The sequence below is a fragment of the Oceaniglobus roseus genome, from assembly GCF_002869745.1.
Lineage (GTDB): Bacteria > Pseudomonadota > Alphaproteobacteria > Rhodobacterales > Rhodobacteraceae > Oceaniglobus > Oceaniglobus roseus.
Window position 1 is genome coordinate 1 of sequence record NZ_PNOS01000027.1, and the last position, 56,180, is coordinate 56,180.

The window sequence follows — 56,180 nt, forward strand, 5'->3', positions numbered from 1 at the left end:
GCGAAGGCGGCGGCGAACAGCGGGAAGGGTCCGGGCGCCGCGCCCGCCAGCAGCGTCGGCGCGACCGCGGCGGTACAGACGCCGAGCAGCGCGCCGGTCTCGCGCCAGGCGGCAAGGCGGACGTGGCCGCGGGGGCCGAGACGGTCGGCGGTCTGCACGCCTTGCGCGTAGAACACGATGGTGAGGTACGAGAAGCCGCTGAACAGCCCGGTCAGCGTCAGCGCGAACCAGAGGACCGGCGCGACCGGCGGCGTCACCGCGAAGAGCCCCGCCATCGACAGCGCCATGACCGCCCCGGCCAGCAGCACCGACAGCCCCCGGAACCGCCGCAGACGCTCGGCCAGCCAGCCGAGGGCCGGGTCCTGCACCACGTCGATCAGCCGCAGCCCCGCCAGCACCGCGCCGAGCAGCCCCAGCCCGACCCCGTAGGAATCGACGTAGAACTTCGGCGCGTGGATGTAGATCGGCAGGCCCGCGCTCGCCAGCATGGCGGCGAAGAGAGCGTAGCGGGCCAGACCGGCGGGATGGCCTTCCGTCACCGGCTGACCTCGTCGGCAGGGGGCAGCGGGCGGGGGCGATAGGCGGCGCCCTTCCACCAGAGCTTCAGCGCCTGCCAGTGGATCAGCCCCAGCACCCGGCGCGATCCGAACGGGCGCCGCAGGCAGGCGGCGAGGATCCGCGCCGCGGTCAGCGGGCGGCGGCGGCCGGTGAGGGTGGCGTAGACCCCGCCGCCCTCGGTGCGGTAGTCGATCCAGACGCCGATCCGCCCGGCCCCGATGTCGAAGCGGAAGCGGTAGCCGCCGGTGACGGGCTGGAACGGCGAGACGTGGAAGATCTTCACCGCCTCCAGCGTGTCCTCGCGGCCGATCGGGCGCAGGTCGGCGTGGTGGCAGAGATAGGAATGGCGGTCGCCGAAGGTGTTCGTGACCTCCGCGATCACCGCGACAAGCTCGTCGCCCGCGTCGCGGATCAGCCAGAAGCTCACCGGGTTGAAGACGTGGCCCAGCACCCGCGGCTGCGCCAGGAGCTCGATCCGGGCGGGGTCGGGCAGCCCGTGGGCGGCCAGCACCGCGCGCACCCAGGCGGCCCCATGACCCGCGCCGGGCGCGCCGCCGTGGTCGCGGTCCTGCAGCGACATCAGCCCGGCCCGGTTTCGCCCGAACAGCGGCGGCGTCGCCACCCCGGCCTCGGCGTCGAGCAGGACATAGTCGATGGAATAGCGGAAGGCGTTCGCCACCGCCCCGTGCCGGCCGTGGAAGGTCAGCCCGTCGACATGGTCGATTCGGTGCACGGCTCCGGGGCTCACGCCGCGACGCGCCCCTGTTCCATCGCCTGCGCGACGTCGAGCCCGCTGGCCAGCCCGTCCTCGTGGAAGCCGTTGCGCATCCAGGCGCCGCAGAACCATGTCGCGTTCCGCCCGTTCATCGCCCGGATCTCCTTCTGCGCGGCCAGCGCGGCGAGGTCGTAGACGGGATGGGCGAACTCCACCTCGTCGTGGATCTTCGCCGGGTCGATGGCCCGCGTGCTGTTCAGCGTCACGAACAGCGGATCGTCCATCGGGATCGGCTGGAGCGAGTTCATCCAGTAGGTCAGGTCGATCCGCTCCGACACCTTGTCCGCCGCCTCGGTATAGACCCAGCTGGCCCAGGCGGCGCGACGCTTCGGCATCATCCGCGTGTCCGAGTGCAGCACCGCGCGGTTCGGCTGGTAACGCACGGCCGAGAGCGCCGCGCGCTCGTCCGGACCGGCATCGGCAAGCATGGCCAGGGAAACGTCGGAATGGGTGGCGAGCACGACCTCGTCGAAATGCTCGGCCTCCTGCCCCGCCACGCGCACCCAGGCGCCGCTGCCGTCCCGCCTGACCTCGGCCACCGGCGCGCCGAGCCGCAGGTCGGCGCCCCTGCGCTCCAGCGCCGCCTGGAGACGGCGGACGTATTCGACCGAACCGCCCCGCACCGTGTACCACTGGTGCTGCCCGGTGACGTTCAGCAGCGCGTGGTTCTCGAAGAAGCGGATCATGGCATGGGCGGGAAAGTCGAGGATCCCCTCCTTCGGGGTCGACCAGATCGCGCCCGAGAGCGGCAGGATATAGTAGTCGCGGAACCACGGCCCCGTCCCGAGCCGGTGCAGGAAGTCGCGGATCGTCATCGAGGGATCGTCGGCCAGGGCCACCGCGCGGCGGTTGAAGGTCAGGATGTCGGCCAGCATCCTTAGGTAGGCCGGGTTCAGCGCGTTCCTCTTCTGGGCGAAAAGCGTGCGCATGTCGCGCAGCGCGTATTCCAGCCGGCCGCCGCCGATGGAGGCGCCGAAGCCCATGTCGCTTTCGGCGACCGGCACGTCCAGCTCCTCGAACAGGCGGACCATGTTGGGATAGTTCACGCGGTTGAAAACGATGAAGCCGGTGTCCACCGGCTGGTCCCCCCGCTTGCCCGCCATGACGGTGCGGGCATGGCCGCCCAGCCGCGGCTCGGCCTCGAACAGGACGACGGCGTGGCGGGCGGACAGGGCGTGGGCCGCCCCCATGCCGGAAATGCCGCCACCGATCACGGCGATGCGGCGGGCGGGCGGAGCGGCGGTCTCGAACGGCATGGCACCTCGTCTGGTTGGCGTGTGTTGCATACGCAGCAACGGAGCTTCGGATTAAATAGTTTTCCGACAGTCGAGTGATCCGGGTGCGTCAATGCACCGTAATTGCTACATGGAAAGAACGGATCTACTCACGCAGCCTGTCGCGCCCGCCGCGCGGCGTCTCCCCGGTGGGGGGGCCACAGCGCATCTCGTGTCGGAAGACCTGGACAGAAAGACGATGAGCCCCGCTCGATTCCTTCAGGACTGGACAAGCCACGTCCTGCGTATCCGCGACGAACGCGATGCCGACGCGTTCGCCGACCTGTTCGCGCATTTCGCGCCGCGGGTGAAGAGTTTCCTGCTGCGCTCCGGCGCCTCGGACACCCTGGCCGAGGAATGCGCGCAGGAGGTGATGGTGACGGTCTGGCACAAGGCCCACCTGTTCGACCCGGCGCGCGCCGGGGTGTCGACCTGGATCTACACCATCGCGCGGAACAAGCGGATCGACGCGCTGCGAAAGCAGCGGCGCCCCGAGCCGGAAGAGTTGACCTGGGGCCCGGAGGAAGAGCCGGACCAGACCGAGGTGCTGGCGCTCCAGCAGGATATCGGGCGGCTGACAGAGGCGCTCGCCACCCTGCCCGAGAAGCAGCGCACCCTGGTCGAACGCGCCTATTTCGCCGATCTCAGCCACTCCGAGATCGCCGCCGAGACGGGACTTCCCCTCGGCACAATCAAGTCGAGGCTACGGCTGGCGCTGGAACGGCTGCGCCATGCGATGCAGTAACATGGAACGGAAATGAGCAAGATCACACACCACCTCAGCGAACCGCTTCTGATGGGCTATGCCGCAGGCAGCCTGCCCGAGGCGTTCAGCCTGCTGGTCGCCTCCCACGTCAGTCTCTGCGACGAGTGCCGCGCGCAGCTCGAAACCTACGAGACGCTGGGCGGCGTGGTCCTGGACGGCTGCGGCACCTGCGAGATGGCGCCCGGCGCGCTGGACGACGCGATGGCGCGGATCCTCTGCGCCCCCCCCGCCCCCGAGGCGGCGCGGCCCGGCAAGTGCCCGGTCCTCCCCCGCCCGCTGGTGGAACAGATCGGCGGCGGGCTGGACGCGGTGCGCTGGCGTCCGCTCGGCGGCGGCGTGCGCCATGCACGGCTGAAGGCCGACGGCTCGGCCACGGTGCGCCTGCTGCACATCCCGGCCGGCACGAAGGTGCCCGACCACGGGCACCGGGGGATCGAGCTGACCATGGTGCTGCAAGGCGCCTTCTCGGACGGGGACGAGCGGTTCGGGCGCGGCGATGTCGAGATCGCGGATGCCGACCTGCACCACACCCCGGTTGCCGAGGCCGGTCAGGACTGCATCTGCCTCGCCGTGACCGACGCGCCGCTGAAGTTCAACGGCGTGCTGCAACGGCTTGTGCAGCCCTTCCTCGGGATCTGACGGGCCAAGCGCCTTGCGGACCCTCCCTTGCCGCGTCACACAGGGGGCAAAGGGAGGATCCGGAATGACACAGGAAAACATCGGCTTCGTCGGCGTCGGGCTCATGGGGCACGGGATGGCGAAAAGCCTTCTGGCCGCGGGATACCCGGTGACGGTCATCGCGCACCGCAACCGCACGCCGGTCGAGGATCTGCTCTCGCACGGCGCGACCGAGGCGGAATCGCTGGCCGATCTCGCCGCCGCCTCGTCCATCGTCCACATCTGCGCCCCCGGCTCTCCGGAGGTCGAGGCGGTGGTCGATGGCCTGATGCCTACGCTGAAGCCCGGCGCGGTGGTCGTCGACTGCTCGACCTCCGACCCGAACTCGACCGCCATGCTGGCGGCGAAGCTGGCGGAGGCCGGGTTCCACATGGCCGACGCGCCGCTCGGCGGCACGCCGGTGCAGGCCGAGGCCGGGAAGCTTTCGACCATGGTCGGCGCCAGCGACGAGGTGTTCCAGCGGCTGAAGCCGGTGCTGGAGGCCTGGGCGGGCACCGCTGTCGTCCACCTCGGGCCGAACGGCGCGGGGCACAAGATGAAGCTGCTGAACAACTTCCTCTCCCTCGGCTACGGCGCGATGTATGCCGAGGCGCTGGCGCTGGCCCAGAAGGTCGGGATCAGCATCGAGCAGTTCGATTCGGTGATCCGCGGCAGCCGCATGGACTGCGGCTTCTACCAGACCTTCATGGGCTACGCGCTGGAGGGCAACCGCGAGGCGCACAAGTTCACCCTGACCAACGCGCTGAAGGACCTGCGCTATCTCGAGGCCATGGCCGACGGCGTGAACATGGCCAACCCGGTGGGCAACGCGGCCAAGAACAGCTTCGCCATGGCGCACGCCATGGGCGGCGACGGCCCCGAGGACTATGTCCCGCACCTCGTCGATTTCGTCGCGCGGCGCAGCGGGGTGAAGACCGGCTGAAAGGACCCCTTTTGGCGATCAGGGACCGGCAGAAATCCGTCCGGCGCGGGGAACCGGAACGCCGGACGCGCGTTCGCGCAGCAAGCCCGTCGCGCGTCCCCGGAGACCCTGCCGATCACGACAGCGGCGCAGATTTCGAGGACGACGACGATGCGGGCCGCTCCGGAGACGATGCCAGACCAGACCGGAACCCCCGCGTGAGGGTGCGGTCCCGGCTTCCTTTCGCCCTTCTTCCGGGACTTCCCGGCTGCACCGGCCGCCAGTCCGTCCTCGACACCGCGGGAACCGACGCCCACACGCTGCTGACGATGTTCTGGGTCATGCTGGCGGGGCTGGTGGTGATCTGGGTCGCGGTCAACGGCATGATGCTGGTGTTCCGCCACCTCAGCCCGCGCCGCCATGACGAGGCGCTGGCCCGCAAGATGATCGTCGGCGGCGGGATCATGCTGCCCACCGTCGTGATCTCGGCCCTGCTGGCCTGGGGGCTGTCCGTCATGCCCGACCAGCGCGCGCCGGGCGACGGTCTCAGGGTCGAGGTGATCGGCGAGCAGTGGTGGTGGCGGGTCCATTACTGGCCGGAGGGCGCCGAGGCGCCCGTCGTCTCGGCCAACGAGGGGCGGCTGCCGGGTGGCCTGCGCACCGAGTTCGATCTGCACAGCGACAAGGTGATCCACTCGTTCTGGGTGCCCGCGCTCGGCGGCAAGATGGACATGTTCCCGGGCCGCCGCACGATGATGTCGCTGCACCCCGACGAGGCGGGCGTGTTCCGCGGCCAGTGCGCCGAGTTCTGCGGCGCCTCCCATGCGCTGATGGCCTTCGAGACGGTGACGATGCCGCCCGAGGACTTCGCCGCCTGGCTGGAGCACGAGGCCGGACCGGCGGTCCCGCCCGAGGGCGAGGTGGCCGAGCGCGGCGCGGTGGTCTTCGCCGAACAGGGCTGCGGCGCCTGCCACGCGGTGCGCGGCACCGCGGCGCAGGGACAGGTCGGCCCGGACCTGACCCATGTCGGCAGCCGCCACAGCCTTGGCGCCGGGATCCTCGAGCCGACGGTGGAGAACTTCGCCGCCTGGATCGACCACACCGGCGATCTGAAGCCCGAGGTCGAGATGCCCGCCTACGACGATCTGCCCGGGGACGACCTGACGGCCCTCGCGACCTTCCTGATGGGGCTGAAATGAGCAACGATCCCTTCCCGCCCTTTACCGGCACCCACCGCCCCCGCCCCGAGGGCCCGTTTCCGCCGACCGAGGAGATGCTCTCCGAGCCGGTGAACCCGGAGGAGCAGGCGGCGCGCGAGGCGCGGCTGCGCGAGGCCTGGAAGGAGCCGACGGGCATCGCCTACTGGACCGCGGTGAACAACGACAAGGTCGGCGCCTGGTATTCGCTGACGGCGCTGTTCTTCATGCTCTGCGCCGGGGTGCTGGCGCTGCTGATGCGGATCCAGTTGGCGGTGCCCGGGAACGACTTCCTGGACGCCGACCGCTACAACCAGTTCTTCACCATGCACGGCTCGGCGATGATGTTCCTCTTCGCCGTGCCGATGTTCGAGGCGATCTCGATCCTCGTGCTGCCCGCCTTCCTCGGCGCGCGGGACATGCCGTTCCCGCGGCTCTCGGCCTATGGCTACTGGTGCTTCCTGATCGGCGGCATCTTCGTCCTCGGCTCGGTCCTGTTCGACGTGGCGCCGCGCGGCGGCTGGTTCATGTATCCGCCGCTGACCACCCGGGACCAGGGGATCGGCTCGGACATCTGGCTTCTGGGCCTGTCGTTCATCGAGGTCGCCTCGATCGCCGCGGCGGTGGAGCTGATCGTCGGCGTGCTGAAATGCCGCCCGCCGGGGATGCGGGTGAACCTGATGCCCCTCTACGCGTGGTACGTCCTCGTCGTCGGCGGCATGATCCTGTTCGCCTTCCCGCCCCTGATCGCGGGCGACTTCCTGTTCGAGATGGAGCGCTCGTTCGACTGGCCGTTCTTCGATCCGACGCGCGGCGGCGATCCGATGCTGTGGCAGCACCTGTTCTGGATCTTCGGCCACCCGGAGGTCTACATCATCTTCCTTCCCTCCATCGCCATCGCGGCCATGGTGATCCCCACCGTCGCGCAGCGGCCGATCGTCGGCTACAGCTGGATCGTGCTTTCGGCGGTCGGCGTCGGCTTCCTGTCCTTCGGGCTGTGGGTGCACCACATGTTCACCACGGGGCTGCCGAACATCAGCCTCGGCTTCTTCTCGGCGGCGTCCGAGGCGGTTGTGATCCCGACCGGCATCCAGATCTTCGTCTTCGCGGCGACGCTGATGGTCGGCAAGGTGCAGAAATCGCTGCCCATGCTCTGGATCGCCGGGGCGCTGGCGATCTTCGTGCTGGGCGGCCTGACGGGGGTGATGCTGGCCATCGCGCCGTTCAACTGGGCGGTGCACGACACCTATTTCATCGTCGCCCACCTGCACTACACGCTGTTCGGCGGCATGATCTTCCCGGTGATGGCGGGGGTCTACTACTTCTATCCCTTCTTCCGGAAGGGAAAGATGATGTCGGTCACGCTGGGCCGCTGGGCGTTCTGGCTGATCTTCATCGGCTTCAACGCGGCCTTCCTGCCGATGCACTATACCGGCCTGATGGGGATGCCGCGGCGCGTCTTCACCTATGGCGCCGGGATGGACTGGGGCTGGCTCAACATGCTGTCGACCGTGGCGAGCTTCGTCATCGCCGCCGGCTTCGCCGTCTTCGTCTGGGACCTGATCCGGCCCAAGCGCGACATGGAGGGGCGGCAGCGGAATCCGTGGAACGCGGGGACGCTGGAGTGGTCGCACGACGTGCCGGAAGAGAACTGGGGCGTGCGCTGCATCCCGTTCATCACCTCGCGCTATCCGCTGTGGCAGCAGCCGAAACTGATCGAGCGGATGGACAGCGGCCGTTTCTACCTGCCCGACACCGAGTTCGGGCACCGCGAGACCCTCGTGACCTCTGTGCTCGACGCGCGGCCACTGCACATCCAGCGGGTGACGGGTCCGGCCTGGATCACGATCCTGGCCGCCGCTTTCACGGGCGGGGCGTTCATCTTCCCGACCTTCCACTGGTATCCCCCCGCCATCGTCTGCGGCGCCTTCGCCATCGTCTGCGTGCTCTACTGGCTGTGGACGACCACGGCACAGATCCCCGACGCGCCCACCGGCGACGTGGGCCTCGGGCTTCGGCTGCCGCGCTATGCGGCGGGGCCGGATGCGCCGGGCTGGTGGGCGGTCTGGATCACCATGCTGGGCGACGCGACGGCCTTCGCCAGCCTCGTCTTCGGCTTCTTCTTCTACTGGACCGCCAGTACCGACTTCCCGCCCGCCGGGGCGCCCGGAGCGGACGGCGCGCTGACGGCGGCGACGGCGGTGCTGCTGGCGCTGTCCTGGGGCGCGACGCGGGTCGCGCGAGGGATCCACCGGCACGACCGCATCAGGGCGGCACAGGGCCTGATGGCGGCGGCGGTGCTGCTGACGGCGCTTGGCGGCACGACGCTGGTGCTGGCTGTGATCGACCTGCAACCGACGACCCACGTCTACCCCGCCCTCGTCTGCGCGCTGGTCGTCTGGCTGGCGGCGCACCTGTTCCTCGGCGGCGTCGGGCAGGCCTATTGCCTGGCGCGCAGCCTCGCCGGGCGGATGACGCCGCTCTATGACGCCGATCTCTGCAACGTCACGCTGATGTGGCACTTCATCGCGCTGCAGGCGCTCGTGACCTGCGCGGTGATCGGGCTTCTGCCGGGGTGGATGGCATGAGCGACCGCAAGGAAGAGTTCCGCACCGGGGTCGGGTCGCTGATGAAGATCACGCTGGCGCCCTGGATCTGGGCGTTCCACTTCGTCATCTGCTACGGCGCGACCGCGGTGTGGTGCGCGCGGCTGACTGAGGGCGGCGACACCGACACGTTGCAGATCGCCCTGATCGCCGTGACCGTCGTCGCGCTGGCCTGTATCGCGGCCTGCGGGATCGTCGGCAAGCGGGTCTGGACCAGGGGCGGGTTCGGCGAGGATGGCGAGATCCCGGGGATCGACGACGAGGAGAGCCGCACCCGCTTCCTCGGCCACGCGACGGTGCTGCTGTCCATCGTCTCGGCCATCGGGGTGGTCTTCGTGATCCTGCCGGTGCTGATGATCGGAACCTGCCGGTGAAGGCGGCGGGGATCATCGGCGCCGCGCTGGTGCTGGCGCTCTGGACCCTGCCGCTGGAGGGCTCGCTTGGCCTCTTCCCAGCCCACATGGTGCGGCACATGGGACTGGTCGCCGTCGCCGCGCCGCTGCTGGTCCTCGGCTTCCCGCGCCTCGCCCCGGCCTTCGCCGTCTCGCCGCTGGCCGCCGCGGTGATCGAGTTCGCCGTGGTCTGGGGCTTCCACCTGCCCGCGCTGCACGAGGCCGCCGCGCTGTCGACCTTCTGGTACGTCGCCGAGCAGGGGCTGTTCCTGCTGGCGGGGCTGCTGGTCTGGGCGGGCTGCCTCGGGGCCGGGGGGCTGGCCGGCGCGGGGGGGCTGCTGCTGACCTCGATGCACATGACGCTGCTCGGCGCGCTCCTGACGCTGGCGCCGCGGCCGCTCTACGCCGCGACCTGCCTCGGCTCGCTGGCCGAGCAACAGCTCGGGGGGATGCTGATGCTGGCGATCGGCACGCCGGTCTACCTCGTCGCGGGGCTCTGGCTGGTGGGCGGCGCGCTGAACATGACGAAGGACGAAGCGCTATGAAACGGGTGCTCCAGACCCTTGCCTTTCTTGCCGTGCTCGGCGCTGCCGCCGGGGGCGCGATCGTCTTCGGCGGGCTCTACAACGTCTCGGCGCGCGAGGGGCACTGGCCGGGCGTGCCCTTCGTGCTGCACACGACCTTCCGCAACTCGGTGGACCTGCGCGCGCCCGATCCGTCGGTGGTGCCGGACCTGGAGGCGGAGGGGATGGTCGCGCTTGGCGCCGGGCATTTCGAGGGCGGCTGCAAGGTCTGCCACGCCGCGCCGGGACAGGAGCGGTGGGCGATCCCCACGGTGATGGTCCCCCACCCGCCCCACATCAAGGAGGCGGTCGGCACCTGGTCCCCGGCCGAGCTGCACTGGATCGTCGACGAGGGGGTGAAGATGTCGGGCATGCCCTACTGGCCCGCGACGCGGACCGACGACATCTGGCCGGTCGTGGCCTTCCTGCAGGAGGTCGACGGCATGGACGCCGACACCTATGGCGAGCTGACCGCGCGGCCTTCGGTGCCCGAGGGCGCGCCGCCCGACCTGCCCTATTGCGCGATGTGCCACGGGATCGAGGGGCGCAGCGGCAATCCGCAGATTCCGCGGCTCGACATCCAGCCGCAGGCCTACCTGGAGCAGACGCTGCTGGCCTACGCCGAAGGGCGGCGCGACAGCGGGATCATGCACGTCGCGGCAACGCGGGTGGCACCGGCCGAGCTGCTGAACCTCGCCGCATGGTTCGCCGCGCAGGAAACGGCGGAAGCTCCCGCGACGCCGGTGGACGACCTGAACCTCGTCACCGCGGGCGAGGCGCTGGCGATGCGCGGCACGAAGGAAGTGCCGGCCTGCACCTCCTGCCACGGCCCCAAGGCGGAGCCGCGGGCGGCGGAGTTCCCGCGGCTCGGCGGTCAGAGCGCGGTCTACCTTGCCCAGCAGCTCAGGCTGTGGCGCGACGGGGGACGCGGCGGCGGCGACCGGAAGAACCTGATGGCGAAGGCCGCGCAGGGCCTGACGGACGCCGACATCGCCGCGCTTTCCGCGTGGTACGCCGCACAACCTGCATCGCGGTAGGAACCATCGCCCGTCTCACCGGTTGAAAGAGGAGCGGCCGCCCGCTTCCGGCCGCATCGACCAGGGTGATCCACATGACAGACCGCACCGACCTGAGCCGCCGCCGCCTGCTTGCGGGCGCGCCGCTGGCCTCGGCCTCGCTTGCCCTCGGGGCAACCGGCGCGGCGGCCGAAACCCGGCCGGAGGAGGCGGCGCCCGAGGACAAGCGCCAGCCCCGCTTCGCGACATCGGATCACGTCGCCACCTTCTACCGTCTCGCCCGCGACTGAACCGGCAGGGAAAACCGACATGCTGCGCCGCCGTACCACCCGCACCGACACGCAAACACGGATTCCGGGAGGGCAGACGCGGCGGGAGTTCCTGCGCAACTCGGGCCTTGCGGGGCTGACGCTCGGCACGCTCGGCGCCGGCGCGGGACGCGTGCAGCAGGCCCGGGCCGCGGCGCAGGTGCTGCCTGACGACACTACCTATCACAAGACGATCTGCCAGTTCTGCTCGGTCGGCTGTTCGCTCTGGGCCGAGGTGAAGAACGGCGTCTGGGTCGGCCAGGAGCCCGCGTTCGAGTCGCCAATCAACCAGGGCACCCACTGCGCCAAGGGCGCGGCGATGCGCGAGATCGCCATCGGCGACCGGCGGCTGAAGTACCCGATGAAGAAGGTCGACGGCGAATGGGAGCGGATCACCTGGGACCAGGCGATTTCCGAACTGGGCGAGAAGCTGCTCGGCATCCGCGAGCAGTACGGCCCCGACAGCGTCTACTGGCTGGGCTCGGCCAAGTATTCCAACGAACAGGCCTACCTGTTCCGCAAGTTCGCGGCGTTCTGGGGCACAAACAACGTCGATCACCAGGCACGGATCTGCCATTCCACCACCGTCGCGGGAGTGGCCAACACCTATGGCTACGGCGCGATGACGAACACCTTCAACGACATCCGCAACTCGAAGAGCATCCTGATCATCGGCGGCAACCCGGCCGAGGCGCACCCGGTGTCGATGCTGCACGTCCTGAAGGGGCGCGAGAACGGCGGCAAGATGATCGTCGTCGATCCCCGCTTCACTCGCACCGCCGCCCACGCCGACGAATACGTCCGCATCCGTCCCGGCGCCGACATCGCCTTCATGTGGGGCCTGGTGCGCGAGATCTTCGCGAACGGCTGGGAGGACGCCGAGTACCTGCGCCAGCGCGTCTGGGGGCTCGACCAGATCCGCGCCGAGGCCGAGAACTGGACGCTGGAGGAGGTCGAGCGCGTCTCGGGCATCCCGCCCGAGCAGACCGCCCGCGTCGCCCGCACCATCGCCGAGAACCGCCCCGGCACCCTGATCTGGTGCATGGGGCTGACCCAGTCGACCGTCGGCAGCAGCAAGACCCGGATCGCGTCGATCCTGCAACTCGTGCTCGGCAACATCGGCGTGTCGGGCGGCGGCGCGAACATCTTCCGCGGCCACGACAACGTGCAGGGCGCGACCGATCTCGGCGTCTCCTGCGACACGCTGCCGGCCTATTACGGGCTCGAGGAAGGCGCCTGGAAGCACTGGTGCCGCGTCTGGGACGTGGATTACGAATGGATGACCGGGCGCTTCGGCTCGAAGGAGCTGATGCAGCGCGAGGGCATGGCGCTGTCGCGCTACATGGACGCGATCCTGGAACCGGCCGAGAACATCGACCAGCCCGACCCGGTGAAGGCGATGATCTTCTGGGGCCATGCCGCCAACTCGATCACCCGCGGCCCCGACCAGAGGAAGGCGCTCGATACCGTCGACGTGCTCTGCGTGGTCGACCCGCACCCGACGCAGGTCGCCGTGATGACCGACAAGCGCGACAACGTCTATCTCCTGCCCGCCGCGACGACGGCCGAGATGCACGGCTCGGTCACGAACTCCAGCCGTTCGCTGCAATGGCGCGACAAGGTCGTCGATCCGCTGTTCGAGGCGAAGTCGGATTACGCGATCACCTATCTCTTCGCCCGCGCCTTCGGCTTCGCCGACGAGATGTTCAAGCACATCGCGGTCGAGAACGACGAGCCGGTGGCCGAGGACATCCTGCGCGAGATCAACAAGGGCACCTGGACCATCGGCTATACCGGGCAGAGCCCGGAGCGGCTGAAGCGCCACATGGAGCATCAGGACAAGTTCGATTCGATCACGCTGCTCGGCATGGAAGAGCCGGTGAAGGGCGAATACTACTGCCTGCCCTGGCCCGCCTGGGGCAATCCCGAGGACAGCCATCCCGGCACCCCGCTCCTTTATGACACGTCGAAGCCCGTGGCCGAGGGCGGCCTGCCCTTCCGCGCCCGCTGGGGGGTGGAGCACGAGGGACAGAACCTGCTGGCCGAGGACAGCTTCACGAAGGGCAGCGAGATCGAGGACGGCTATCCCGAGGGCACGCTCGGGATGATCGACGCGCTGGGCTGGTCGGGCGAGCTGACGGCGAAGGAACGGCTCATCATCGTCTCGATCGGGGCGGGACGGTTCAAGCACGACCTGTTCGGCATCTCGGAGGAGGAGGCGCAGTCGGCGATGGACCGGCTGAGCCTCGCGCAGCTTGCCGGAAGCTCGGAAGACCCTTCGAAGATCAACGAGTCCTGGGGCGGCGCCGGGGACGGTTCGCTTGGCGAGGACCAGCAGGCCATCGCGAAGCGTTTCGGCGACTATCCCGAGAACGCCCTGAAGGCGATCGAGGCCTACCTCGCCGACAACCCACAGGACAAGACGCCGGACGACGCCTCGCTGCGCGACAAGATCCAGCGGGTGAACTGGAAGACGGACCTCTCGGGCGGCATCCAGCGGGTGATGATCGCCCACGGCCTTGCCCCCTACGGCAACGGCAAAGCGCGCACGGTGGTCTGGAACTTCCCCGACCCGGTGCCGCTGCACCGCGAACCCCTGCTGACCCCGCGCCGCGACCTGCTGCCGCAATACGCGACCTACGAGGACCAGAGGAAGTGGCGCCTGCCCGTGCTCTACGAGTCGATCCAGAAGGTCGATTACGCGGCCGAGTATCCCATGGTCCTGACCTCGGGCCGCCTGGTGGAATACGAGGGCGGCGGCGACGAGACGCGGTCGAACAAGTGGCTGGCGGAGTTCCAGCAGCAGATGTTCGTCGAGATCAACGCCGCCGACGCCGCGCAGGCCGGGGTGAAGGACGGCACCGACTGCTGGGTGGTGTCGCCCAACGGGCGCATCCGGGTGAAGGCGATGGTCACCTCGCGCGTGGGTGTCGGAACGGTCTTCCTGCCGTTCCACTTCGCGGGCTTCTGGATGGGCGAGGATCTGACGCCCCGCTATCCCGAGGGCGCGGCGCCCTATGTCGCCGGGGAGGCGACGAACACGATCCAGACCTACGGCTACGACATCGTGACCCAGATGCAGGAAACCAAGGCCACCCTTTGCCGGATCGAGGCTGTCTGACATGGCACGACTGAAATTCCTCTGCGACACCGACCGCTGCATCGAGTGCAACGCCTGCGCCACCTCCTGCAAGAACGAGCACGAGGTGCCCTGGGGCATGGTGCGGCGCCGGGTGGTCACGCTGAACGACGGCGAGCCGGGCGAGAAGTCCATCGCGATTTCCTGCATGCACTGCACCGACGCGCCCTGCGTGGCGGTCTGCCCGGTCTCGACCCTCTACCAGACCGACATCGGCGTGGTCCTGCACGACAAGGACACCTGCATCGGCTGCGGCTACTGCTTCTACGCCTGCCCCTTCGGCGCGCCCCAGTTCCCCCGCGCCACCCTGTTCGGCAGCCGCGGCACGATGGACAAGTGCACCTATTGCGCGGGCGGTCCCGAGGAGAACGGCTCGGAAGCCGAGTTCCGCAAGTACGGGCGCAACCGGATCGCCGAGGGCAAGCTGCCGATCTGCGCCGAGGTCTGCTCGACGCGCGCCCTGCTCGCCGGGGACGGCGACGTGGTGGGCGAGATCTATCGCGAGCGCACCGTCGCCCGCGGCTTCGGCTCGGGCGCCTGGGGCTGGAAAACCGCCTATTACCCGGAGCAGGACTCATGAGCGAACCCGTCGTCGTCCACGGCCGAGACTTCGTGAAATACCGCATCGGCGGGGCGATCGTCGCGGTCCTGCTGGCCCTCGCCCTGGTCTGGCAGGTCTACGAGCTGTTCGACGGCGACGCGCGCACCATTCCCGAGGTCCGCTGGGGCGTGACCGAGTACGACGGCCGCACCATGGGCGCCCAGGACGAGGCGAGCGGCCTGCTGGCCGCACAGAGCCTTGCGGCGCGCACCACCTTCCAGGCGGAACGCTACCAGACCGGCCCCTCGCCCGAGGCCGAGCGGCCGGACTACGGCGTCGCGCCGAACACCCGGATGACGACGGCCCCGATGGATTACGGCGAGGAGCTGTCCGAGGGCTGGGCGGCCCTCGGCGGCGACAGCGGCGCGATCCTGCACGAGCCGGGCCGCGTCGTCGGCCTGTCCTCCCTGCCCTATCCCGGCGCGGCGCTGTTCGAACGTCCCTTCGGGCGCGACTGGCGGCTCGGCATCGCCGACATCGCCACCCATCTCGGCGCGCTGGCGATCCTCGGCATGGGCTTCCTGCTGGCGCTGGTGCTGGCGGTGCGCGGCCGCGTGCCGATCGCCAAGGGACGGGACGGGCGCAAGGTCAAGCGTTTCGGACTGATCGAGCGGTCGACCCACTGGCTGACCTCGGTCAGCTTCATCGGCCTCGCGCTGACCGGCATCGTGATCGCCTTCGGCAAGACGCTGCTGATGCCCTTCGGAGAGCCGTTCCTGGGTGCCGCGGGCTGGATCTCGACCTGGGGGCACATGATGTTCTTCCCGCCCTTCGCCCTTGGCATCGTCGTCATGGCGGTGATGTGGATCCGCCGCAACCTGCCCGAGCGGCTGGACCTGACCTGGCTGCGCATGGGTGGCGGCTTCTTCTCCGATGGCGGGCCGAATCCCCCGGCGCGCAAGTTCAACGCCGGGCAGAAGCTGATCTTCTGGTCCGCGATCCTCGGCGGCGCGCTGATGGTGGCGACGGGGGTGACGCTGATGTTTCCCTTCGTCTGGGCCGACCTCGGCGCGCTCAGCTGGGCGATGCTGATCCACGCGGTGATCGGGCTTCTGCTGATCTCGGTCTTCGTCGCGCACATCTATATCGGCACCGTGGGCATGCAGGGCGCGTTCTGGGCCATGTGGGGCGGCGACGTCGACCGGAACTGGGCGGAAGAGCACCATGCGCTCTGGCTGCGCCAAGTCGAGCTGGAAGAAGGACGGACCAAGCCATGAAGGCGTTTCTCCTCGGCGCGGGCCTGTCGATCCTGCTGGCGGCCGGAACGTATGTGGCCCTCGACTTCGGGGCGGTAACGACCGCCGCCCGCTACAGCGCGCCCAACGTGCCCGAAAGCACCTACCGCCACCAGGAGGCGCGCGCCGACTGACGCGCGCGCCACGATCCATCTTCACCGGAATTGCGTGTCACCCGCACGGTCGCGGTCAGGCGCACCCCCCCGGGGTGCGCGGGGTGAAGGCTGTACGAGATGCGGAGAAATCTTCTGGTCGGGCAGAGAGGATTCGAACCTCCGACCCCCTGCTCCCGAAGCAGGTGCGCTACCAGGCTGCGCTACTGCCCGACCGTGGGTGCGTGCTAAGGCTTCGGCGGGGATTTGGCAAGGGCCTGATAACCCGGAGCCGCACGTTCTGCCCTCTCGCGCAGCATCGCCGCGATCCGCGGGGCCGAACCGACCTCGCGCGGGGAGCGGTTCTGCATCACCGGCATGAAGACCGAGCCACCGGCCCGCTCGCGCAGGAGGATGTAGAGGCCGCTTGCGATGATGATTCCCGCGCCGACCCAGGTCAGGAGATCCGGCGTCTCGTCGAAGAACAGGAAGCCGTAGCCGGCCGCCCAGATGATCTGCGAATAATGCATCGGCGCGACAACCGCCGCGTCGCCGCTGCGATAGGCGGCGATCATCACCAGACCGGCGACGAAGCTGAACACGGCGATGATTCCCACGAGGCCCAGATGCTCGAACGGCATCGGCTTGTAGACGAAGGGCAGGATGCAGGCCATCACCGCGAAGTTGGCGATCATCGGGTACAGCATCAGCACCGCGCTGCGCTCGTCCCGGCCGATCTTGCGCACCACGACCGAGGCGACGGCGCTGCCCGCCATGGCCGCCACCGCCGACAGGTGCCCGATCGACAGGGGCGAGGTGCCGGGCCGCAGCACGACGAAGACCCCGACCAGACCCACCAGGATCGCCCCCCAGCGGTGCGCGCCCACCTTCTCGCCCAGGATCGGGATCGACAGGACGGTGATCAGCATGGGCGCGGCGAACAGGATGGCGTAGGTCTGCGCCAGCGGCAGCACCGAGAAGGCGTAGAAGGCGGAAAAGCCGTTCAGCACCGCCGCCCCGGTCCTGAGCGCCGTCCACCACGGGTGCACGGGCCTGAGCGTGCCCGAGGTCGTGTCGCGCATCAGCATCACCGTCGCCAGCGGGAAGCTGAACAGCACGGTGAAGAAGATCAGCTGGAACGGCGTGTAATGGGCGCCGACGATCTTCACCATGACGTCGTGCGTCGCGAAGATCCCGAAGGCCAGAAGCGCCAGCAGCGCGCCGCGCACGTTCGATTTCGCCTGTCCGACCATCTGTTCCCCGCCTGCCTGCCGCCCTTCGTTCTTTCCCCGCGCAACTGTGGCGTCAAGGCCTCGGGATCACGTTAAGGGGAACCCCGCCGAGGGGCTGCCGGTTGGTCCGGCAATGGGAAGGAAGGCACGCCCTTGGACTATCTTGATCCCCTCTGGAGAGCCGCCGTCGCCGTCGCCTTGGTCATCGTGCTGACCCGGATCAACGGGCTGCGCAGCTTTTCCAAGATGTCGGGGTTCGACTTCGTCTCGACCGTCGCCATCGGCTCGCTGCTGGCGACAACGCTGACGAGCGAGGGCAAGGCCTTCGTCGCCTCGCTGGTCGCCCTCGTCGGCATCTTCCTGGTGCAGGGCGCCCTGTCGCGGGTGCGCCGCCGCAGCGACCGCGCCGAGACGGCGCTGGACAACGAGCCGCTGCTGCTGATGCAGGACGGCGTGCTGCTGGAGCGGAACCTCGACAAGGCCAACATCACCCGCTCGGACGTGATGGCGAAGCTGCGCAAGGCCAATGCGCTGGACCTCGGCCGCGTGCGCGCGGTGGTGCTGGAGACCACCGGCGACGTCAGCGTGATCCAGGGCGATGCCGCGGACGGCATCAGCCCCGAGGTTATGGCCGACGTGCGGCGCTGAGCCTCAGAGGCTCGCGTCGAGCGCCGCGATCACGGCCTGGCCCATCTCGACCGTGCTGGCCGAGGTGCCGTCGCCCGACTGCATCAGGTCCGCCGTGCGCACCCCGTCGGCCAGCACCTTCTCGACCGCCTTCTCCAGCCGCGTCGCCTCGTCCCCGAGGTCGAAGGAATAGCGCAGCGCCATGGCGAAGGAGAGGATGCAGGCGCAGGGGTTGGCCTTGCCCGTCCCGGCGATGTCGGGGGCCGAGCCGTGCACCGGTTCGTACAGCGCCTTCGGCCGCCCGTTCGCCATCGGCAGCCCCAGCGAGGCCGAGGGCAGCATCCCGAGCGAACCGGTCAGCATCGCGGCGAGGTCCGAGAGCAGGTCGCCGAACAGGTTGTCGGTCACGATCACGTCGAACTGCTTGGGCCAGCGGGTCAGCTGCATCGCGCCCGCGTCGGCGTACATGTGCGAAAGCTCCACGTCCGGGTATTCGGCATCGTGGATCTCCTGTACCACGTCGCGCCACAGCACGCCCGACTCCATCACGTTGGCCTTCTCCATCGAGCAGACCTTGTTGCTGCGCTTGCGCGCCAGCTCGAACGCCGAGCGGGCGACGCGGGCGATCTCGGACTCGGTGTAGCGCTGGGTGTTGATGCCCACCCGCTCGTTGCCTTCCTTGATGATGCCCCGGGGCTCGCCGAAATAGACGCCCGAGGTCAGCTCGCGGATGATCATGATGTCGAGGCCCGACACGATGTCCTTCTTCAGCGACGAGAAGTCGGCCAGCGCGTCGAAGCACTGGGCGGGGCGCAGGTTGGCGAAGAGGTCCATCTCCTTCCTCAGCCGCAGCAGCCCGCGCTCGGGCTTCACGCTGAAGTCCAGCTTGTCGTACTTCGGCCCGCCGACGGCGCCCAGCAGCACCGCGTCCACCTCCTGCGCCTTCGCCATGGTGGCGTCGGTCAGGGGCGTGCCGTGGGCGTCGTAGGCGCAGCCGCCCACCAGATCCTCGGAGACGTCGAAGCGGATGCCGCGCTTCTCGCCGAACCAGTCGATGACCTTGCGCACCTCGGCCATGACTTCGGGACCGATGCCGTCGCCGGGCAGGATCAGGAGGGAGGGGTTGGACATCGAAACGCTCCTTGCAGATTTCCGCCACGGCGTATCCCGCGGGGGAAGCCTGGTCAAGCGAGGGGCGGGGGAGGCTCAGGGGAGAGGTTCGAGATCCATCCAGACCATGCGGTGGCGCGAGGCGGCGTTGCCGTCCGCGCCGAAGAGGGCGGGATCGGCGCGGGACGCGGGGGGCCAGAACACGCCCGCGCCGCGCACCGCCAGATCGCGCGAGGGCAGGATGTAGTCGACCCGCAGGTTCCCCGGCCCCGCCGCGTCGTCGTCCCAGTCCGCGGTGTCCGCGGCGGGGTCGCCCCGGTGGGCCGCGTTCGCACCGCCCTGCCGCTCCGCCGCCTCGGCGCCGCCTTCGGAGCGGGGCACGGGATCCTGAAGCCGGGCATGGCGCAGGAGCGCGCGCAGCGCCTCGGGCCGACCGTCCCCGTCGAGGGTGTCGAGGTTCGCATCGCCGATCAGGACCAGCGGCCCCTCCGGCGGCGGGTCGGGCCCCTGCCCGTCGAGATGGCGCAGCCAGAACGCCGCCTCGTCGTGGTTGCGGCGGCCGTTGCGATCCTCCGGCCCGTCGAAGACCGGCGGACTGGCATGCCAGGTCAGAAGGTGCAGGACAGGGCCACCCGGCAGCGCCACGGCGACGTCCCAGTGCGCCACGGAGGACAGCCGCTGGACGGCGAAGGCGGCGGCCGAGGGAAACGGCACCGCGCCAAGCCGCGGCGGAAGGGCGCCCGCCAGGTCGCGCCAGAGCGTGCCGGTGTATTCCCGGCTTTCCTCCGCCACGATCGGCCAGCGCGACAGCACCGCCATGCCCCCCTGCCCCGGGAACCGACCGTAGCCCTGGGCATCCCCCGGTCCGCCGGGCCGCCCGTCGCCGTCCAGGTCCAGCCCCGTCGCCAGACCGCTGTTCGGCCGGGCGGCGAAGCGGTGGGGATACTCCGCCCCCGCCGCACGGAAGGCATCGGCCAGCGCGGAAAGGGTGCGCCCCTCGAGATCCCAGTCGATGCCCTGGAGGACGAGGATGTCGGGGGCGATGCGGCCGACGATCCCGGCGACGGCCCGCACCTGCGGATCGCGCCCCGACAGGATGTCGCGCAGCAGAAGGCCCGGCCCCGCGCGGGCGAGTTCGGTGTTGAAGGTGGCGATGCGGAAGGGATCGGCCCGAAGCGGCAGCGCCGCCCCAGCGAGCCACAGCAGCAGCAGGGCCCGCAGGATCAGGCGGGCAGCAGGCCCGCGTCGGTCATCGTGACCTGCTTGCGCTTCTGCGCGATCATGGTGGCGAGCCTGCTCATCGCCATGCCGCGCATCATCAGGGACGCGGGAAGAAAGGCCCATGCCGCCACCGTCCAGATCATCGTCTGCGGACTCATCAGCGAGACCGAGTCGAACAGGGTGGTGGCCGAACTGACCGCCGCCGGCATCAGGAATGGCAGAAGGAAACCTAACACCACGTTAATGCGGGAATCCCGGCGCAGGCGGGACACGACGTCGCCGCCGGTGGTGGGATCGAAGGTGGGCAGGTTGATCCAGACGTTGAAGCTGCCGTTCTGCAGCGGCCAGCGCTTCAGCTGCACCACGAGGTAGAACACCGCAAGCGACAGCAGCGAGATCAGATAGGCGAGGCCCGCGGCGGCATGCAGAAGCTCGAGCTGCGCCGCGGGGGCGTCGGCGGGCAGCATCAGCACCGAGAGGCGCACCGGGCTGTAAGGAAAGTCGATCGCGTCGGCGATCATGCGGCCGACGGTCGTGACGAGCGTGCCGAGGGTCGAATCGTCGGTCACGCCGCGGGCCATGACCGACAGCAGGAACACGGTGACGAAGAGGCTGACGAAGCGGGTGCGGTTGAACGGCGGGGCGTCGCGGAACTCGAACAGGCAGGGATAGGCGGAGGAATATTCGACGAAGGTCAGCGCGGCGGCGAACAGCCCGATCAGCATCACGACCTGGGCGGAATCGGCGGACACGCCCGGCAGCAGAAGCGCCGGAGTCAGTATCAGCAGCAGGGTGAAGAAGCCCCGCAATGCCGCGCCCATGAGCCGCGAAATCACCGCCATACTACCTCGACGCGGACGGGCGCGATGCCTTGCCGCTCCCCTGGTCCGACCTGTTCTGGGCCTTTGTGGCCGCCTGCCTCATTGTTGCCCAAGTTTTGCCTACTTCCAGATTGCTTCTCAACCTGCTGTTAACCTTGACCTTTGTTTCGGGTCTTTTCGTGGATGAAGTGGTGCGGCTTTGCATCAACTCTGCAGCAAAAAAGGGGCACTCCGGCGGAATGCCCCTTAAATGCAGGTCCCGGAAGGGTCTTTGGCCCCGCGGGGCGAACAATCAGACCCAGGGTCGGCTCTGGCCTGCCCCGGCCTCGAAGCTGTCGATCGCGGCCCCCTTCTCGAGCGTCAGGCCGATGTCGTCGAGTCCATTCAGGAGGCAGTGCTTGCGGAAGCTGTCGACCTCGAACGGGATCACCTCGCCGTCCGAGGTGGTGATCTCCTGCTTCTCCAGGTCCACGGTCATCCGCGCGTTCTCGCCCTTCTCGGCATCCTTCATCAGGATGTCGACCTGCTCCTGCGGGAGCGGGATCGGCAGGATGCCGTTCTTGAAGCAGTTGTTGAAGAAGATGTCCGCGAAGGAGGGGGCGATCACGCAGCGGATGCCGAAGTCGAGGATCGCCCACGGCGCGTGCTCGCGCGACGAGCCGCAGCCGAAGTTGTCGCCCGCCACCAGGATCTCGGCGTTGCGGTAGGCGGGCTTGTTCAGCACGAAATCCGGGTTCTCGCTGCCGTCGGAGAGATAGCGCATCTCGTCGAACAGGTTCACGCCGAGGCCCGAGCGCTTGATCGTCTTCAGGAACTGCTTGGGGATGATCATGTCGGTGTCGACGTTGATCATGTCGAGGGGCGCCGCGACGCCGGTGAGCTTTTCGAATTTTTCCATCGTTCTTGTCCTAGCAGGGCACGGCGCGCGGGGGATCCGGGATCCATCCCGTGGCCGACCGTTACGGGCGGGTCTTCAGCCCACCGCCTCTTCGCTCATCAGCTCGCGCACGTCCGTCAGACGGCCCGTCACCGCGGCAGCGGCCGCCATCGCGGGGCTCATCAGGTGGGTGCGTCCGCCCCGGCCCTGCCGCCCTTCGAAGTTGCGGTTGGACGTCGCCGCGCAGCGCTCGCCCGGGGCCAACTGGTCGGGGTTCATGGCGAGGCACATGGAACAGCCCGCGAGCCGCCATTCGAAGCCGGCCTCGCGGAAGATGTCGGCCAGCCCCTCCTCTTCCGCCTGGGCACGCACGAGGCCCGAGCCGGGGACGACCATGGCGCGCATCCCGTCCTTCACCTTCCTGCCCTTCAGGATCGCCGCGGCGGCGCGCAGGTCCTCGATCCGGCCGTTGGTGCAGGAGCCGATGAAGACCGTGTCGATCTCGATCTGGTCCAGCGGCGTGCCCGCCTTCAGCCCCATGTATTCGAGCGACCGCTTCGCCGCGTCCACCTTGCCGTCCTTGAAGTCCTCCGGGGCCGGCACGGACGCGGTGATCGGCAGCACGTCCTCGGGCGAGGTGCCCCAGGTGACGACGGGCGCGATGTCCTCTCCGCGGATGGTCACGACCTTGTCCCAGTGGGCGTCCTCGTCCGAGAACAGGGTCTTCCACCAGGCCATCGCCGCTTCCCACTGGGCGCCCTTCGGCGCGTGGGGGCGGCCCATGCAATAGGCGAAGGTCTTCTCGTCCGGCGCGATCAGGCCGGCCCGCGCGCCGCCCTCGATCGCCATGTTGCAGACGGTCATCCGGCCTTCCATCGAGAGCGAGCGGATCGCCTCGCCGCAATACTCGATGACATAGCCGGTGCCGCCGGCGGTCCCGGTCCTGCCGATCACGGAAAGCGTGATGTCCTTGGCCGTGACGCCGGGCGCGAGCTGCCCGGTGATCTCGACCTTCATGTTCTTCGACTTCTTCTGGATCAGCGTCTGGGTGGCCAGCACATGCTCGACCTCCGAGGTCCCGATGCCGTGGGCAAGTGCTCCGAAGGCGCCGTGGGTGGCGGTGTGGCTGTCGCCGCAGACCACGGTCATGCCGGGCAGGGTCCAGCCCTGCTCGGGGCCGACGATGTGCACGATCCCCTGGCGGACGTCGGAGACGGGATAGTAGTGGATCCCGAAGTCCTTGGCGTTCCTGTCCAGCGCCTCGACCTGGATGCGGCTGTCCTCGGTCATCGTCGCGGCGTCGGCGCGGTCGAGCGTGGTGGGCACGTTGTGATCGGGCACCGCGATGGTCTTGTCCGGCGCGCGGACGGTGCGGTTGTTCATCCGCAGGCCCTCGAAGGCCTGGGGGCTGGTCACTTCGTGGACCAGGTGGCGGTCGATGTAGAGCAGGCAGGTGCCGTCCTCGGCCTCGTCGACCAGGTGGGCATCCCAGATCTTGTCATAGAGCGTCTTGGGGGACATCGGTCCTCTCCATTGGAAGTTCGGTCATGGGTGGGGGTCGCGCGGCACGCGGGCGGCGGCGGCGCGGAAACGTCTCAGGCGGCGCGGCATGGCCGGGCGAGCACGCTCAGCGTGGCGCCGAAGAAGCGCCACGGCAGGCGGGCGCGGTCGTCGAGATCGAAGACGGGTGTCATGGCGTGGAGATACAGGCTTGCCGCGAGTCCCGCAAGACGGGACGGAAGGGGCGGATCAGGCCGGATCCTGCGGACGCGGCGCGGCGGCGCGGCGCAGGCGGTCGTTGATCGCGCGGCCGAGACCCACCTCCGGGATCGGCGAGACGGCGGCGCGGGTCGCGCCCCGCTCGTCCAGAAGGCGCAGGGTATGGAACAGCGTCGCCGCCGCCTCGTGCAGGTCGCCCGAAGGCGACAGGTTCAGCGGCGCCGCGACGGGGCCGAACCCGATCAGCGTCTCGCCCGGATCGGGGGCGATCACGTTCAGGCGCAGATGCGCGGCGGGGGCATAGTGGGATTCCATCTGGCCCGGCGCGGTCAGGGGCGCGCCTTCGGTGCGCAGGGCGAGGGCACGGCCGAGACAGGCCTCGATGGCCTCGGACGGCAGGCCCCCGGGGCGCAGCAGCGTCGGTTCGGGATCGAAACCGACGATGGTGGATTCCAGCCCCACGGCGCAGGGCCCGCCGTCGAGCACGGCCGCGATGCGGCCCGAAAGGCCCTGCAGGACATGGGCGGCGCTGGTCGGGCTGACCCGGCCCGAGGGGTTGGCCGAGGGCGCGGCGACGGGCGTTCCGGCCGCGGCGATCAGGCGGCGCGCGAGGTCCGTGCCGGGCACGCGCAGGCCGACGGTCCCGAGCCCCGCCGTCACGCGGGGCGCAAGCCCGTGTCCGGGCTTCAGCGGCAGCACCAGCGTCAGCGGGCCGGGCCAGAACGCCTCGGCCAGGCGCAGGGCGTCCGCGGGGAACTCCGCCAGCCCGCGCGCCCGGTCCAGGCTTTCGACATGCACGATCAGGGGGTTGGTCTGCGGCCGGTTCTTCGCCGCGAAGATCGCGGCGGTGGCTTCGTCCGACCGGGCATCGGCGCCGAGGCCATAGACGGTCTCGGTCGGGAAGGCGACGAGCCGCCCCGCGGCCAGCAGCCCTGCCGCCTCGGCCAGCCCCGCATCGTCGGCCGCGAGGGTTCGGGTGTCGGGGTGCGGCATGGCGGTTATGACGCTGCGTTGGGGTTGCCGATCCGCACGCCGGGGACCAGACTTCGGGATGTCACAGGCTATATGGTCCGGCAGACCGAAAGCCAAGCCGGTTCCAAGGAGGAGACCATGCCCTATCGTGCGCCCACCCGGGAATTCTCGTTCCTGTTCGATCACGTCGTCGGGCTGGAGCAGGTCACGGCCACCAACCTCTTCGCCGAGGCGACGCCGGACGTGACCGAGGCGATCCTGTCGGAGGCGGGCAAGATGTGCGAGGACATCCTGTCGCCGCTCCAGCGGCGCGGCGACACCCAGGGGTCGCGGCTGGAGAACGGCGTGGTGCGCACGCCGGACGGGTTCGCCGAGGGCTACCGCGCGATCGCCGAGGGCGGCTGGATCGGCATGGCCGCCCCCGCCGAATACGGCGGCATGGGCCTGCCGATGACGATCACCACCGCGGTGAACGAGATGATGTCCTCGGCCTGCCTCGCGCTCCAGCTGAACCCGCTGATGACCCAGGGCCAGATCGAGGCGCTGGAGCACCACGCCAGCGAGGAGATCCGCGCGCTCTACCTGCCGAAGCTGATCTCGGGCGAATGGTGCGGCACGATGAACCTGACCGAGCCGCAGGCGGGATCGGACGTCGGCGCGCTCAGGACCAAGGCCGAGCCGAACGGCGACGGCACCTACAGCGTCACCGGGCAGAAGATCTACATCTCCTGGGGCGACAACGACTTCACCGGCAACGTCTGCCACCTGGTGCTGGCGCGGCTGCCCGACGGGGTGCCGGGCACCAAGGGGATCTCGCTGTTCCTCGTGCCGAAGTTCCTCCCCGACGACCAGGGCAACCCGGGCCGGCGCAACGACCTGAAGGTGGTCTCGCTGGAGCACAAGATGGGCCTTCACGGCTCGCCCACGGCGGTGATGCAGTACGACGGCGCGACCGGCTGGATGATCGGACCCGAGCATGGCGGGATGGCGGCGATGTTCACGATGATGAACAACGCCCGGCTCGGCGTCGGGGTGCAGGGGATCGGCGTGGCAGAAGGCGCCTACCAGCATGCGCTGGCCTATGCGCTGGACCGCAAGCAGGGCAAGGCCGCGGGCAGCGGTTCGATCGTCGAACATGCCGACGTGCGGCGGATGCTGACCACGATGAAGGCCGAGACGCAGGCGGCACGCTGCATCGCGCTCGCCTGCGCGGTCGCCATCGACATGGCAAAGGCCACGGGCGAGGCCGACTGGAAGGCGCGCGCCGCGCTGCTGACCCCGATCGCCAAGGCCTTCGGCACCGATACCGGCATCGAGGTGGCCGGCCTCGGGGTGCAGGTGCACGGCGGCATGGGCTTCATCGAGGAGACGGGCGCGGCGCAGTATTCCCGCGACGTGCGGGTGACGGCGATCTACGAGGGGACGAACGGCATCCAGTCCATGGACCTCGTCGCGCGCAAGATGATGGACGGGGGCGAGGCCGCCTTCGCCCTGATCGACGAGGTGGTGCAGGGCGCCGAGGCGGCGAAGGGCGCGCACAAGGCGCTGGCCAAGGCGGTATGGAACGCGGCCGAGACCCTGCGCGAGACGACCGAGTGGCTAGTCGCGCAGGAGATGCAGGACCGCTTCGCCGGCGCCGTGCCCTACCTCAAGGCCTTCGCGCGGGTGCTGGGCGCGCACTACCACCTGAAGGCGGCGCTGGCCGGGGATGAAAAGCGGCAGGCCCTGGCCGCCTACTACATCCGCCGCCTGCTGCCCGAACACCTCGGGCTGCTCGCGCAGGTGCGCGAGGGGGCCGAGGGTCTCTATGCGCTCTCGCCCGAGGACCTGGCGGCGTGATGGACGGGGGCGGCGCGCTCGGGTTTCCCTGGGCCGAGCCGCCCGCGGCGGGCGAGACGGTCGAGGTGGCCGAGGGCGTGCTCTGGGCCCGCCTGCCCCTGCCGATGAAGCTCGACCACGTCAACGTCTACGTGCTGGACGACGGCGACGGCTGGTGCGTCGTCGACACCGGATTCGGTACGCGGAAGACCCGGGCGATCTGGGAGACGCTCCTGGCCGGGCCGCTGGCGGGCAAGCCGGTGTCCCGGGTGCTGGTCACCCATCACCACCCCGATCACATCGGCCTTGCCGGCTGGTTCCAGGCGCAGGGGGCGGAGCTGATCGCGACGCGCACGGCCTGGCTGATGGCGCGGATGCTGGTGCTGGACGAGCAGCCCCTGCCGCCCCCCGAGACCCGGGCCTTCTGGAAAAGCGCCGGAATGGACCCGGCGGTGCTGGCGCAGCGGATGGCCGAGCGGCCGTTCAACTTCGCCGATGTGGTGGCGCCCCTGCCCCTCGGCTTCACGCGGATCCTCGAAGGCTCGGTGCTGCGGCTCGGCGGCCGGGACTGGGACGTCCGGATCGGCAACGGCCACGCGCCGGAACATGCGACGCTCTGGGCGCGGGAAGGCGATCTGGTGCTGGGCGGCGACCAGCTCCTCGCGACGATCTCGCCCAACCTCGGGGTCTACGCGACCGAACCCCTGGCCGACCCGGTGGCCGATTGGCTGGAGGCCTGCGAAAGGCTGTCCTCCTTCGCGACGGAGGAACGGCTGGTGCTGCCGGGCCACAAGCTGCCTTTCACCGGCCTGCCGCTGCGGATGCGGCAGCTGATCGGCAACCACCACGGCGCGCTGGCGCGGCTGGAGGCGTTCCTCGCCGTGCCCGCGACCGCCGCGGACTGCTTCGGCGTGCTGTTCAGGCGGCAGATCGGCAGCGCCGAGTACGGCCTCGCCCTGGTCGAGGCGATGGCCCATTGCCTGCACCTCTGGCATGCGGGGCGGGTGACGCGGGACCTGCGCGCGGACGGCGCCTGGGTCTGGGCGCGGCAGAGGTAGGATGGGTGATATCACCCATCCTACGGGAGTCCGGCCGATGGCTTCGGAAAGGCTTTCCGACCTCGCGCGGACGACAGCCGGAGCCTCTGCGACAGGCAGGGCCCGGCGGGGCTGCGGTCAGGCGGCGGCGAGGGCGGCGAACGGGCGTTCGGTGGCCTGGCCGTCGGCAAGGTCGAGCAGCACGCCTTCGGGGACGCGATGCCAGCGGTGGCGGTCGTCCTCCAGCGGCTCCGAAGCGATCGCGCGGCCGCCGTTGTCGAGACGGCCGGAGAGGTAGAGCGTGGGACACTGCCCGTCGCTCGCATGGCGGAAGGCGAGCAGGCGGTGCCCGTCGCTCAGCACGCAGGTCAGCCGCACCGGGCCGTCCGGCGCCTCGGGTCCGAGGGCGGACAGGGTCGCGGCGATGGCGCGGCCCGGATCGGTGTCGAGCCCGTTGGCGAGCAGCATCAGGAACACGAGCTCGCTGTCCGTGGTGCCGCGGCGGGCGTGGTAGAGCGAATCGGGCAGCGCCGCCTCGATCCGGCGGCGGATGCGGGCGATGTGTGGCACCTGGCCGTTGTGGCAGAAGGACCAGCGGCCATGGGCGAAGGGATGGCAGTTGGCCCGCGAGGTCTCGCCCATGGTCGAGGCGCGGATGTGCGACAGGAACAGCGGCGCGCGCACCATCCGGCAGAGCGAGACGAGGTTGCCGTCGGCCCAGGCCGGCAGCACGTCGCGGTAGAGGCCCGGCGTCTCGATCCCCTCGGCGTACCAGGCGATGCCGAAGCCGTCGCCGTTCACCGCGAGCTTCGCCTCGGTCGCGTGCTGGCTCTGGGTCAGAAGCGAGTGCGTGGGCCGCACGATGATGTTCTCGAGCGGGATGGCGGGGCCGGCATAGGCGGCGATGAGGCACATGGGGCGGTCGTCGCGGAGGCGCTAGCGGGCGGTGCGGTTCTCGATCCGCGCGTGCAGGCGGCGGATGGTGCGGCTGGCCGTCGTCTCGCAGAGCGCCGGGATCACGGCATGGACCAGCGCGGCCCCCGCGGCGAAGGCGAGGCTGCCCGCGAAGGCGGCGGCGAAGCGCATGTGCTCGAGATAGGTCTCGTCGACGTGGCGGGGATGGGCGAGGAACAGGCGGTCGAGGGTCTGGGACATGCTGCGTCTTCCTGGTGTGCTCGGGGTTTTCGGAAGGATAGGCGGAACGGTGGCGCGGACGGTCCCAAAGGTTCGGAAAGATTGCGGGCGCGTGGGGATGCAGGACTGTCTCTCTGGTCCTGGATGGGATATCATCCCGATGCGTGGCGCAGGGCTGGCTGGTGCGGACGCCTCCGGCGGGAGTATTTGGGCAAAGAAGAAGGCAGGGGTTGTCGGACGGTCGGCGGCGCGACAATCGGCAAGGGGAGGGACGGATGGGGCAGCTCGATGCCGTGGACCGGCGGATCCTGGCGGAGGTCCAGGCGGATGCGACGCTGTCGATGGACGCGCTCTCGGAGCGGGTGGGACTGTCGCGCAACGCCTGCTGGCGGCGGCTGCGGCTGCTGGAGGAGTCGGGAGTGATCCGCGGGCGGGTGGCGCTGCTGGATGCCGACCGGGTGGGCTGTCCGCTGTCGGTGATCGTGCTGATCCGCACCTCGTCCCACGATGCGGCCTGGATGGCGCGGTTCGATGCCGCCGTGCGGGCGATGCCGCAGATCGTGGGGGCGCACCGGATGTCGGGGGATCTCGATTACCTGCTGCGGGTCCGCGTCGCCGACGTGCCGGCCTATGACCGGTTCTACAAGGCGCTGATCGCTCGGGTGCCGCTGTCGGACATCTCGGCCAGCTTCGTCATGGAGGATCTGAAGGACACCACCGCGCTGCCGCTGGCCTGAAGCTCCGGCCCCGTGGAGGATGCCGGGTCAGGCCGTCGTCTCGCGCCAGAACGCGGGCAGGAGCAGGACGTAGACCGTCAGCATCTCGAGCCGTCCGGCGTACATCCCGAAGGAGAGCAGCCACTTCGCCCCGTCGGGCAGCGTCGTGAAGTTGCCGGCCGGCCCGATGAGGCCGCCGATGCCGGGGCCGACGTTGGCGACGGCGGTCAGGGCGCCGCTGACCGAGGTCGTCGTGTCGAGTCCGAAGAGGCCGAGCAGGATCGCGAGGCCGAGCACGGTGGCCGCGTAGCAGACGAAGAAGGTGGTCACGCCCGAGAGCACGTCGGACTCGATCGTGCGCCCCTCGTAGCGGACGGGGAACAGGCCGTGGGGCTGGTGGATCAGCTTCATCTGCGCGTTGGTGGCGCGGGTGAAGACGATCAGCCGCATCATCTTCGCCCCCCCGGCGGTCGAGCCGGTGCAGCCGCCGAGGGCGGTCAGGATCAGGAAGGCGACCGCCGCGAAGCCGCCCCAGGTGGTGTAGTCGGTGGTGGCGAAGCCGGTGGTGGTGACGACCGAGACGACGTTGAAGGCGACGAGGCGCAGCGTTTCCAGCACCGGCGTGTCCCCGGTGACCACCCGCCAGGCGGTGAGGCAGAGAATCACGACGACGAGGGAGACCACCAGCGCCTCGACCTGTTCGCTCCTCAGGGTGCCGCGGTTCAGCACCCGGATGTACCAGGCGAATGGCAGCGCCCCCGCCAGCATGAACAGCGTGCCCATCCATTGCAGGTAGGCGCTGGTGAACAGCCCGAAGGACTGGTCCGAGGTGGAGTAGCCGCCCGTCGACAGCGTGGTGAAGGCATGGGCGATGGCCTGGAACTCGGTCATGCCGCCGGAGATGTAGACCAGCGTGCAGAGCAGCGTGAGCCCGACGTAGACCCAGATCGTCGCGGCGGCGAAGCGGGCGGCGCTGGCCAGCTCCTTCTCGCCCTTTTCGGAGCTTTCGGTCTGGAACAGCTGCATCCCGCCGATCCGCATGATCGGCAGCAGCGCGATGCCCGCGACGATGAAGCCGACGCCGCCGACCCATTGCAGCAGCGCCCGCCACATCAGCAGCCCGTGCTCGGTATCGTCGAGCCCGGTCATCACGGTCGAGCCGGTGGTGGTGATGCCCGACATCGCCTCGAAGAAGGCGTCGGTGGGGCTGAGCCCGCCGAGCCAGAGCGGAAAGGCCCCGGCGGTTGCCGCGGTGATCCAGGTGCTGCCGGTCAGAAGGAAGGAATGCAGGCGGTTCAGCTCTTCCCGCCGGTTCATGGTGGCGAGGCAGATGCAGCCGCCGACGGTGGCGGTGAGGATCGCCGCTTCGATGAAGTCGCTGCGCGTGCCGGGAAAGGCGAGCGCGATCACGCCCATCAGCGCCCCGAGGCCGAGCAGCAGAAATCCGTTGATGAAGGCGACGAAGGTCATGGGTGAGTCCCGGCTCTGGCGCCGTTGATACTCCATCCGTCCGGGGACGTGTATATGCGCCGGGGACGGTGCGCGGGCCCGTGGCAATCCTGCCGTGCCGGGGGACCCGAGCCATCGGGGGGGCGTCGCCCTGCCCCGCGCGCGCTCTTCGGCCGATGGGGCGTCAGGCGGCGTGCCAGGGGCGGGGCTGCTCGGCGTAGCCGATGTAGAGGGGGTGCTTCGGATGCCCCGCCTTCGACAGCCCGAGGTGGGTCAGCGGCTTGCCGGTGGCGCGCAGCAGCGCCTCGACGGCGGGGCCGCGGGACAGGTGCGCGCCGTGGGTGCCCCAGGCGCAGAGGATCGCGTCGGCCCAGTCCGCGGACTCGATCAGGGCGGCGTCGTTGCCGGGGCCCACGGGATCGGCGGCGGCGCGCATCGCCTTCGGGTCGGTGTCGCGCCAGGCGAAGATGTTGCAGACCCGGAACGCGCCGTAGCCCAGCACCCGCGCCCGCCGCTCGCAGCGCTCGACGGTGGGGTCGTTCTGCACCTCGGTTGCGGTCGAGGGGTTCAGCATGACGCAGAGCAGCCGCGGCCCGGACGGATCCCACACCCGCGTCAGCGTGTAGCGGTAGCGTTCGCAGGGCGAATAGACGGCATGGCTTTCCGCGTCGCCCTTCAGGTGGCGGCGTTCGACCTGCGCGCCCTCCGCGCTCATTGCTGGAACACGCGGCTCGGGTGCAGCTCGCCCGCACGGTAGGTGCCGACGGCGACGGCGCGGCCCTCGAAGCTGGCCCAGGCCTCGTCGCCGTATTCGGCGTCCGACGTCAGCACCATGCCGGGATTGCCGTTCCGCAGCTTCGCGGCCCCCTCGGCGGTGCAGCGCACCTCGGGCAGGTCGGCCAGCCCCTCCTCCAGCGGATGCAGGTACTGGTCGATCTCCGGGGTGCCCGCCAGATGCTCGATCTGGTCCAGCGTCACGCCGTCCTCGGCGTCGAAGGGCCCCGACCAGATGCGGCGCAGCGACACGACATGGCCGAGACAGCCCAGCGCCTCGCCGAGGTCGCGGGCGACGGAGCGGACATATCCCCCCTTGCCGCAGACCATCTCGAGCTCGGCATGTTCGAGGTCGGGCATCGACAGCAGCTCGAGCGACTCGACGTAGAGCGGACGCGCCGCGATCTCCATCGTCTCGCCGTCGCGGGCGCGGGCATAGGCCCGTTCGCCGTCGATCTTCACCGCCGAGAACTGCGGCGGCACCTGCATGATGTCGCCGGTGAAGCCCGCCAGCGCGTTCACCACCTCTCCCTCCGTCGGACGGCGTTCCGAGGTGGCGATGACCTCGCCCTCGGCGTCGTCGGTGTTGGTGGCGGCGCCGAAGCGGACCGTGAAGCGGTAGGCCTTCAGCGCGTCGGTGATGTAGGGCACGGTCTTCGTCGCCTCGCCGAGCGCGATGGCCAGAACGCCGGTCGCCGCCGGGTCGAGCGTTCCCGCGTGCCCTGCCTTCTTCGCGTCGAAGGCGCGGCGGACGATGTTGACCACCGTGGTCGAGCCGATGCCCGAAGGCTTGTCCACCACAACCCAGCCGGAAATGTCCCTGCCCTTCTTCCTGCGTCCCATGCCGCGTCCTGTCCTTCTGCCGTCCGTCGAGCGCCGGGGGTTAGCCTTCCCCGCCCGCGGCGTCAATCCGGCCCTAGCGCGAGGGCGCCACGGTGCCGAGCACCGGCCCCATGGGAAAGCCGCCGTCGGTGCGCCCGATGTCGGGCGCGTAGAGGCGCGAGATGTTGCCGTCGAGGTACAGCGCGTTCGGCGTCTTCATCGCGTCGCGGAAGAAGCGGGCGAAGTGGTGGAAGTTCACCGGCGCGTCCGAGATCGCCATCACCACCTCGGTCCCGTCCGCCGAGACGCCGACGCCGTTGCGGATATAGCGCGAGGTGCCGTCCTCCAGGAACCGCGGATGCAGCTTGCCGTCGATCACCAGCATCGGCCCCGACTGCGTGGCATAGGCGCAGCGGCGGGGGCTGGCGGCGAAGCTGCGGGATTCGATCACCGCGGCCTTCTGCCCTTCGATGCAGAAGACCCCGTTCGGCAGCAGGCCGAAGTTGCCCGGACCCTCGGCGGTAACGATCGGCCGGATCTGCTTGCCGTCCTCGATGTAGAGGCCCACAGGCGCACGGTCCTGGTGATACATCCCCGCGTTCATCGCGACCCCCAGGCGGCGGCCGTCCCGGGCAAGACCCCGGTCGATGTTGCGGAAGGTGCCCAGCGGCTGCCCCTTCTCGTCCCTGAGCCACAGGCGCAGCGAATCCTCCGACAGGCGGATCCGGCAGGCGGTGAAGGGCGCACCGTCGAAGGTGGTCGAGGTGCAGACGGGCGTCGCCGCTGCCGCACCGGGCAGGATCAGCGCCAGCAGGACGGCCAGCAGGCGGCGCATCTCAGCGCTCCTCCCCGGCGCCGTCGTCCTCGTCCTCGTCGTCGAGGTCGCGGCGCACCTCGTCGCGGGCGAACAGCTCGCGGGTGTGGTCCATCCGGTCGAAGGTCTCGTCGATCTGGAAGCGCAGGTCGGGCGCGTTCTTCAGCACGACCTCCTTGCTCAGGAGCCGCCGAAGTTCGCCCTTGTTGCGCTTCAGCCCGGCGATCGCCTCGTCCCGGTGCTGCCCGCCCAGCGGCATGACGTAGACCGTGGCGATCTTCAGGTCCGGCGACGTCCTGACCTCGCCCACCGTCACCGACAGGCGGTTCAGGTCCGGGTCGTGGATGTCGCCGCGGTTCAGGATGTCCGACAGGGCGCGGCGGATCACCTCGCCCACGCGCAGCTGGCGTTGCGAAGGTCCGGCGGTGCTGGAGAAGCGGTTCTTGGCCATGGAGCACGATCTATGCCTCTCCGCCCTCCCGTGCAACAAGGCTTTCCCGGAAAGGGCGAAGCGGCTAAGGCTTGCCGCGGTTTGGCAAGGGAGAGCGGGCATGGCGGATCTGCCGGGGATCGTGGTCACGGGCGTCTCGGGACGCATGGGACAGCAGCTGGCGCGGATGATCGCGGCGGACGACCGGATGCGGCTCGCCGGTGCGCTGGAGCGGCCGGGCAACGACTGGGAGGGGCGCGACCTCGGCGCCTGCCTCGGGGGTGCGGAGAACGGCGTTATCGTCGGCAGCGACCCTGCGGCGGCCTTCGCAGGGGCGCAGGCGGTGATCGACTTCACCTCCCCCGCGGCCACCGTGGGTTTCGCGGAAGCGGCGGCGGCGGCGGGGATCGTCCATGTCGTCGGCACCACGGGGATGAGCCCAGAGCAGATCGCGGCGGTCGACGCCGCGGGCGCGCGCACGGTCGTGGTCCGCGCCGGCAACATGAGCCTCGGCGTCAACCTGCTGGTGACGCTGGTGCGGCAGGTCGCGGCGGCGCTGGATGGCGCCTGGGACATCGAGGTGATCGAGGCGCACCACCGCCACAAGGTCGACGCGCCCTCGGGCACCGCGCTGATGCTGGGCCAGGCGGCGGCCGAGGGGCGCGGCGTGGCGCTGGACGAGATGGCCGAACGCGGGCGCGACGGGATCACCGGGGCGCGGGGCGCGGGCGCCATCGGCTTCAGCGCGATCCGTGGCGGCGACATCGTGGGCGAGCACGACGTGCTCTTCGCCACCGAAGGCGAGCAGATCCGCCTCTCCCACCGCGCCACCGACCGCAGCCTGTTCGCGCGGGGCGCGCTGACCGCCGCGCTCTGGGGTCTTTCGCAGCCGCCGGGCGCCTATGACATGCTCGACGTGCTGGGTCTGCCGAAGGGAAAATGAAACCGTTTCGCGGCATGCTTCGTATCTCCCACCACAGAGATCGAGGAGGTTGCGAGATGACCCTTACCCTGTTCCGCGGCGCCGCCCTGACCGCCGCCCTTGCCCTGTCCGCCGCGCCCGCACTGGCGCAGGACTTCCGCCATGTCACCGACCGCAGCGAGTTCGTGAACCTGATCAGCGGCAAGGCGCTGACGCGTCTCGGCATCCGGCTTGCCGTTTCTCCGGCGGGCGAGATCCGGGGCCGCGCCTTCGGGTCGGACGTGACGGGACAGTGGTCGTGGCAGGGCGACTATTTCTGCCGCTCGCTCTACTACGGCAGCCGGAACCTCGGCGACAACTGCCAGCAGGTGAAGGTGAAGGGCTCGACCCTGCGCTTCATCGCCGACCGCGGGGCGGGTCAGTCGGCGGACCTGACGCTGAAGTGAAGGACAGGGCGACGTTGCGGGAAAAGTGAAAGATCGGGGCCGACCACGCCGCCGAAACCATCCAAAAATGTCGCAAAACTGAAAACCCTAGAGGCCGCCGGGCACTCTGCCTTCGGGCCCGGCCGAGCGCCGGACGGCACCGCGACGTCAAAAGTCGATCGCGATGCCCTTCTTCTCCCAGTCGCCATAACGCACCGGCTCGGGCCCGTCGCGCCCGCCGAGTTCCGGGGGCAGGTCCAGCGCCTTCTGCCGGCGGCGCCGCTCCTCCGCCTCGGCCAGGGCACGGCGGGCGGCGGGGGGCAGGTCCTGCGCGGCTTCGTCTTTCGCGGCATCGGCGGCCGGGGCGGTCTCGTCGCTCATGGCTCTGCTTCCTTGTTCCCGTTTCCGTCCTGATATACGCCGCCCGAGGCCGGTCTCAACCCCCGGCAGGAGAGCACCATGGCCCCCACCTCCGACGCCCCCCGCCGCGCCGCCCTCGACCTTCTCGACGGCGTGACCGAGGCGAAGACCCCCCTGAGCGAGCTTCTGCCCGCCCTGCCCGCCACCCTCGCCCCGCCCGAGCGGGCGCGGGCGCAGCGGCTGGCGACGGGCACGCTGCGCTGGATGGACCGGGCGGACCGGGCACTGGGGCCGTTCCTCCGCATGAAGCCGCGCGAGAGGGTGCTGAACGCCATGCGCCTCGCGCTCTACGAGATCCATGTCGAGGGTACGGCCGAACATGGCGCGGTGAACGCCGCCGTCGGCCTGCTGCGCGCCGGCCCGAAGACCGCAGGCCAGGCGGGCCTCGCCAACGGCGTGCTGCGCAACGTGCTGCGGCAGGGCCCCGACGCATGGACGGCGCTGCCGGTCCCGAAGCTGGCGAAATGGCTCAGGAAGCGGCTGGTGGCCGAGTACGGCAAGCCGGCGGTGGCGGAGATGGAGGCGGTCTTCGCCACCGTGCCGCCGCTGGACCTGACCCCGAAGGACGGCGACGGCGCCACTCTGGCCGAACGGCTGGGCGGCACGCTGCTGCCCACGGGCTCGGTCCGGCTTGCGGCGGGCCGGCAGGTCTCGGCCCTGCCCGGATACGCCGAGGGCAACTGGTGGGTGCAGGACGCGGTGGCGGCAATCCCGGCGCGAGTCCTCGCGCCGCAACCCGGCGAACGGGTGCTGGACCTCTGCGCCGCGCCGGGGGGCAAGACGCTGCAACTGGCCGCCCGCGAGGCGGAGGTGACGGCGCTCGACCTCTCCGCCGCCCGCCTCGCCCGCCTGCGCGAGAACCTTGCCCGCTGCCGCCTCGCCGCCGAAATCGTCGAGGCCGACGCGCTGGCATGGCGCCCCGATACGCCCTTCGACGCGGTGCTGCTCGACGCGCCCTGCTCGGCCACCGGCACCCTTCGCCGCCACCCCGACCTTGCCCGCGCCAAGGACGGCAGCGGGATCGACGCGCTGGCGGCGCTCCAGTCCCGGATGATCGACGCCGCCCTCGCCATGCTGAAACCCGGTGGCCGCCTGGTCTTCTGCACCTGCTCGCTCCTGTCCGACGAGGGCGAGGCGCAGGCCGCCGCCGCCCTCTCCCGCCACCCCGGCCTGACGCTGGACGACGAGGCGCTCCACCTCCCCGGCATCGCGCCCGACTGGCACGCCGCGGGCGGCGGGTTGCGCCTGCGCCCGGATCTCTGGGGCGAGCACGGCGGCATGGACGGCTTCTTCATCGCCGCCTTCCGCCGTCCCGCCTGAGGGCCACGGTTCGAACGGCGGGCGCGGGGAAAGCGGACCGCTTCCCTGTCGCCTTCCTGCCGAAGGCGCTCCCGGCGCGCCACCGGGGCGGCAGCGCCCCGCCCGACCCGCGCCACCGGAGCCTTTTTGCGATGACACCCCGCCCGTTTGCGCGTATCCTTGCGCCAACCAGACCCCGCACCGCGTCAGTGACCAGCGAGGCACACAGGCACTTGTCCCGATCCGAACCCTGGGCAGCGCGCAGGTTGCGCTGGATGAACCGTCTGCATGCGCGCGCGAGCACGCTGTCCAAACCCGCGACCGGGTTCACCTCGCACCCCGAGCCGCGCACCATCGGCAGCTTCGCCCGCGGCCGCCAGCTGTCGGCGGGCAACTTCCTGTTCGCGGGCTACCTGGTCGAGGCGCCGGACACCGCGATCTGGGACCTGCCCATGCCCGACCTCGCCTTCGAGCGCGAGTTGCACGGCTTCACCTGGATCGACGACCTGGCCGCCGTGGGCGACGGGGCGGCGAACCTCCGCGCGAAGACCTGGACCCACGCCTGGATCACCCGCTTCGGCCGCGGCACCGGGCCGGGCTGGACGCCGGACCTGACGGGGCGGCGGCTGATCCGCTGGATCCACCACGCCCTTGCCCTGCTGAACGGCGCCGAGTCGGTCACGTCCGAGGCCTTCTTCCGCTCGCTCGCGCAGCAGGCGAACTTCCTCTCCCACCGCTGGAACGCCGCCTCGCCGGGGCTGCCCCGGTTCGAGGCGCTGGTGGGGCTGATCTATGCCGGGATCGCGCTGACGGGGATGGACCGCCACCTCGTGCCCGCGATCAAGGCGCTCGGGCGGGAATGCGACAGCCAGATCGACGGGGGCGGCGGCATCCCGACCCGCAATCCCGAAGAGCTGATGGAGGTCTTCACCCTGCTCAGCTGGGCCGCCGCCGCCCTGCGCGAAACCGACCGGATCCCCGGCCGCGCGCATCTCGCGGCGCTCGAGCGGGTCGCGCCCGCCCTGCGCGCCCTGCGCCATGCCGACGGCGGGCTCGCCCGGTTCCACGGCGGCGGGCGGGGGGCCGAGGGCTGGCTCGACCAGGCGCTTTCCGCCTCGGGGATCAGGACGCCGCGCACGGGCGGGCTGGCCATGGGCTTCGCGCGGCTGTCCCACGGGCGCACCTCGGTCATCGTCGATGCCGCCGCGCCGCCCGCGCGCGAAGCCTCGGCCGAGGCGCATGCCTCCACCCTCGCCTTCGAGCTGACCTCGGGGCGGCGGCCGCTGATCGTCAACTGCGGCTCGGGGCGCACCTTCGGCGAGAAGTGGCGCCGGGCCGGCCGCGCGACGCCCAGCCATTCGACCCTGGCGATCGAGGGCTATTCCTCGTCCCGGCTCGGCGTCGCGGGCACGATCATGGGGGCCGAGGCCGAGCTGCTGGTCGACGCGCCGCGGGACGTCAGGATCGAGCCGAGGGTCAGCGAACGTTCCACCGGGCTGATCGCCGGGCACGACGGCTATCTGCGCACCCACGGGCTGACCCATGTCCGCCAGCTCTATCTCAGCTACGACGGGCGCGGCGTGCAGGGCGAGGACGTTCTGGCCACGGTCGAGTCGCAGGACGAGCGGCTGTTCGACCGCGCGCTCGACGCGACGCAGCTGAAGGGGATCCCGTTTAAGCTGCGCTTCCACCTGCATCCCGATGTCGATGCCGAGATCGACATGGGCGGACACGCCGTGTCGATGGCGCTGAAGAGCGGCGAGATCTGGGTGTTCCGCTTCTCGGGCGACTGCACGCTCAGCCTCGAACCTTCGGTTTACCTCGAACGCGGGCGGCTCGCGCCGCGGGGCACGAAGCAGGTCGTGCTGTCGGCGCTGGCGATGACGCGGGCGACGCGGATCGCCTGGACCCTTGCAAAGGCCCAGGATACCCCCGATACGATCCGCGACCTGGAGCGCGAGGACCTGTCGCTGCAGGAATGACCCGCCGAAAGGAGCCCCCATGACCGATCTTCACCCCATCCGCCGCGCCCTGCTGTCGGTGTCGGACAAGACCGGCCTCGTCGAGCTCGGACAGGCCCTCGCGGCGCGGGGCGTCGAACTGCTGTCCACCGGCGGCTCGGCCAGGGCGCTGCGCGACGCGGGGCTCGAGGTGCGCGACGTGGCCGACGTGACGGGCTTCCCCGAGATGATGGACGGGCGGGTGAAGACGCTGCACCCCGCCGTCCACGGCGGACTTCTGGCCCTGCGCGACAACGCCGCCCATGTCGAGGCGATGGGCGCCCACGGGATCGCGGCGATCGACCTTCTGGTGGTCAACCTCTATCCCTTCGAGGCCACCGTGGCGGCAGGCGCCGATTACGCCACCTGCGTCGAGAACATCGACATCGGCGGCCCGGCGATGATCCGTGCCGCCGCCAAGAACCACGGCTTCGTCAACGTGGTGGTCGACGTCGAGGATTATGCCCCCCTGCTGGCCGAGATGGAGGCCCACGACGGCGCCACCACCTATGCCTTCCGCCAGTCCCTGGCGCAGACGGCCTATGCCCGCACCGCGGCCTATGACGCGGCGGTGTCGGGGTGGATGGCCGGTGCGCTCGGGATCGAGGCGCCGCGGCGGCATGCGGTCGCGGGGCGGCTCGTGCAGCCCCTGCGCTATGGCGAGAACCCGCACCAGCGCGCGGCCTTCTACGGCGACGGCTCGGACGCGCCCGGCGTGGCGACGGCGGTGCAGCACCAGGGCAAGGAGCTGTCCTACAACAACATCAACGACACCGACGCGGCCTTCCGGCTGGTGTCGGAGTTCGCGCCCGAGGACGGCCCGGCCTGCGCGATCATCAAGCACGCCAACCCCTGCGGCGTGGCCCGCGGCGCGACCCTGGCCGAAGCCTATGGCAAGGCCTTCGACTGCGACCGCACCTCGGCCTTCGGGGGCATCATCGCGCTGAACCGCCCGCTCGACGCCGAGACGGCCGAGGCGATCTCGGGGATCTTCACCGAGGTGGTGATCGCCCCCGGCGCCGACGCGGCGGCGATGGGCATCTTCGCACGGAAGAAGAACCTGCGGCTGCTGACGACCTCCGGTCTGGCCGATCCGCGGGCGGCGGGCCGGGTCGTCACGCAGGTTTCGGGCGGCTTCCTGGTGCAGGACCGCGACGCGGGCAACGTGGCGGCCTCCGACCTGAAGGTGGTGACGCGGCGCCAGCCCTCGGACGAAGAGCTGGCCGACCTGCTGTTCGCCTGGACCGTGGCGAAGCACGTGAAGTCGAACGCCATCGTCTTCGCGAAGGGCGGCGCGACCGTCGGTGTCGGCGCGGGGCAGATGAGCCGGGTCGATTCCACCCGCATCGCGGCGAGGAAGGGCGCCGACATGGCCGAGGTGCTGGGCCTGCCCGAGGCGCCGACGACCGGCGCCGTCGCGGCCTCGGACGCCTTCTTCCCCTTCCCCGACGGCCTTCTCGCCGTGGCCGGGGCGGGCGCGCGGGCGGTGATCCAGCCCGGCGGCTCGGTCCGGGACGACGAGGTGATCGCCGCCGCGGACGAGGCGGGACTTGCCATGGTCTTCACCGGCATGCGGCACTTCAGGCATTGAGGATGCGCATTCTCTGGAAAACGGCCGGCGCGATCTTCCTGCTCGATCAGGTCAGCAAGTACGTCGTGGTCCATGCGATGAACCTGTCCTCGGTCGGCGCGATCGACCTCGTCCCGCCCTACCTGAACCTCCGGATGGCCTGGAACCGCGGCGTGAACTTCGGCCTGTTCTCGGGCGAGACCGACCTCACGAAATGGGCGCTGATCCTCGTCGCGCTGGCGATCTCGGCCTGGGTGGTGCTGTGGATGCGGCGCGAGCGGGCGGGCCGGCTGGCCCAGGTCAGCGCGGGCTTCCTGGTCGGCGGCGCGCTCGGCAACGTGGTCGACCGGCTGCTCTATGGCGCGGTGGCGGATTTCCTGAACATGTCCTGCTGCGGCATCGACAACCCCTATGCCTTCAACGTCGCCGACATCGCGATCTTCCTCGGCGCGGTGGGGCTTCTGCTGTTCACCGGGAGCGGCGCGGGAAAGAACGGCGGCACGGGCGGGCGGAAATCCGCGGCGCGCCGGTCAAAGAGCCCGTGACGGGGCGGCGACGATGGTTTAGACAATGGCCATGGACGGGACGGAGATCCGGATGACGCGCAAGCCGATCCTTGCACAGGCCCTGATCGCGGGCAGCCTGCTGGTGCTTTCCGCCTGCAGCGAAAGCCAGCCGAGGCTTCTGAACCTGTCCGCCCAGGGCGACGGGCCGGACGAGTTCGCCATCCTGCCCACGAAGCCGCTGGAAACGCCCGAGAGCTATTCCGAGCTGCCCGCACCTACCCCCGGCGCCCAGAATCTGGCCGACCCGACGCCCGAGGTCGATGCCGTGGCCGCGCTCGGTGGCAGCCCGTCCCGCCTTGCGGGCGGCGGCGTGCAGGATCCTGCGCTGATCCGCCACACCACGCGCTTCGGCGTCCAGCCCGGCATCCGCTCCGACCTTGCCGCCGCGGACCTCGAGTTCCGGCGCCGCAACGACGGGCGCGTCCTGGAGCGGCTGTTCGACGTGAACGTCTATTTCCGTGCCTATCGCCGACAGGAGCTGGACCAGTACCGCGAGCTGGAGCGGTTCCGCCGCGCGGGCGTCGCCACCCCCGCCGTTCCGCCCGAACCCGAGGGCTGAGGCGGCGGGCCGCGCTCACATGCGCGTGGCCGGGGTTGAAGCCCCTCCCTCCGATGACACATGCTGCGCGTCGACGACCATCGCGCCGGAGGTTCCATGCCGCATCGCTTCACCCTGCCCCGACTCACCGTCCTGACAGCGGGCCTTCTGGCCGCGGGGCTTGCCACCGCCGCCCCCGCGGCGGAGGACCAGCTGACGACCTTCACGCTCGACAACGGGATGGAGGTCCTGGTGCTGGAGGACCACCGCGCGCCGGTGGTGGTGCAGATGGTGTGGTACAAGACCGGCGCCGCGGACGAACCGCCCGGCGTCTCGGGCGTGGCCCACTATTTCGAGCACCTGATGTTCAAGGGCACGGACAAGCTGAAGCCCGGCGAGTTCTCCGAGATCGTGGCGAAGAACGGCGGCTCCGACAACGCCTTCACCAGCCAGGACCAGACCGCCTATTTCCAGCGCGTCGCCTCGAACCGGCTGGAGCTGATGATGGAAATGGAGGCCGACCGGATGCGCGGCCTCAAGCTCGACGGGACCGACATCCTGACCGAGCGTCAGGTGGTCCTGGAAGAGCGCAACATGCGCACCGAGAACGATCCCGGCGCCCTGTTCACCGAACAGCGCAACGCGGCCCAGTACCTCAACAGCCCCTACGGCAAGCCGGTGATCGGCTGGAAGCAGGAGGTGGAGTCGCTGACGCTGGAGGATGCGATGGACTTCTACCGCACCTACTATGCCCCGAACAACGCCATCCTGATCGTCGCGGGCGACGTCCAGCCCGACGAGGTGAGGACGCTGGCCGAAAAGTACTACGGCGTGATCGCGCCGACCGAGAACCTGCCCGAACGTGTGCGCCCGCAGGAGCCGCAGCAGCTGGCCGAGCGGCGGCTGGTCTACGAGGACCCCCGCGTCGCGCAGCCCTACGTCATCCGCACCTACCTCGCCCCCGAGCGCGATCCGGGCGACCAGCGCACGGCGGCGGCGCTTCAGCTGCTGGCCGAGGTGCTGGGCGGCTCCTCCCAGACCTCGGAGCTGTCGACGAAGCTCCAGTTCCAGACCAAGGAGGCGCTCTGGGTCACGGCCTTCTACAACGGCACCTCCTACGACGACACGACCTTCGGGCTGGCCATCGCCCCCGCGCCGGGCACCACCCTGCAGGAGGCGGAGGACGCCATGGACCGCGAGATCGCGGCGTTCCTGGACCGCGGCGTCGATCAGGACCAGCTGGACCGGATCAAGATGCAGCTGCGCGCCTCGCAGGTCTATGCCCAGGATTCCGTCAACTCCCGCGCCCGCGTCTACGGCGATGCGCTGACCAGCGGTCTGACGGTGCAGGACGTGCAGGACTGGCCCGACATCCTGCAATCCATCACCGGCGAGGAGATCGTCGCGGCCGGGCGGCAGGTGCTGGACCGCCGCAACGCCGTGACCGGCTGGCTGCGCGCCCCCGCCGACACCCCCGCCCCGTCCGCCGAGGCCGAAGCGCCCGTCGTTCCCGCCGCTACGGACCCTGCCACGGAGACCCTGCAATGATCCGCTTCGTCGTCCCCTTCGCGCTTGCGCTCTTCGCCGCCCTGCCGGTCCGCGCGGCCGTCGACATCCAGGAAGTCACCTCGCCCGGCGGCATCACCGCCTGGCTGGTCGAGGAGCACTCGATCCCCTTCACCGCGCTGGAGATCCGGTTCAAGGGTGGCCAGGTGCTGGACCGCCCCGGCAAGCGCGGCGCGGTCAACCTGATGACGGCGACGCTGGAGGAAGGCGCCGCCGACAGGGACGCGCAGGAGTTCGCGGCGGCGCGCGAGGCGCTGGCCGCCTCCTTCGGCTTCGACAGCTACAACGACGCCATGTCGGTCTCGGCCAAGTTCCTGACCGAGAACCGCGACGAGGCGGTGGCACTCTTGAAGACCGCGCTGATCGAGCCGCGCTTCGACCAGGACGCCATCGACCGGGTGCGCGAACAGGTGCTGTCGAACATCCGCTCCAGCGCACAGGATCCCGGCGAGATCGCGCAGGAGACCATGCGCGAGATGACCTTCGGCCCCGACCACCCCTACGGCAGCGACGGCAGCGGCACGGTGGAAAGCGTCACGGCCCTGACCCGCGACGACATCGTGCAGGCCTGGAAGGACGTCCTGGTGCGCGACCGCCTCTATGTCGGCGCCGTGGGCGACATCACGCCCGAGGAGCTGGGCAAGCTGCTCGACGACCTGCTGGGGGAGCTCCCCGAGACGGGCGGCACCCTCCCCGGCCCCGCGCCCTATCTGCTGGGCGAGGGGACGACCGTGGTGCCCTTCGACACGCCGCAATCGGTGATCCTGTTCGCCCACGAAGGCATCGCGCGGGACGACGACGATTTCTTCCCGGCCTATGTCGTCAACCAGATCTTCGGCGGCGGCAACTTCTCGTCCCGGCTGATGACCGAGGTGCGCGAGAAGCGCGGCCTGACCTATGGCATCGGCACCTACCTCGCACCCTACGACTATGGCGCGCTGGTGATGGGCCAGGCGGCGACCGCCAATGCCCGCGCCGCCGAGACGGTGCAGGTGGTGAAGGACGAATGGGCCCGGATCGCCGAGGACGGCGTGACGCAGGAAGAACTGGACGATGCCAAGACCTATCTCACCGGCGCCTTCCCCCTGCGCTTCGACGGCAACGGCCCGATCGCCGACCAGATCGTCGGGCTCCAGATGCAGGGGCTTCCGATCGACTACGTCAACACCCGCAACGACAAGATCGAAGCGGTGACGCTGGACGAGGCCAACCGGGTGGCCAGGCGGATCTACCGGCCCGAGGATCTCCACTTCTTCGTGGTGGGTCAGCCGGAGGGGCTGGCGGCGGGGAACTGAGGGTTTCCCAGTCGCGCGAGGGATGGAAGCGGCGGGGTACAGGCTCCGCCGTTTTCTTTTTCCCGGAAGCCAGCCTTCTGCTGTCAATTTTGGTGCACCGCTTCAGCTGATCCACCGCTCCGAACTAAGGGCCGCGCCCGACGCTGGGAGGGCGCTTTGGGACGCTCGTTCTGTCGAGCGCGCTTGAAAGCACAATGGTGGCGCGCACTTCATGCGACATCGCCATGCGCCCTCCCGGGGGGAGGGGTTCACGCCGGTCCGACGTGGTCGGCGAAACGTCCAGTGGACGTTTCGAGGCGGGAACGGGCGGAGCCCTGGACGGGCGCGGCCCGGCGTGGCCGCCGGGCCTGTCCAGGCTGCTGAGTGGTTTCCAAGGCTTCCACGTTTCGCATGAATTTAGGTGCGTCGTTCATCGCGCATGATAGAAAGCGGTCAGAATGCGGGGAGAAACGATTTCACCCCGTCGCCCCCCTCAATACCCCCGCCCGATCCACGTCAGGTCCCGCACCTCCTCGCCCGCCTCGAAGTCCAGGATGTTCCCGGCGATCACCCGCCCCCCCGACTTCGGGTCGATCAGCGAGGCGACATGGGGCGTCACCGTGACCTGCGGATGGCTCCAGAACGGATGGCCCGCGGGCAGCGGCTCCACCGCGAAGACGTCGAGGGTCGCGTGGGACACCTGCCCCGAGGCCAGCGCCGCCAGCAGATCCTCCTCCACCAGGTGCCCGCCCCGCGCCGCGTTGACCAGGCAGGCGCCCTTCGGCAGCATCCCGAGGGTGCGGGCGTCGAGTATCCCCTCCGTCTCCGCCGTCAGAGGCAGCAGGCAGACGAGGATGTCGGTGCGTGCAAGGAAGGCCTCCAGCCCCTCCGCCCCGAACATCGCGATCCCCTCGGGTCCGCGACCGCTCCGCGACCAGCCCGCCACATCGAAGCCGAACCCGGCAAGGGCCAGCGCCGCCGCCTGCCCCAGATGCCCCATCCCGAGGATCCCGACCCGCCGGTCGCGCGCCGTGGGCGTCGAATGCTGGTCCCATGCGCCGCGCCGCTGCGCCGCTTCCAGCCGCGGCTGGTCGCGGTGGAGCCGCAGGACGTGCAGGCAGACGTATTCCTGCATTCTCAGCGTCATGTCCGGCCCGATGGTCTTGATCACCGGCACCCCGCGCGGATACTCCGCGTCCGCCGCCACATGGTCGATCCCGGCCCCGACCGATACGGTGGCCTTCAGGTTCGGATAGCCCTTCAGGAGCCCCGCGGGCGGCTTCCAGACGATGGCATACTCGACCGCCCCGGCGTCCCGCACCTCCGACGCGGGCAGCACCGTGAACCCCGGCAGCAGCGGGCGGAACTCGGCGATCCACGCCTCCATCCGGTCGGGGCGGGGCATGGAAACGGCGACGATGCGCCCAGGCATGGGGCTGCCCTCCGGCCTTCGCGGCCACCGCGGGCTTCGGCATGGCCATCGGCCCGCTCGCCCCGCCGATCGGCAGGGACGGATCGTTCAGCCCCGCGAGCCGCCCGCCTTCCGCCGCCACGCCCGAGACGCAGGCATAGAGCTTGGGGAAGGTCAGCCGCTCGGCCACCTCGACCTCGTGCTCCTCGGCCAGCCACTCCAGCACTGCGCGCCCGAGTCGGGGGTCGGCACGGACCGAGCCGCGGTCGGAGGCGTCGAGGCGGGGATGGTTCATTGCCTCTTCCAGCGACATCCCGAAGTCCAGCATCAGCGCCGCCACCTGCGCCACCGCGGGCATGATGTGGTTGCCCCCCGACGCGCCGAGCGCGAACAGCGCCGCGCCGTCGCGGGTGGCGACGGTCGGGCAGATGTTCGACGCGTTGATCCGCATGCGCGGCGCCATGGTGGTGGGCCAGCCGGGGCGCGGGTCGAAATAGCTGACGGCGTTGTTCATCAGGAGGCCGGTCTTCGGCAGCGTCACGCCCGAGCCGAAGCGGTTCAGCAGCGTATGGGTCAGCGCCACCATGTTGCCCTCGCCATCGGCGGTGCAGAGGTTCGAGGTGCAGGCCCCCTGCTCGGTCCCCCGCCCGATCCGCGCGTTGTGGCTGCGCCAGGCGGCGTTCAGCCCGTGGGCATAGAGCGCCCAGCTTTCGGGGTCCGGCCTGCCCGGCGGCTCCGGCATCTCCCGCCCCAGATGGGACAGGAAATCGCGCAACCGCTGCCCCCCGCTCTCCTTCCCCGGCGTGTGGAGCGTGGCGCCGCGATGCTCCCCCGTTTCCGCCGCGGCCTCGATCGCGCGGTAGGCGGCGAAATCGGCGGCACGGATCGGCGAGCCGCCCGCCTCCAGATCCGCCGCCAGATCCTCGGCCAGCGTGCCGCGATAGAACGCCTCGGCGCCACCGAGGGCGAAGCGCAGCAGCGTCTCGGCGAGGTTCGGGATGAACAGCCGCGCCTCCGGCTGGATCGGCCGACCGTCCGGCAGGTAGATCGCCGCCGACCCCGGATCCTGCTCCAGCACGCTCATCGCCAGCGCGCATTGCAGCGTCGTGAACCAGTCGGCGGCCACCCCCCGCTCGGCCAGCGCGATGGCCGGGGCGGCGACGTCCTGCAGATCCATCGTTCCCCAGCGGCGCAGCGCGTGGTCGAACCCCACCGCCGCGCCCGGCACGGTGATCGCGCGGTAGCCCTCGACGTTGGCGTTGCCCCGAACCGTCGGGAACCCCATCAGCGTGATCGGCAGGTCCGGGTCCACCGGGTAATCCGCCGTGTCCGTCGCCTGCGCCAGCATTCCCTGGAAGTCGAGCGTCATCGCCCGCCCCTGCGCCGCAAGCCAGACCGTCATCAACCCAGACCCGCCAAGCCCGCACATCCACGGCTCCACCGCGCCGAGGGCCAGCGCCGCGCCCACGGCGGCGTCCACGGCGTTGCCGCCCCGGTGCAGCACGTCGGCCCCGGCCCGCGCCGCCAGATGGTGCTGCGCGGCGACCATGCCACCCGCCGCGGTCACCGCCGACTTCGTGACCGTCCAGTGTTCGATGTTCGCCATCCGCCGCCCCTGCTGCCCCCTGCTTTCCTGCCTGCCATGGAGGGTGAAGGCGGCGGGATGGTCAAGGGCGGGCGGCTTCGGCCACCCCGGGGCGGGGGGCGGATTTTGCCCGCGCGAATCGAAAATCGCCGTGCTATGGGTTGTGTCATGCCCTCAGCCGCACCCAACATGAGCGAAATCCGCCCCGTCATCCGGCAACTCGACGAGGCCGCGATCAACCGCATCGCGGCCGGCGAGGTGGTCGAGCGTCCGGCCTCGGCCGTCAAGGAACTGGTCGAGAACGCGCTGGACGCAGGCGCGCGGCGCATCGACATCGCCTATGCCGACGGCGGCAAGACGCTGATCCGGGTCGCCGACGACGGCTGCGGCATCGCGCCCGAGGACCTGCCGCTGGCGCTGTCGCGCCATGCGACGTCGAAGATCGACGGCTCGGATTTGCTGAACATCCACACCTTCGGCTTCCGGGGCGAGGCGCTGCCCTCGCTCGGCGCCGTGGGCCGGCTGACGCTCACCTCCCGCGCGAGGGGCTCGGACGCCGCCTGCCTCGCCGTCAGCGGCGGGCGGTCCGAGCCGGTGCGCCCCGCCGCACTGTCGGCGGGCACGGTGGCCGAGCTGCGCGACCTCTTCCACACCACCCCCGCGCGGCTGAAGTTCATGCGCTCGGACCGGTCCGAGGCGCAGGCGATCGGCGACGTGGTCAAGCGGCTGGCGATGGCCGAGCCCTTCGTGTCCTTCGTGCTGCGCGACGTCACCGGCGGCGGCGAGGGGCGGGTGGTGTTCCGCGCCGATGCCGGGACCGGAGACCTGTTCGACGCGCTGCACGGGCGGCTGTCGCGGGTGCTGGGGACGGAGTTCGCCGAGAACGCGCTTCGCATCCAGGCGGACCGCGAGGGGCTGATGCTGACCGGCTTCGCGGCGCTGCCGACCTATTCGCGGGGTTCGGCGGTGACGCAGTACCTGTTCGTCAACGGCCGTCCCGTCCGGGACAGGCTGCTTTACGGCGCCCTGCGCGCGGCCTACGCCGATTTCCTGTCGCGCGACCGGCACCCGGCGGCGGCGCTCTTCCTCGAATGCGACCCGCAGGCGGTGGACGTGAACGTGCACCCCGCCAAGTCCGAGGTGCGCTTCCGCGATCCCGGCCTGCCGCGCGGGCTGATCGTCTCGGCCCTGCGCCACGCGCTGGCCGGGGCGGGGCACCGCGCCTCGACCACCGTGGCCGCGGGGGTGCTGGGCGCGATGCGGACGGAGCCCGCAGCGCCACAGGGACCGGCCCGCGTCTACCAGATGGACCGTCCCTCGCCGTCGGTCCTGCGCGCCGCCCACGCCGCCCAGGCGCCGGGCTTCGCCGAGCCGATGCCAGTCATGGCGCGGGCGGCCGAGCCCCCTGCCCCGATGCCCGAGCCGGAAGCGCCGCGGCAGGACTTCCCCCTCGGCGCCGCGCGGGGTCAGGTGCACGAGAACTACATCATCGCCCAGACCGCCGACGGCATGGTGATCGTCGACCAGCACGCCGCCCACGAACGCCTCGTCTACGAGAAGCTGAAGCGCCAGCTGGCCGAGAACGCCGTCGCCGCCCAGGCCCTGCTGATCCCCGAGATCGTGGAACTCTCCGACGCGGACTGCGCCCGCCTGATGGAACTGGCCCCCGAGCTCTCCCGCCTCGGGCTGACGGTCGAACCCTTCGGCCATGGCGCCCTCGCCGTGCGCGAGACGCCGGCAATCCTCGGCGCCGTGGACGCGACGGCGATGCTGAAGGACATCCTCGACGAACTGGACGACCTCGGCGAAAGCTCGACCCTCCAGGCCCGGATCGAGGCGGTGCTGAGCCGCGTCGCCTGCCACGGCTCGGTCCGCTCGGGGCGCTGGATGCGGGCCGAGGAGATGAACGCGCTCCTGCGCGAGATGGAGGCGACGCCCCACTCGGGTCAGTGCAACCACGGCCGCCCCACCTATGTCGAGCTGAAACTGTCGGACATCGAGCGTCTGTTCGGGCGGCGATGATCGAGGTCGGCCCGCTGACGCTCGACCCGGCCGATCCGCAGGTGCAGCTTGCCGCGGCGGCCGGCGTGGTCCTGCTCCTCCTGCTGGTGCTGCTCGCCGTCGCGCTCCGCCGCATGGGCCGCACGGCGCGGCTTCTCGAACCGCTCGCGCACCGCGTGCAGGCGATGGGCGAGGGGCAGCAGCGGCTGGCGGGCGGCCTCTCGCAGGTGGCCGAGGCGCAGGCGGCGGCGCAGGCGAACCTCCTCGCCCACATGGAGGCACGGCTGGCCGAGGTCTCGGCCCGGATGAGCGAGAGCCTGCAGGGATCGTCCACCCGCACCGCCCAGTCGCTGGGCGAGCTCCAGCAGCGGCTGAAGACCATCGACCGCGCGCAGGAGAACATCGAGCGGCTGTCGGGCAACGTGCTGTCGCTGCAGGACATCCTCAGCAACAAGCAGACCCGCGGCGCCTTCGGCGAGATCCAGCTGCACGACCTGCTGGAGAAGGCGCTGCCGAAGGACAGCTATGGCTGGCAGGTGACGCTGTCGAACAATCGCCGCGCCGACTGCGTGATCCACCTGCCCCACCCGCCGGGGCCGATCGTGGTGGATTCGAAGTTTCCGCTGGAGGCTTACGAGGCGCTGCGGCGGGCCGAGACGGACCACGAGAAGCGGGCGGCGGTGGCGGGGTTCCGCACCTCGGTCCGCGGCCACGTCCGCGCCATCTCCGAGCGCTACATCATCCCCGGCGAGACGGCGGACGGGGCGCTGATGTTCCTGCCCTCCGAGGCCGTCTATGCCGAGCTCCACGGCAATTTCCCCGAGCTGGTGCGCGAGGGGTTCGAGGCGAAGGTCTGGATCGTGTCGCCCACGACCTGCATGGCGACTTTGACCACGATGCGCGCGATCCTGAAGGACGCGCGATTGAGGGAACAGGCCGGGGCGATCCGCAAGACGTTGAAATTGCTGCATCGGGACGTAGAGCTGGTGGTCGAGAAGGTCGAGAAGCTGAACACCCATTTCGGCCAGGCGCGGGCGGACCTCGAAGGGATCTCCACCGCGGCGGAACGGGCGGGACGCCGGGCGGCGCGGCTCGACGGGTTCGAGTTCGAAGCGGACGATGCGGTGGCGGTGAAGGCGGCGGAGTAGGCGCGGCAGCTTGTGGAGACCACGATGCCAGCTTGCGGAAAGCCGGCGTAATACTTTGATATTACAACATAATTCTTGTTCTTCAAAACCCTTTTGGCATCAAGGGTTCCGCTCCGCATGGAGGGCAGCCCCCGGCCGCCGGGCGGGGGAGTAGCCCCCGCCCGGGGGGGCGGTCGGGGGCTGCCCGGCGTTGCCGCCGGGCGAGACATCTGAGCCGCTGTGACTTGGGGGCGATCCTTGGATGGGCCCCTCGGTTCTCCGCAAGCTTACGGACGACCGTGACCGGAGGCCGGGTGGTGGGGTGAACCCCGCCCTACCGGTGGCGGAGAGTGCATGTCGGATTTGCGTATGACTCGCGTATTACATCCGTGCATACGGGAGGCAGCGGGGCGAAAGGTCCGCGCGGCGCGGGTCAAGTGTGAATATGCACAAACTTGGTTCTGCCGCACCCCTATCGTGCGTCCGGGTCCCGCCCTATCTTCCTCGCAACGAAACCCGAGGAGACCCGCCATGCTGACCCAGATCAAAGGCCTTCACCACGTCACGTCCCTGGCCTCGGACGCCCGCACCAACAACGCCTTCTTCACCGACACGCTCGGCCTGCGCCGGGTCAAGAAGACGGTGAACTTCGACGCGCCCGACGTCTATCACCTCTATTATGGCGATGAGGTCGGCACGCCCGGCAGCGTCATGACCTACTTCCCCTTCCCCCACGCCGCCCGCGGCACCGCCGGTGTGGGCGAGGTCGGCACCACCCGCTTCGCCATCCCGAAGGGCACCGCCCCCGCCTGGGTGGCCCGGCTGGCGGAAAAGGGTGTGACCGACATCGCCCAGACCACGATCTTCGGCGCCACCGCGCTGGAATTCGCCGCCCCCGACGGCGACCGCTTCGCGCTTGTCGAAACCGACGACACCCGCACCCCCTGGACCGGCAACGGCGTCGGCGCCGACGAGGCGATCCGGGGGTTCCACTCCGCCTCGCTGAGGCTCGACCCGAAATCCGCCGACGCGGCGAAGGAACTGCTGGGCTTCATGGGCTACCAAAAGGACGACACCGAGGGCAGCACAACCCGGCTGATCGTCCCCGGCGGCAACGCAGCCAACGCCATCGACGTCGAGGCGGTTTCGGCCCACCACGCGCGGCAGGGCGCGGGGTCGGTCCATCACATCGCCTTCGCGGTGGAGAACCGGGCGCGCCAGCTCGAGGTGCGCGAGGCGCTGCTCGACACCGGCTATCAGGTGACGCCGGTGATCGACCGGGACTACTTCTGGGCGATCTACTTCCGCATCCCCGGCGGCATCCTGTTCGAGGTGGCCACCAACGAACCCGGCTTCGACCGCGACGAGGACACCGCGCATCTCGGCGAGGCGCTGAAACTGCCGAGCCAGCACGAGCACCTGCGCGCCCGGCTGGAGAAACACCTGCAACCGATCGAGGGCTGAGCCATGTATGTCGCGAAACGGACCGAGGGGGCGCCCGGCGCGCCCCTGTTCCTGACCTTCCACGGCACCGGCGGGAACGAGGCGCAGTTCCACGGCCTCGCCGAGCAGCTGGTGCCCGGCGCGCGCGTGGTCTCGCCCCGGGGCGACGTGTCGGAGCACGGTGCGCTGCGGTTCTTCCGGCGCAAGGGCGAGGGCGTCTACGACATGGAAGATCTCGCCGCGCGCACCGCGGCGATGATCGACTTCGTGACCGCCGAGAAGGGCGACGCGCCGCGGGTGATCGGCCTTGGCTATTCCAACGGCGCGAACATCCTCGCGGCGGTGGCGATGAACGCGGGCCACCTGTTCGACGATCTGATCCTGATGCACCCGCTGATCCCCTGGGCTCCCGCGCCCGAGCCGTCGCTGGCGGGCCGGCGCGTGCTGATCACCGCCGGAGAGCGCGACCCGATCTGTCCGCGGGGGGTGACGAAGGAGGTCGCGTCCTGGTTCGAGGCGCAGGGGGCGGACGTGACACTGCACTGGCATCCCGGCGGCCACGAGATCGCCGAGAGCGAGCTGCAGGCGGCGGTGCAGTTTCTGGGTTAGGTTCTTCCCTCGATTACCCCTTTGCCGGGCTGGCCGCTGGCGTACCACTCCGCACAGAGGGCAGCCCTCGACCGCCGGGCGGGGGAGTAGCCCCCGCGTCGTGCCGAAGGCACGCCTCCGGCGAGACGGGGCGGTCGGGGGCTGCCCGGCGTTGCCGCCGGGCATGACCTCTGAGCCGGTGCGCCCGGAGTTTCCGAAACTCCGTCTTTCCCGGAACAGCCGCAGGCCTTACAAACCCCGCTCTACTCCCCGCCCCCGCCTCAGAACGGCGCCTTCGCCCGAAAGGTCATCCCCACCCCGCCGTCCGGATGTCTCAGCCGCAGGCTCTCGGCGTGGAGCATCAAGCGGGGGAAGTCCCGCGCCGCGCCCTCGGCATAGAACGGATCGCCCAGGATCGGGTGGCCGAGGGCCAGCATGTGCACCCGGAGCTGGTGCGATCGCCCGGTCTTCGGCATCAGCCTGACCCGCGTTTCGCCCTCCCGCCGCTTCGCTACCCGCCAGTCCGTCACCGCCGCCCGTCCGTTCTCGTGATCCACCATCTGCCGCGGCCGGTTCGGCCAGTCGACGATCAGCGGCAGATCGACGGTCCCCGCGTCGGGCTGCAGATCCCCCCACACCCGGGCCACATAGGCCTTCTTCACCATCCGCTTCTCGAACTGGAGGCCGAGGTGGCGCTGCGCATGGGGGGTCTGGGCGAAGACCATGATCCCCGAGGTGTCGCGGTCCAGCCGGTGCACCAGCAGCGTCTGCGGAAAGGCCGCCTGCGCCCGCGTCAGCAGGCAGTCCGCCAGGTCCTCGCCCTTGCCGGGCACCGACAGCAGGCCGGAGGGCTTGTTCAGCAGCAGGATCTCGTGGTCCTGGTAGACGATGTCGAGCGGCGTGTCGGGGGGCGCGTAGGTCATCGCCCTGCCCTACCGGCACGGCCCCGCCACGGCAAGCTCACTGCGTGGCGCGGGCGAGGAAGGCGATCAGGTCGGCACGGTCCCCGGCCCCGGTGATCCGCTGCATCGGCATCTTCGAGCCGGGGATGTAGTGGTCGGGCCCCTGGTCGAACAGCAGGTCGATCGTCTCGGCCGACCACACGATCTCCGAGCCCGCCAGCGTCTCGGAATAGGGATAGCCCGCGACGCTGCCCGCCTGCCGCCCGAACAGCCCGTGCAGCGTCGGCCCGGCCCGCCGCGCGCCGTCGGGGCCGAGCGTGTGGCAGATCGAGCACTTCCTCTGGAACTGCCGCTCGCCGTTGTCCATCTGCCCGGGCGGCGTCAGGAAACTGCGCTTCGTGTCGGCCATCACCGGCGCCTCGCCCAGCCCGGCCACCGGCCAGCTGTACATCGCGTTGTCCAGCCCGCCGGCGTGGATGTTCGCCCCGTCCGGCGAGAAGGCGAGCGCCCAGATCGGCCCCGAAAGCGTGGCGCGGAAATCGGCGGCGACCTCCCACGCGGCGCTGTCGATCAGCATGATGAAGCCTTCGGCGTCGCCCACGGCAATCCGCTGCGTCCCGGCGTCGTAGGCCATGGCGAGGATCGGGCGGCGGTCGGCGGTGAAGTCGCCCATGGTCTCGCCCGAGGGCAGCGTCACCACCCGCGTCACCCCGTCGACCGCGCCATAGGCAAGCCAGCTCTCGTCCCCGGCCAGCGCCAGCGTGTTCACCCCGAAGCCGTGGGCGACGATGCGCCGCTCGAAAGTGCCGGTCGCAGCATCCCAGAGGCGGATCGTCCCGTCGGCCGAAGCGGTGTAAAGCCGCCGGCCGTCCTTAGAGAACAGCACGTCGTTGACGGCGGCCTTGTGGCCCGAAACCTCCACCGGCGCGGCGCCGCCGGCCAGGTCCCACAGCCTCGCCGTCCCGTCCCAGCTTGCCGAGGCCGCGCGGCTGCCGTCCGGCGAGACGGCCAGCCGGATCCCCTTGCCAGGGTGCCGCCCGAGTTCCCGCGCCGCCCCCGCTGCCGTGCCCCACAGCCGGACGGTGAAATCGCCCCCCGCCGACAGCACCCGCCCGTCCGCAAGCCAGGCCACCGCGTTGACCGCCGCCCGGTGCCCCTCCAGCCAGCGCGGCACCCCGTCCCGCCAGAGACCCACGGAATTGTCGAAGCTCGCGGTCAGGATCGTGCCGTCGTCGCCGGCGGCGATGCCCTTGATCGGCCCGCCGTGGCCCTTCAGTGTGAAGAACTCCTGCGCTTCGGCCCCCGTGGCGAGCACCAGCGCCAGACCGATCCCCCGGACCAGACCCGCCCATTCCCGAAACGCCATCGCGACCACCCGTGTTGCCCTGTCCCGACGCTATACGATCCACGGAACCCCGCAACGGCGACGATGGCCCCGCCCCTCCCGCCAGCGTCCCGCCGCCCGCAAGGCGCAAGACGTCGCGACGAACAAAGGGTCCCGCCGCCCAGCCGCGCCACCCCCTGCTTCTTCCTTGCAGAAATACTCCCGCCGGAGGCATCCGCCCTCTCAGCCGCGCATCCGGTCCCCCTCGGGATCGTAGGCGGGCCGCAGGGACGCCTCCGCCTTCACCCGCACGCCTGCCACGTCGATCTCCCAGCCCGACGCCAGAAGCGCCTCCGCGCTCTCTCCGGCGCAGGGCACGTAGCCGAGGCCGAGGGCCACGCCGACGCTGTGACCGTAGGCGCCCGAGGTCAGGTGCCCCACCACCGCACCGTCCCGCAGGATCGGCTCGTTGTGGTAGAGCAGCGGTTCGGGATCCTTCAGGCGGAACTGCACCAGTCGCCGCGCCAGTCCCGCGTCGCGCTTCCTGAGCACCGCGTCGCGGCCGATGAAGTCCGCCTTGCCGATCTTCACCGCGAAGCCGAGCCCCGCTTCCAGCACGTGATCCTCGCAGGTGATGTCGTGGCCGAAGTGGCGGAAGGCCTTCTCCATCCGCGCGCAGTCCATCATGTGCAGGCCGCAGAGCTTCAGGCCCAGCCCCTGTCCCGCCTCCCACAGCGTCTCGAAGACATGGGCCGCCATGTCGGCCGAGACGTAGACCTCCCAGCCAAGCTCGCCCACGTAGGAGACGCGGTGCGCGCGGGCCAGCGCCATGCCGATCTCGACGATGCGGGCGGTGCCGAAGGGAAAGCCGGCGTTCGAGACATCGTCCGGCGACACGGCCTGCATGAGCGCTCGCGCCTTGGGCCCCATCACCGCCAGCACCCCCTCGCCGGCCGTCACGTCCGTGACCACCGCCCGCGCCTCGCCCAGATGGCGGCGGATCCAGGTCTCGTCCGCCTGCCGCGTGGCGGCGGGGGTGACGACGAGGAAGGCGGTTTCCGAGAGGCGGGTGACGGTCACGTCGGCCTCGATCCCGCCCTTCTCGTTCAGGAACTGGGTATAGACGATGCGCCCCACCGGCACGGCGATGTCGTTGCCGCAGATCCGGTTCAGCGCTGCCTCGGCCTCCGGCCCCTCGACGCGCAGCTTGCCGAAGGACGACATGTCGTACATCCCGACGCCCGTGCGCACCGCAGCCAGCTCGGCCGCGACGTTCGGAAAGAAGGTCTGCCGCGTCCAGGCATAGTCATACGCAGCCGCCTGCCCCGGCGACGCGAACCAGTTGGCCCGTTCCCACCCCGCCAGCTCGCCCATCACGGCGCCCCGTTCCAGAAGCTGCGCATGGAACGGCGTGCGGCGGATCCCCCGCGCCGTGGCCTTCTGGCGATAGGGATAGTGGTCGGCGTAAAGCAGTCCCAGCGTCTCCTTCGAGCGCTCGAAGAGGTACCGCCGGTTGCCCTGGAACGGCTGCATCCGCGCGATGTCG

At 70.3% G+C, this 56,180-nt stretch carries 52 protein-coding genes, 1 tRNA gene and 1 pseudogene (1 of these 54 running past the window's edge); 30 read left to right on the top strand and 24 right to left on the bottom strand.

The features are described 5' to 3' along the window. The 3 genes from A7B20_RS13640 to A7B20_RS13650 all read right to left on the bottom strand — a co-directional run. Positions 1–488, bottom strand: a 488-nt coding sequence (locus tag A7B20_RS13640; protein ID WP_172961018.1) for an MFS transporter, incomplete at its 3' end; no start/stop codon positions are given. 47 nt (positions 489–535) lie between these two features. Then, positions 536–1,306, bottom strand: coding sequence for a DUF1365 domain-containing protein (locus A7B20_RS13645; protein ID WP_425437167.1), 771 nt, complete (start codon positions 1,304–1,306; stop codon positions 536–538). Beyond that, positions 1,303–2,589, bottom strand: a complete 1,287-nt coding sequence (locus A7B20_RS13650; protein WP_102109146.1) for an NAD(P)/FAD-dependent oxidoreductase — start codon at positions 2,587–2,589, stop codon at positions 1,303–1,305. The genes A7B20_RS13645 and A7B20_RS13650 overlap by 4 nt, the downstream gene beginning before the upstream one ends. A gap of 217 nt (positions 2,590–2,806) precedes the next feature. Between A7B20_RS13650 and A7B20_RS13655 the strand changes: the two genes are divergently transcribed. The 13 genes from A7B20_RS13655 (at position 2,807) to A7B20_RS21305 (ending at position 16,142) form a co-directional block, all read left to right on the top strand. Continuing rightward, positions 2,807–3,352: a sigma-70 family RNA polymerase sigma factor gene (locus tag A7B20_RS13655; protein ID WP_216641208.1), complete on the top strand. Its 546-nt coding sequence runs from the start codon at positions 2,807–2,809 to the stop codon at positions 3,350–3,352. A 12-nt stretch (positions 3,353–3,364) separates the two neighbouring features. Continuing rightward, positions 3,365–4,012, top strand: coding sequence for a ChrR family anti-sigma-E factor (locus A7B20_RS13660; RefSeq protein ID WP_102109148.1), 648 nt, complete (start codon positions 3,365–3,367; stop codon positions 4,010–4,012). A gap of 13 nt (positions 4,013–4,025) precedes the next feature. Continuing rightward, positions 4,026–4,973, top strand: coding sequence for an NAD(P)-dependent oxidoreductase (locus A7B20_RS13665; protein WP_281260104.1), 948 nt, complete (start codon positions 4,026–4,028; stop codon positions 4,971–4,973). A 197-nt stretch (positions 4,974–5,170) separates the two neighbouring features. Continuing rightward, entirely contained in the window at positions 5,171–6,151 is a 981-nt protein-coding gene (locus A7B20_RS13670) for a cytochrome c oxidase subunit II (RefSeq protein WP_342747261.1), read from the top strand. After that, positions 6,148–8,736, top strand: coding sequence for a cbb3-type cytochrome c oxidase subunit I (locus tag A7B20_RS13675; protein WP_102109150.1), 2,589 nt, complete (start codon positions 6,148–6,150; stop codon positions 8,734–8,736). Before A7B20_RS13670 ends, A7B20_RS13675 begins: the two co-directional genes overlap by 4 nt. After that, positions 8,733–9,128 carry a hypothetical protein gene (locus tag A7B20_RS13680; RefSeq protein WP_102109151.1) on the top strand — a complete coding sequence of 132 codons (396 nt, stop codon included), beginning with the start codon at positions 8,733–8,735 and terminating at the stop codon, positions 9,126–9,128. The genes A7B20_RS13675 and A7B20_RS13680 overlap by 4 nt, the downstream gene beginning before the upstream one ends. Continuing rightward, positions 9,125–9,691, top strand: a complete 567-nt coding sequence (locus A7B20_RS13685; protein WP_102109152.1) for a cytochrome c oxidase assembly protein — start codon at positions 9,125–9,127, stop codon at positions 9,689–9,691. The genes A7B20_RS13680 and A7B20_RS13685 overlap by 4 nt, the downstream gene beginning before the upstream one ends. Next, positions 9,688–10,746 (top strand): c-type cytochrome, encoded by a 1,059-nt coding sequence (locus A7B20_RS13690; RefSeq protein ID WP_102109153.1) that lies wholly within the window; start codon positions 9,688–9,690, stop codon positions 10,744–10,746. Before A7B20_RS13685 ends, A7B20_RS13690 begins: the two co-directional genes overlap by 4 nt. Before the next feature lie 74 nt (positions 10,747–10,820). Continuing rightward, complete coding sequence (locus A7B20_RS13695) at positions 10,821–11,015, top strand: hypothetical protein (protein ID WP_157937683.1); 195 nt, start codon at positions 10,821–10,823, stop codon at positions 11,013–11,015. A gap of 19 nt (positions 11,016–11,034) precedes the next feature. Further along, positions 11,035–14,154: a formate dehydrogenase subunit alpha gene (locus A7B20_RS13700; RefSeq protein ID WP_245866920.1), complete on the top strand. Its 3,120-nt coding sequence runs from the start codon at positions 11,035–11,037 to the stop codon at positions 14,152–14,154. A 1-nt stretch (position 14,155) separates the two neighbouring features. Then, positions 14,156–14,752, top strand: coding sequence for a formate dehydrogenase FDH3 subunit beta (gene fdh3B / locus A7B20_RS13705; RefSeq protein ID WP_102109155.1), 597 nt, complete (start codon positions 14,156–14,158; stop codon positions 14,750–14,752). Further along, entirely contained in the window at positions 14,749–15,990 is a 1,242-nt protein-coding gene (locus A7B20_RS13710) for a formate dehydrogenase subunit gamma (protein WP_102109156.1), read from the top strand. Before fdh3B ends, A7B20_RS13710 begins: the two co-directional genes overlap by 4 nt. Beyond that, the gene (locus A7B20_RS21305) at positions 15,987–16,142 is read left to right on the top strand and encodes a hypothetical protein (RefSeq protein ID WP_157937684.1); all 156 of its coding nucleotides are present in this window, start codon (positions 15,987–15,989) and stop codon (positions 16,140–16,142) included. The genes A7B20_RS13710 and A7B20_RS21305 overlap by 4 nt, the downstream gene beginning before the upstream one ends. Positions 16,143–16,257: 115 nt before the next feature. On the opposite strand, the gene A7B20_RS13715 is transcribed toward A7B20_RS21305, so the two are convergent. Then, positions 16,258–16,334 (bottom strand) — tRNA-Pro (locus A7B20_RS13715). Positions 16,335–16,348: 14 nt separating this feature from the next. Next, complete coding sequence (locus tag A7B20_RS13720; RefSeq protein WP_102109157.1) at positions 16,349–17,353, bottom strand: DMT family transporter; 1,005 nt, start codon at positions 17,351–17,353, stop codon at positions 16,349–16,351. A gap of 132 nt (positions 17,354–17,485) precedes the next feature. Here A7B20_RS13720 and A7B20_RS13725 point away from each other — a divergent pair, with 132 nt between their 5' ends. Continuing rightward, on the top strand, positions 17,486–17,980 hold the full coding sequence (locus tag A7B20_RS13725) for a DUF421 domain-containing protein (protein WP_245866923.1): 495 nt from the start codon (positions 17,486–17,488) through the stop codon (positions 17,978–17,980). 3 nt (positions 17,981–17,983) lie between these two features. On the opposite strand, the gene leuB is transcribed toward A7B20_RS13725, so the two are convergent. The 6 genes from leuB to A7B20_RS13755 all read right to left on the bottom strand — a co-directional run bounded on the left by leuB (position 17,984) and on the right by A7B20_RS13755 (position 24,700). Then, positions 17,984–19,090, bottom strand: coding sequence for a 3-isopropylmalate dehydrogenase (leuB, locus tag A7B20_RS13730; protein WP_102109158.1), 1,107 nt, complete (start codon positions 19,088–19,090; stop codon positions 17,984–17,986). A gap of 75 nt (positions 19,091–19,165) precedes the next feature. Then, complete coding sequence (locus A7B20_RS13735) at positions 19,166–20,296, bottom strand: endonuclease/exonuclease/phosphatase family protein (RefSeq protein ID WP_342747263.1); 1,131 nt, start codon at positions 20,294–20,296, stop codon at positions 19,166–19,168. After that, entirely contained in the window at positions 20,293–21,132 is an 840-nt protein-coding gene (locus A7B20_RS21610) for a hypothetical protein (RefSeq protein ID WP_342747262.1), read from the bottom strand. The genes A7B20_RS13735 and A7B20_RS21610 overlap by 4 nt, the downstream gene beginning before the upstream one ends. A 271-nt stretch (positions 21,133–21,403) precedes the next feature. After that, positions 21,404–22,009 carry a 3-isopropylmalate dehydratase small subunit gene (leuD, locus tag A7B20_RS13745; protein ID WP_102109160.1) on the bottom strand — a complete coding sequence of 202 codons (606 nt, stop codon included), beginning with the start codon at positions 22,007–22,009 and terminating at the stop codon, positions 21,404–21,406. A gap of 75 nt (positions 22,010–22,084) precedes the next feature. Then, positions 22,085–23,509, bottom strand: a complete 1,425-nt coding sequence (leuC, locus tag A7B20_RS13750) for a 3-isopropylmalate dehydratase large subunit (RefSeq protein WP_102109161.1) — start codon at positions 23,507–23,509, stop codon at positions 22,085–22,087. Positions 23,510–23,737: 228 nt separating this feature from the next. Continuing rightward, positions 23,738–24,700, bottom strand: coding sequence for an L-threonylcarbamoyladenylate synthase (locus A7B20_RS13755; RefSeq protein ID WP_102109162.1), 963 nt, complete (start codon positions 24,698–24,700; stop codon positions 23,738–23,740). Positions 24,701–24,817: 117 nt separating this feature from the next. Here A7B20_RS13755 and A7B20_RS13760 point away from each other — a divergent pair, with 117 nt between their 5' ends. Next, a complete protein-coding gene (locus A7B20_RS13760) occupies positions 24,818–26,518 on the top strand; it encodes an acyl-CoA dehydrogenase (RefSeq protein WP_102109197.1) in 1,701 nt (566 codons plus the stop codon). Next, complete coding sequence (locus tag A7B20_RS13765; protein WP_102109163.1) at positions 26,518–27,555, top strand: MBL fold metallo-hydrolase; 1,038 nt, start codon at positions 26,518–26,520, stop codon at positions 27,553–27,555. Before A7B20_RS13760 ends, A7B20_RS13765 begins: the two co-directional genes overlap by 1 nt. A gap of 117 nt (positions 27,556–27,672) precedes the next feature. On the opposite strand, the gene A7B20_RS13770 is transcribed toward A7B20_RS13765, so the two are convergent. After that, positions 27,673–28,449 carry a class II glutamine amidotransferase gene (locus A7B20_RS13770; protein ID WP_102109164.1) on the bottom strand — a complete coding sequence of 259 codons (777 nt, stop codon included), beginning with the start codon at positions 28,447–28,449 and terminating at the stop codon, positions 27,673–27,675. 21 nt (positions 28,450–28,470) lie between these two features. Then, positions 28,471–28,689, bottom strand: coding sequence for a DUF6356 family protein (locus A7B20_RS13775; protein WP_102109165.1), 219 nt, complete (start codon positions 28,687–28,689; stop codon positions 28,471–28,473). A gap of 254 nt (positions 28,690–28,943) precedes the next feature. Between A7B20_RS13775 and A7B20_RS13780 the strand changes: the two genes are divergently transcribed. Next, positions 28,944–29,405: an Lrp/AsnC family transcriptional regulator gene (locus A7B20_RS13780; protein WP_102109166.1), complete on the top strand. Its 462-nt coding sequence runs from the start codon at positions 28,944–28,946 to the stop codon at positions 29,403–29,405. Positions 29,406–29,432: 27 nt separating this feature from the next. Here A7B20_RS13780 and A7B20_RS13785 read toward each other — a convergent pair whose 3' ends face one another. The 5 genes from A7B20_RS13785 to rbfA form a co-directional block, all read right to left on the bottom strand. Then, positions 29,433–30,854, bottom strand: coding sequence for a TrkH family potassium uptake protein (locus tag A7B20_RS13785; protein ID WP_102109167.1), 1,422 nt, complete (start codon positions 30,852–30,854; stop codon positions 29,433–29,435). Between the two features lie 163 nt (positions 30,855–31,017). Continuing rightward, positions 31,018–31,548: a DUF1643 domain-containing protein gene (locus A7B20_RS13790; RefSeq protein WP_102109168.1), complete on the bottom strand. Its 531-nt coding sequence runs from the start codon at positions 31,546–31,548 to the stop codon at positions 31,018–31,020. Then, positions 31,545–32,450, bottom strand: coding sequence for a tRNA pseudouridine(55) synthase TruB (gene truB / locus A7B20_RS13795; RefSeq protein ID WP_102109169.1), 906 nt, complete (start codon positions 32,448–32,450; stop codon positions 31,545–31,547). The genes A7B20_RS13790 and truB overlap by 4 nt, the downstream gene beginning before the upstream one ends. 73 nt (positions 32,451–32,523) lie before the next feature. Then, positions 32,524–33,264: a phosphodiester glycosidase family protein gene (locus tag A7B20_RS13800; RefSeq protein WP_102109170.1), complete on the bottom strand. Its 741-nt coding sequence runs from the start codon at positions 33,262–33,264 to the stop codon at positions 32,524–32,526. Between the two features lies 1 nt (position 33,265). After that, positions 33,266–33,694, bottom strand: coding sequence for a 30S ribosome-binding factor RbfA (gene rbfA / locus A7B20_RS13805; RefSeq protein WP_102109171.1), 429 nt, complete (start codon positions 33,692–33,694; stop codon positions 33,266–33,268). Between the two features lie 100 nt (positions 33,695–33,794). On the opposite strand from rbfA, the gene dapB reads away from it, so the two are divergent. Continuing rightward, positions 33,795–34,616, top strand: coding sequence for a 4-hydroxy-tetrahydrodipicolinate reductase (dapB, locus tag A7B20_RS13810; protein WP_102109172.1), 822 nt, complete (start codon positions 33,795–33,797; stop codon positions 34,614–34,616). A gap of 56 nt (positions 34,617–34,672) precedes the next feature. Then, positions 34,673–35,041, top strand: a complete 369-nt coding sequence (locus tag A7B20_RS13815) for a dihydrodipicolinate reductase (RefSeq protein WP_102109173.1) — start codon at positions 34,673–34,675, stop codon at positions 35,039–35,041. Positions 35,042–35,188: 147 nt separating this feature from the next. On the opposite strand, the gene A7B20_RS13820 is transcribed toward A7B20_RS13815, so the two are convergent. Continuing rightward, positions 35,189–35,401, bottom strand: a complete 213-nt coding sequence (locus A7B20_RS13820; RefSeq protein ID WP_102109174.1) for a DUF1674 domain-containing protein — start codon at positions 35,399–35,401, stop codon at positions 35,189–35,191. 78 nt (positions 35,402–35,479) lie between these two features. Between A7B20_RS13820 and A7B20_RS13825 the strand changes: the two genes are divergently transcribed. The 7 genes from A7B20_RS13825 (at position 35,480) to A7B20_RS13855 (ending at position 44,274) form a co-directional block, all read left to right on the top strand. Then, positions 35,480–36,760 (top strand): RsmB/NOP family class I SAM-dependent RNA methyltransferase, encoded by a 1,281-nt coding sequence (locus A7B20_RS13825; RefSeq protein WP_102109175.1) that lies wholly within the window; start codon positions 35,480–35,482, stop codon positions 36,758–36,760. A gap of 254 nt (positions 36,761–37,014) precedes the next feature. Further along, positions 37,015–38,721 carry a heparinase II/III family protein gene (locus tag A7B20_RS13830; RefSeq protein WP_102109176.1) on the top strand — a complete coding sequence of 569 codons (1,707 nt, stop codon included), beginning with the start codon at positions 37,015–37,017 and terminating at the stop codon, positions 38,719–38,721. Between the two features lie 19 nt (positions 38,722–38,740). Beyond that, positions 38,741–40,330 (top strand): bifunctional phosphoribosylaminoimidazolecarboxamide formyltransferase/IMP cyclohydrolase, encoded by a 1,590-nt coding sequence (gene purH / locus A7B20_RS13835; RefSeq protein ID WP_102109177.1) that lies wholly within the window; start codon positions 38,741–38,743, stop codon positions 40,328–40,330. A gap of 2 nt (positions 40,331–40,332) precedes the next feature. Then, positions 40,333–40,854: a signal peptidase II gene (gene lspA, locus A7B20_RS13840; RefSeq protein WP_102109178.1), complete on the top strand. Its 522-nt coding sequence runs from the start codon at positions 40,333–40,335 to the stop codon at positions 40,852–40,854. Positions 40,855–40,906: 52 nt separating this feature from the next. Further along, a complete protein-coding gene (locus tag A7B20_RS13845) occupies positions 40,907–41,434 on the top strand; it encodes a DUF3035 domain-containing protein (protein WP_102109198.1) in 528 nt (175 codons plus the stop codon). A gap of 96 nt (positions 41,435–41,530) precedes the next feature. Beyond that, a complete protein-coding gene (locus A7B20_RS13850; RefSeq protein ID WP_102109179.1) occupies positions 41,531–42,961 on the top strand; it encodes a M16 family metallopeptidase in 1,431 nt (476 codons plus the stop codon). After that, positions 42,958–44,274, top strand: a complete 1,317-nt coding sequence (locus tag A7B20_RS13855) for a M16 family metallopeptidase (RefSeq protein ID WP_102109180.1) — start codon at positions 42,958–42,960, stop codon at positions 44,272–44,274. The genes A7B20_RS13850 and A7B20_RS13855 overlap by 4 nt, the downstream gene beginning before the upstream one ends. Positions 44,275–44,746: 472 nt before the next feature. On the opposite strand, the gene A7B20_RS13860 is transcribed toward A7B20_RS13855, so the two are convergent. After that, positions 44,747–45,685, bottom strand: coding sequence for a 2-hydroxyacid dehydrogenase (locus tag A7B20_RS13860; protein ID WP_102109181.1), 939 nt, complete (start codon positions 45,683–45,685; stop codon positions 44,747–44,749). 139 nt (positions 45,686–45,824) lie between these two features. Continuing rightward, positions 45,825–47,270, bottom strand: a pseudogene (locus A7B20_RS21820) (gamma-glutamyltransferase); the annotation flags it as partial. A gap of 147 nt (positions 47,271–47,417) precedes the next feature. Between A7B20_RS21820 and mutL the strand changes: the two are divergent. The 4 genes from mutL to A7B20_RS13885 all read left to right on the top strand — a co-directional run bounded on the left by mutL (position 47,418) and on the right by A7B20_RS13885 (position 52,429). Next, on the top strand, positions 47,418–49,271 hold the full coding sequence (mutL, locus tag A7B20_RS13870; RefSeq protein WP_102109182.1) for a DNA mismatch repair endonuclease MutL: 1,854 nt from the start codon (positions 47,418–47,420) through the stop codon (positions 49,269–49,271). Next, complete coding sequence (locus A7B20_RS13875) at positions 49,268–50,398, top strand: DNA recombination protein RmuC (protein ID WP_102109183.1); 1,131 nt, start codon at positions 49,268–49,270, stop codon at positions 50,396–50,398. Before mutL ends, A7B20_RS13875 begins: the two co-directional genes overlap by 4 nt. A 510-nt stretch (positions 50,399–50,908) precedes the next feature. Continuing rightward, positions 50,909–51,841 (top strand): VOC family protein, encoded by a 933-nt coding sequence (locus tag A7B20_RS13880; protein ID WP_102109184.1) that lies wholly within the window; start codon positions 50,909–50,911, stop codon positions 51,839–51,841. Positions 51,842–51,844: 3 nt separating this feature from the next. Then, a complete protein-coding gene (locus A7B20_RS13885) occupies positions 51,845–52,429 on the top strand; it encodes an alpha/beta hydrolase (protein WP_102109185.1) in 585 nt (194 codons plus the stop codon). Positions 52,430–52,689: 260 nt separating this feature from the next. On the opposite strand, the gene A7B20_RS13890 is transcribed toward A7B20_RS13885, so the two are convergent. From A7B20_RS13890 to A7B20_RS13900, 3 genes are all read right to left on the bottom strand, one after another. Continuing rightward, positions 52,690–53,331, bottom strand: coding sequence for an RluA family pseudouridine synthase (locus tag A7B20_RS13890; RefSeq protein ID WP_102109186.1), 642 nt, complete (start codon positions 53,329–53,331; stop codon positions 52,690–52,692). A 37-nt stretch (positions 53,332–53,368) separates the two neighbouring features. Next, positions 53,369–54,676, bottom strand: a complete 1,308-nt coding sequence (locus A7B20_RS13895; RefSeq protein ID WP_102109199.1) for a c-type cytochrome — start codon at positions 54,674–54,676, stop codon at positions 53,369–53,371. A gap of 201 nt (positions 54,677–54,877) precedes the next feature. Continuing rightward, positions 54,878–56,180: the 3' portion of a GcvT family protein gene (locus tag A7B20_RS13900; protein ID WP_102109187.1), read on the bottom strand. 1,139 nt of this gene lie beyond the right edge of the window; only the last 1,303 of its 2,442 coding nucleotides appear in the window; its start codon lies off the right edge, out of view; the stop codon is at positions 54,878–54,880.

Bases quoted from the DNA above. Each gene is read 5' to 3' on its own strand.
- fdh3B (WP_102109155.1), top strand. From the start codon at position 14,156: ATGGCACGACTGAAATTCCTCTGCGACACCGACCGCTGCATCGAGTGC.
- A7B20_RS13660 (WP_102109148.1), top strand. From the start codon at position 3,365: ATGAGCAAGATCACACACCACCTCAGCGAACCGCTTCTGATGGGCTAT.
- A7B20_RS13830 (WP_102109176.1), top strand. From the start codon at position 37,015: ATGAACCGTCTGCATGCGCGCGCGAGCACGCTGTCCAAACCCGCGACC.
- A7B20_RS13650 (WP_102109146.1), bottom strand. From the start codon at position 2,589: ATGCCGTTCGAGACCGCCGCTCCGCCCGCCCGCCGCATCGCCGTGATC.
- A7B20_RS13690 (WP_102109153.1), top strand. From the start codon at position 9,688: ATGAAACGGGTGCTCCAGACCCTTGCCTTTCTTGCCGTGCTCGGCGCT.
- lspA (WP_102109178.1), top strand. From the start codon at position 40,333: ATGCGCATTCTCTGGAAAACGGCCGGCGCGATCTTCCTGCTCGATCAG.
- A7B20_RS13760 (WP_102109197.1), top strand. From the start codon at position 24,818: ATGCCCTATCGTGCGCCCACCCGGGAATTCTCGTTCCTGTTCGATCAC.
- leuD (WP_102109160.1), bottom strand. From the start codon at position 22,009: ATGGAAAAATTCGAAAAGCTCACCGGCGTCGCGGCGCCCCTCGACATG.
- A7B20_RS13800 (WP_102109170.1), bottom strand. From the start codon at position 33,264: ATGCGCCGCCTGCTGGCCGTCCTGCTGGCGCTGATCCTGCCCGGTGCG.
- A7B20_RS13785 (WP_102109167.1), bottom strand. From the start codon at position 30,854: ATGACCTTCGTCGCCTTCATCAACGGATTTCTGCTGCTCGGCCTCGGG.
- A7B20_RS13880 (WP_102109184.1), top strand. From the start codon at position 50,909: ATGCTGACCCAGATCAAAGGCCTTCACCACGTCACGTCCCTGGCCTCG.
- A7B20_RS13825 (WP_102109175.1), top strand. From the start codon at position 35,480: ATGGCCCCCACCTCCGACGCCCCCCGCCGCGCCGCCCTCGACCTTCTC.
- mutL (WP_102109182.1), top strand. From the start codon at position 47,418: ATGCCCTCAGCCGCACCCAACATGAGCGAAATCCGCCCCGTCATCCGG.
- leuC (WP_102109161.1), bottom strand. From the start codon at position 23,509: ATGTCCCCCAAGACGCTCTATGACAAGATCTGGGATGCCCACCTGGTC.
- A7B20_RS13710 (WP_102109156.1), top strand. From the start codon at position 14,749: ATGAGCGAACCCGTCGTCGTCCACGGCCGAGACTTCGTGAAATACCGC.
- A7B20_RS13765 (WP_102109163.1), top strand. From the start codon at position 26,518: ATGGACGGGGGCGGCGCGCTCGGGTTTCCCTGGGCCGAGCCGCCCGCG.
- A7B20_RS13770 (WP_102109164.1), bottom strand. From the start codon at position 28,449: ATGTGCCTCATCGCCGCCTATGCCGGCCCCGCCATCCCGCTCGAGAAC.
- A7B20_RS21610 (WP_342747262.1), bottom strand. From the start codon at position 21,132: ATGGCGGTGATTTCGCGGCTCATGGGCGCGGCATTGCGGGGCTTCTTC.
- truB (WP_102109169.1), bottom strand. From the start codon at position 32,450: ATGGGACGCAGGAAGAAGGGCAGGGACATTTCCGGCTGGGTTGTGGTG.
- A7B20_RS13850 (WP_102109179.1), top strand. From the start codon at position 41,531: ATGCCGCATCGCTTCACCCTGCCCCGACTCACCGTCCTGACAGCGGGC.
- A7B20_RS13855 (WP_102109180.1), top strand. From the start codon at position 42,958: ATGATCCGCTTCGTCGTCCCCTTCGCGCTTGCGCTCTTCGCCGCCCTG.
- A7B20_RS13885 (WP_102109185.1), top strand. From the start codon at position 51,845: ATGTATGTCGCGAAACGGACCGAGGGGGCGCCCGGCGCGCCCCTGTTC.
- A7B20_RS13755 (WP_102109162.1), bottom strand. From the start codon at position 24,700: ATGCCGCACCCCGACACCCGAACCCTCGCGGCCGACGATGCGGGGCTG.
- A7B20_RS13815 (WP_102109173.1), top strand. From the start codon at position 34,673: ATGACCCTTACCCTGTTCCGCGGCGCCGCCCTGACCGCCGCCCTTGCC.
- dapB (WP_102109172.1), top strand. From the start codon at position 33,795: ATGGCGGATCTGCCGGGGATCGTGGTCACGGGCGTCTCGGGACGCATG.
- A7B20_RS13720 (WP_102109157.1), bottom strand. From the start codon at position 17,353: ATGGTCGGACAGGCGAAATCGAACGTGCGCGGCGCGCTGCTGGCGCTT.
- A7B20_RS13860 (WP_102109181.1), bottom strand. From the start codon at position 45,685: ATGCCTGGGCGCATCGTCGCCGTTTCCATGCCCCGCCCCGACCGGATG.
- A7B20_RS13895 (WP_102109199.1), bottom strand. From the start codon at position 54,676: ATGGCGTTTCGGGAATGGGCGGGTCTGGTCCGGGGGATCGGTCTGGCG.
- rbfA (WP_102109171.1), bottom strand. From the start codon at position 33,694: ATGGCCAAGAACCGCTTCTCCAGCACCGCCGGACCTTCGCAACGCCAG.
- A7B20_RS13890 (WP_102109186.1), bottom strand. From the start codon at position 53,331: ATGACCTACGCGCCCCCCGACACGCCGCTCGACATCGTCTACCAGGAC.
- A7B20_RS13820 (WP_102109174.1), bottom strand. From the start codon at position 35,401: ATGAGCGACGAGACCGCCCCGGCCGCCGATGCCGCGAAAGACGAAGCC.
- A7B20_RS13675 (WP_102109150.1), top strand. From the start codon at position 6,148: ATGAGCAACGATCCCTTCCCGCCCTTTACCGGCACCCACCGCCCCCGC.
- A7B20_RS13655 (WP_216641208.1), top strand. From the start codon at position 2,807: ATGAGCCCCGCTCGATTCCTTCAGGACTGGACAAGCCACGTCCTGCGT.
- leuB (WP_102109158.1), bottom strand. From the start codon at position 19,090: ATGTCCAACCCCTCCCTCCTGATCCTGCCCGGCGACGGCATCGGTCCC.
- A7B20_RS13680 (WP_102109151.1), top strand. From the start codon at position 8,733: ATGAGCGACCGCAAGGAAGAGTTCCGCACCGGGGTCGGGTCGCTGATG.
- A7B20_RS13790 (WP_102109168.1), bottom strand. From the start codon at position 31,548: ATGAGCGCGGAGGGCGCGCAGGTCGAACGCCGCCACCTGAAGGGCGAC.
- A7B20_RS21305 (WP_157937684.1), top strand. From the start codon at position 15,987: ATGAAGGCGTTTCTCCTCGGCGCGGGCCTGTCGATCCTGCTGGCGGCC.
- A7B20_RS13780 (WP_102109166.1), top strand. From the start codon at position 28,944: ATGGGGCAGCTCGATGCCGTGGACCGGCGGATCCTGGCGGAGGTCCAG.
- A7B20_RS13875 (WP_102109183.1), top strand. From the start codon at position 49,268: ATGATCGAGGTCGGCCCGCTGACGCTCGACCCGGCCGATCCGCAGGTG.
- A7B20_RS13845 (WP_102109198.1), top strand. From the start codon at position 40,907: ATGACGCGCAAGCCGATCCTTGCACAGGCCCTGATCGCGGGCAGCCTG.
- purH (WP_102109177.1), top strand. From the start codon at position 38,741: ATGACCGATCTTCACCCCATCCGCCGCGCCCTGCTGTCGGTGTCGGAC.
- A7B20_RS13775 (WP_102109165.1), bottom strand. From the start codon at position 28,689: ATGTCCCAGACCCTCGACCGCCTGTTCCTCGCCCATCCCCGCCACGTC.
- A7B20_RS13695 (WP_157937683.1), top strand. From the start codon at position 10,821: ATGACAGACCGCACCGACCTGAGCCGCCGCCGCCTGCTTGCGGGCGCG.
- A7B20_RS13700 (WP_245866920.1), top strand. From the start codon at position 11,035: ATGCTGCGCCGCCGTACCACCCGCACCGACACGCAAACACGGATTCCG.